Annotated in this window: 39 protein-coding genes and 2 pseudogenes; 17 read left to right on the top strand and 24 right to left on the bottom strand. The window is 41.5% G+C overall.

Going from position 1 to position 55,392, the window contains the following annotated elements; all coding sequences use genetic code 11:
- Positions 1 to 5 precede the first annotated feature (5 nt).
- From J8L98_RS24965 to J8L98_RS21520, 4 genes and pseudogenes are all read right to left on the bottom strand, one after another.
- Positions 6 to 314, bottom strand: a pseudogene (locus J8L98_RS24965) (TonB-dependent receptor); the annotation flags it as partial.
- A 53-nt stretch (positions 315 to 367) separates the two neighbouring features.
- Positions 368 to 601: pseudogene (locus J8L98_RS25215) on the bottom strand (hypothetical protein); the annotation flags it as partial.
- Between the two features lie 120 nt (positions 602 to 721).
- Positions 722 to 961: a hypothetical protein gene (locus J8L98_RS21525; protein ID WP_210998148.1), complete on the bottom strand. Its 240-nt coding sequence runs from the start codon at positions 959 to 961 to the stop codon at positions 722 to 724.
- Positions 962 to 1,262: 301 nt separating this feature from the next.
- Positions 1,263 to 1,544 carry a hypothetical protein gene (locus tag J8L98_RS21520; RefSeq protein ID WP_210998147.1) on the bottom strand — a complete coding sequence of 94 codons (282 nt, stop codon included), beginning with the start codon at positions 1,542 to 1,544 and terminating at the stop codon, positions 1,263 to 1,265.
- A 299-nt stretch (positions 1,545 to 1,843) separates the two neighbouring features.
- Here J8L98_RS21520 and J8L98_RS21515 point away from each other — a divergent pair, with 299 nt between their 5' ends.
- The 3 genes from J8L98_RS21515 to J8L98_RS21505 all read left to right on the top strand — a co-directional run bounded on the left by J8L98_RS21515 (position 1,844) and on the right by J8L98_RS21505 (position 6,190).
- Positions 1,844 to 4,672: a reprolysin-like metallopeptidase gene (locus J8L98_RS21515; protein ID WP_210998146.1), complete on the top strand. Its 2,829-nt coding sequence runs from the start codon at positions 1,844 to 1,846 to the stop codon at positions 4,670 to 4,672.
- A 49-nt stretch (positions 4,673 to 4,721) separates the two neighbouring features.
- Positions 4,722 to 5,057: a hypothetical protein gene (locus J8L98_RS21510; protein ID WP_210998145.1), complete on the top strand. Its 336-nt coding sequence runs from the start codon at positions 4,722 to 4,724 to the stop codon at positions 5,055 to 5,057.
- Between the two features lie 158 nt (positions 5,058 to 5,215).
- Positions 5,216 to 6,190, top strand: a complete 975-nt coding sequence (locus J8L98_RS21505) for a sensor domain-containing diguanylate cyclase (protein ID WP_210998144.1) — start codon at positions 5,216 to 5,218, stop codon at positions 6,188 to 6,190.
- Positions 6,191 to 6,237: 47 nt separating this feature from the next.
- Here the strand turns inward: J8L98_RS21505 and J8L98_RS21500 are convergent, their stop codons facing one another.
- Positions 6,238 to 8,838, bottom strand: a complete 2,601-nt coding sequence (locus J8L98_RS21500; protein ID WP_210998143.1) for a TonB-dependent receptor — start codon at positions 8,836 to 8,838, stop codon at positions 6,238 to 6,240.
- A 139-nt stretch (positions 8,839 to 8,977) separates the two neighbouring features.
- On the opposite strand from J8L98_RS21500, the gene J8L98_RS21495 reads away from it, so the two are divergent.
- A complete protein-coding gene (locus J8L98_RS21495; RefSeq protein WP_210998142.1) occupies positions 8,978 to 11,101 on the top strand; it encodes a winged helix-turn-helix domain-containing protein in 2,124 nt (707 codons plus the stop codon).
- Here the strand turns inward: J8L98_RS21495 and J8L98_RS21490 are convergent.
- The 3 genes from J8L98_RS21490 to J8L98_RS21480 form a co-directional block, all read right to left on the bottom strand.
- Positions 11,082 to 12,428, bottom strand: a complete 1,347-nt coding sequence (locus J8L98_RS21490; RefSeq protein WP_210998141.1) for a TonB family protein — start codon at positions 12,426 to 12,428, stop codon at positions 11,082 to 11,084. The two genes, J8L98_RS21495 and J8L98_RS21490, sit on opposite strands and share 20 nt — an antisense overlap.
- Before the next feature lie 216 nt (positions 12,429 to 12,644).
- Positions 12,645 to 15,203: a TonB-dependent receptor gene (locus tag J8L98_RS21485; protein WP_210998140.1), complete on the bottom strand. Its 2,559-nt coding sequence runs from the start codon at positions 15,201 to 15,203 to the stop codon at positions 12,645 to 12,647.
- Between the two features lie 294 nt (positions 15,204 to 15,497).
- Entirely contained in the window at positions 15,498 to 16,724 is a 1,227-nt protein-coding gene (locus tag J8L98_RS21480) for a threonine/serine exporter family protein (protein ID WP_210998139.1), read from the bottom strand.
- A 354-nt stretch (positions 16,725 to 17,078) separates the two neighbouring features.
- Between J8L98_RS21480 and J8L98_RS21475 the strand changes: the two genes are divergently transcribed.
- Positions 17,079 to 19,037 (top strand): methyl-accepting chemotaxis protein, encoded by a 1,959-nt coding sequence (locus J8L98_RS21475; RefSeq protein ID WP_210998138.1) that lies wholly within the window; start codon positions 17,079 to 17,081, stop codon positions 19,035 to 19,037.
- A 61-nt stretch (positions 19,038 to 19,098) separates the two neighbouring features.
- Here J8L98_RS21475 and J8L98_RS21470 read toward each other — a convergent pair whose 3' ends face one another.
- Together J8L98_RS21470 and J8L98_RS21465 are read right to left on the bottom strand one after the other, a co-directional pair.
- Positions 19,099 to 20,325: a glycosyltransferase gene (locus J8L98_RS21470; RefSeq protein ID WP_210998137.1), complete on the bottom strand. Its 1,227-nt coding sequence runs from the start codon at positions 20,323 to 20,325 to the stop codon at positions 19,099 to 19,101.
- Positions 20,322 to 21,332 carry a LacI family DNA-binding transcriptional regulator gene (locus J8L98_RS21465; RefSeq protein WP_210998136.1) on the bottom strand — a complete coding sequence of 337 codons (1,011 nt, stop codon included), beginning with the start codon at positions 21,330 to 21,332 and terminating at the stop codon, positions 20,322 to 20,324. The genes J8L98_RS21470 and J8L98_RS21465 overlap by 4 nt, the downstream gene beginning before the upstream one ends.
- Before the next feature lie 178 nt (positions 21,333 to 21,510).
- Here J8L98_RS21465 and J8L98_RS21460 point away from each other — a divergent pair, with 178 nt between their 5' ends.
- The 4 genes from J8L98_RS21460 to J8L98_RS21445 all read left to right on the top strand — a co-directional run bounded on the left by J8L98_RS21460 (position 21,511) and on the right by J8L98_RS21445 (position 25,560).
- Positions 21,511 to 24,003, top strand: a complete 2,493-nt coding sequence (locus J8L98_RS21460) for a prolyl oligopeptidase family serine peptidase (protein WP_210998135.1) — start codon at positions 21,511 to 21,513, stop codon at positions 24,001 to 24,003.
- A gap of 111 nt (positions 24,004 to 24,114) precedes the next feature.
- Positions 24,115 to 24,525 carry a hypothetical protein gene (locus J8L98_RS21455; protein ID WP_210998134.1) on the top strand — a complete coding sequence of 137 codons (411 nt, stop codon included), beginning with the start codon at positions 24,115 to 24,117 and terminating at the stop codon, positions 24,523 to 24,525.
- A gap of 54 nt (positions 24,526 to 24,579) precedes the next feature.
- Positions 24,580 to 24,792: a hypothetical protein gene (locus tag J8L98_RS21450; RefSeq protein ID WP_210998133.1), complete on the top strand. Its 213-nt coding sequence runs from the start codon at positions 24,580 to 24,582 to the stop codon at positions 24,790 to 24,792.
- Between the two features lie 78 nt (positions 24,793 to 24,870).
- Entirely contained in the window at positions 24,871 to 25,560 is a 690-nt protein-coding gene (locus tag J8L98_RS21445) for a S41 family peptidase (RefSeq protein ID WP_210998132.1), read from the top strand.
- A 142-nt stretch (positions 25,561 to 25,702) separates the two neighbouring features.
- Here J8L98_RS21445 and J8L98_RS21440 read toward each other — a convergent pair whose 3' ends face one another.
- The 3 genes from J8L98_RS21440 to J8L98_RS21430 form a co-directional block, all read right to left on the bottom strand.
- Complete coding sequence (locus tag J8L98_RS21440) at positions 25,703 to 26,557, bottom strand: DMT family transporter (protein WP_210998131.1); 855 nt, start codon at positions 26,555 to 26,557, stop codon at positions 25,703 to 25,705.
- 152 nt (positions 26,558 to 26,709) lie between these two features.
- Positions 26,710 to 27,519 (bottom strand): class I SAM-dependent methyltransferase, encoded by an 810-nt coding sequence (locus tag J8L98_RS21435; RefSeq protein WP_210998130.1) that lies wholly within the window; start codon positions 27,517 to 27,519, stop codon positions 26,710 to 26,712.
- An 82-nt stretch (positions 27,520 to 27,601) separates the two neighbouring features.
- Complete coding sequence (locus J8L98_RS21430) at positions 27,602 to 28,495, bottom strand: LysR family transcriptional regulator (RefSeq protein ID WP_210998129.1); 894 nt, start codon at positions 28,493 to 28,495, stop codon at positions 27,602 to 27,604.
- Between the two features lie 240 nt (positions 28,496 to 28,735).
- On the opposite strand from J8L98_RS21430, the gene J8L98_RS21425 reads away from it, so the two are divergent.
- The gene (locus tag J8L98_RS21425) at positions 28,736 to 29,455 is read left to right on the top strand and encodes an SDR family oxidoreductase (RefSeq protein ID WP_210998128.1); all 720 of its coding nucleotides are present in this window, start codon (positions 28,736 to 28,738) and stop codon (positions 29,453 to 29,455) included.
- 366 nt (positions 29,456 to 29,821) lie between these two features.
- Here the strand turns inward: J8L98_RS21425 and J8L98_RS21420 are convergent, their stop codons facing one another.
- The 3 genes from J8L98_RS21420 to J8L98_RS21410 form a co-directional block, all read right to left on the bottom strand.
- Positions 29,822 to 30,901, bottom strand: a complete 1,080-nt coding sequence (locus J8L98_RS21420; RefSeq protein ID WP_192509955.1) for a methyl-accepting chemotaxis protein — start codon at positions 30,899 to 30,901, stop codon at positions 29,822 to 29,824.
- A 114-nt stretch (positions 30,902 to 31,015) separates the two neighbouring features.
- Positions 31,016 to 31,858 carry a GGDEF domain-containing protein gene (locus J8L98_RS21415; RefSeq protein ID WP_210998127.1) on the bottom strand — a complete coding sequence of 281 codons (843 nt, stop codon included), beginning with the start codon at positions 31,856 to 31,858 and terminating at the stop codon, positions 31,016 to 31,018.
- Positions 31,859 to 31,914: 56 nt separating this feature from the next.
- Entirely contained in the window at positions 31,915 to 32,340 is a 426-nt protein-coding gene (locus J8L98_RS21410) for a DUF3429 domain-containing protein (protein WP_210998126.1), read from the bottom strand.
- A 284-nt stretch (positions 32,341 to 32,624) separates the two neighbouring features.
- On the opposite strand from J8L98_RS21410, the gene ahpC reads away from it, so the two are divergent.
- Both ahpC and ahpF read left to right on the top strand, forming a co-directional pair.
- Positions 32,625 to 33,194: an alkyl hydroperoxide reductase subunit C gene (gene ahpC, locus J8L98_RS21405; protein WP_192509958.1), complete on the top strand. Its 570-nt coding sequence runs from the start codon at positions 32,625 to 32,627 to the stop codon at positions 33,192 to 33,194.
- A gap of 66 nt (positions 33,195 to 33,260) precedes the next feature.
- Entirely contained in the window at positions 33,261 to 34,832 is a 1,572-nt protein-coding gene (gene ahpF / locus J8L98_RS21400; protein WP_210998125.1) for an alkyl hydroperoxide reductase subunit F, read from the top strand.
- Positions 34,833 to 34,919: 87 nt separating this feature from the next.
- Here ahpF and J8L98_RS21395 read toward each other — a convergent pair whose 3' ends face one another.
- The gene (locus tag J8L98_RS21395; protein WP_210998124.1) at positions 34,920 to 35,423 is read right to left on the bottom strand and encodes a DM13 domain-containing protein; all 504 of its coding nucleotides are present in this window, start codon (positions 35,421 to 35,423) and stop codon (positions 34,920 to 34,922) included.
- Positions 35,424 to 35,891: 468 nt separating this feature from the next.
- Here J8L98_RS21395 and J8L98_RS21390 point away from each other — a divergent pair, with 468 nt between their 5' ends.
- The 4 genes from J8L98_RS21390 to J8L98_RS21375 all read left to right on the top strand — a co-directional run bounded on the left by J8L98_RS21390 (position 35,892) and on the right by J8L98_RS21375 (position 46,252).
- Entirely contained in the window at positions 35,892 to 39,053 is a 3,162-nt protein-coding gene (locus J8L98_RS21390) for a glycosyl hydrolase family 18 protein (RefSeq protein ID WP_210998123.1), read from the top strand.
- 69 nt (positions 39,054 to 39,122) lie between these two features.
- Positions 39,123 to 40,715 carry a lytic polysaccharide monooxygenase gene (locus J8L98_RS21385; protein WP_210998122.1) on the top strand — a complete coding sequence of 531 codons (1,593 nt, stop codon included), beginning with the start codon at positions 39,123 to 39,125 and terminating at the stop codon, positions 40,713 to 40,715.
- Between the two features lie 82 nt (positions 40,716 to 40,797).
- A complete protein-coding gene (locus J8L98_RS21380) occupies positions 40,798 to 43,440 on the top strand; it encodes a glycosyl hydrolase family 18 protein (RefSeq protein WP_210998121.1) in 2,643 nt (880 codons plus the stop codon).
- Positions 43,441 to 43,516: 76 nt separating this feature from the next.
- On the top strand, positions 43,517 to 46,252 hold the full coding sequence (locus J8L98_RS21375; protein ID WP_210998120.1) for an Ig-like domain-containing protein: 2,736 nt from the start codon (positions 43,517 to 43,519) through the stop codon (positions 46,250 to 46,252).
- Between the two features lie 158 nt (positions 46,253 to 46,410).
- On the opposite strand, the gene J8L98_RS21370 is transcribed toward J8L98_RS21375, so the two are convergent.
- The 3 genes from J8L98_RS21370 to J8L98_RS21360 form a co-directional block, all read right to left on the bottom strand.
- A complete protein-coding gene (locus tag J8L98_RS21370) occupies positions 46,411 to 48,414 on the bottom strand; it encodes a TonB-dependent receptor (RefSeq protein ID WP_210998119.1) in 2,004 nt (667 codons plus the stop codon).
- A gap of 95 nt (positions 48,415 to 48,509) precedes the next feature.
- A complete protein-coding gene (locus J8L98_RS21365) occupies positions 48,510 to 49,859 on the bottom strand; it encodes a sensor histidine kinase (protein WP_210998118.1) in 1,350 nt (449 codons plus the stop codon).
- On the bottom strand, positions 49,852 to 50,538 hold the full coding sequence (locus J8L98_RS21360; protein WP_192509967.1) for a response regulator transcription factor: 687 nt from the start codon (positions 50,536 to 50,538) through the stop codon (positions 49,852 to 49,854). The genes J8L98_RS21365 and J8L98_RS21360 overlap by 8 nt, the downstream gene beginning before the upstream one ends.
- A gap of 174 nt (positions 50,539 to 50,712) precedes the next feature.
- Between J8L98_RS21360 and J8L98_RS21355 the strand changes: the two genes are divergently transcribed.
- Positions 50,713 to 51,786 (top strand): SGNH/GDSL hydrolase family protein, encoded by a 1,074-nt coding sequence (locus J8L98_RS21355; RefSeq protein WP_192509968.1) that lies wholly within the window; start codon positions 50,713 to 50,715, stop codon positions 51,784 to 51,786.
- A 127-nt stretch (positions 51,787 to 51,913) separates the two neighbouring features.
- Here J8L98_RS21355 and J8L98_RS21350 read toward each other — a convergent pair whose 3' ends face one another.
- The 4 genes from J8L98_RS21350 to nudB all read right to left on the bottom strand — a co-directional run bounded on the left by J8L98_RS21350 (position 51,914) and on the right by nudB (position 54,220).
- Positions 51,914 to 52,369 carry an NfeD family protein gene (locus J8L98_RS21350; protein ID WP_192509969.1) on the bottom strand — a complete coding sequence of 152 codons (456 nt, stop codon included), beginning with the start codon at positions 52,367 to 52,369 and terminating at the stop codon, positions 51,914 to 51,916.
- A 5-nt stretch (positions 52,370 to 52,374) separates the two neighbouring features.
- The gene (locus J8L98_RS21345; RefSeq protein ID WP_210998117.1) at positions 52,375 to 53,328 is read right to left on the bottom strand and encodes a slipin family protein; all 954 of its coding nucleotides are present in this window, start codon (positions 53,326 to 53,328) and stop codon (positions 52,375 to 52,377) included.
- 187 nt (positions 53,329 to 53,515) lie between these two features.
- A complete protein-coding gene (locus tag J8L98_RS21340) occupies positions 53,516 to 53,701 on the bottom strand; it encodes a hypothetical protein (protein ID WP_210998116.1) in 186 nt (61 codons plus the stop codon).
- Between the two features lie 69 nt (positions 53,702 to 53,770).
- The gene (gene nudB, locus J8L98_RS21335) at positions 53,771 to 54,220 is read right to left on the bottom strand and encodes a dihydroneopterin triphosphate diphosphatase (RefSeq protein WP_210998115.1); all 450 of its coding nucleotides are present in this window, start codon (positions 54,218 to 54,220) and stop codon (positions 53,771 to 53,773) included.
- Positions 54,221 to 55,392: the final 1,172 nt, after the last annotated feature.

The following is a 55,392-nucleotide window of genomic DNA, read 5'->3' as shown; positions in this document are numbered from 1 at the left end:
ATTAGTTAGAAGTTGTAGCTGACACTTAATTTAATACTTCTCGGCATGGTGTAACGACCGTTTGGCGCATCATTGTTACGTGGGTCTCTTTCTGTGATCCCTTGTTCATCCGTTTAATTATCGACTGATAATTGAAATCTCACCTGATCAGTGGGTTCAATCATTAGTCCAATATCCAGCTTTTCATATCCATCTAAAATAACGGTATTTTCGTTATTACTAAAGCGATCATCCACTGCGGATAATGTTCCGTATACGGTTGCAAACATATCCGCACTTTCAAACTCGTAACTTGGCGTGACACGTAATTGCCAACTTGGTGTGCCATATCACACCATACTTTAAATGGTTCAACCCCTAAATGTGCGCCGTCTGGGTCTATTTCATATAAACCTGATTGGGCATCAGTAAACTTATTTTTGATATCTAAGCAATTTTTACCTATGCCACTGACTTTGTCTTCTAGAATGCCTACTATAGATTCTAGCAATGCAATACGCGCAAGTAACTGCTGATATTTTTGATCTTGTTTAAATTGTTCAGCATCATAGTAAGCTTTTGTTGCTAAGTGGTTTGCTTGGGTTGGAGTGGCAGTTATCACGTTACCAACCACTTCTAATTGGGCTGAAGGGGTAAGCGTGTCTATGCCCACGTTAACGTGAGTGACAACGCTATTGGTGAGGTCTTGCCATGACGATATTCCTGCGACTCCTTGTATCCCTTAAATTCCTTTATCGCCTTTAGCATCGACATTACCGGTATCTCCTTTGTCTCCTTTGATACCAACGGCACCTAAATCACCTTTGTCACCTGCAGGTGCTGCGGCTACTTGCCACGATGCACCATCGCAAGATTGCAGTTCAGATAAGGCAATTTCATATTTTAAAATGCCAATACTAGCGTTGTCACATGAGGTTGAAGTTACGACATTCGTTGATGTAGATGGTGTGCTACTAAACAAGCTTGAGTTTGATTGGCCGACGTATTCAGTATAGTTTGAGTAGCCATCTCCATCTAGGTCAGGTATTTATCATCATTACTGTATGCGTTAGTCGCATTGGCATTTTCCCAAGTGTTGGGAATACCGTCTGCACCACTATCAGTTTGCATTCCTGAAAGAGAAATATTGTCGATAAATACCGTGGCATTATTTGAATATGAAATTGAGAAAAAAGGTTTGTTTCTTGTAAAGAAAGAGTGGATAGCAAGACATATTCATTATTGACGTGGAAACCAATTTGAAGATGTTGCGCTTGAATGTCCTAAACATGCAACTTAGCATCAAACCTTAACCAGTACTGCTCATGAAATAGCTGTTTTGTTTCGATAGTTTGCGCCAATGAAGAATGTGGCGGTAATTCGGCAATATTACCAAACTTTTCATGTGCAGAGATCGAGACATTGTTGGTGAGTATTGAGCTACTCCAGTGTTGGGATGCTTTTTCAAAGGCACCATTGTTCAGTAACTGTTGTGTATTTGCCAATGGAAAAAGGCAGCAGGTCATAGTTAGGGTAATTAAATTCAGTTTTAACTTTGAAGTCACTATAAAGTCTTTGATTTATTTACGTTAAATAGCAATTTATGAGCGGTTTAATTGCGTATTATAATATGTAAAAGTATGAATAAATTTATTTTAATTGAGCGTTTAGGCTGGTGTTGTGTTGAGTATTGGGGAGGAGGTAATACTGTATTGTTAATCTATCAAATTGTTTTATATATACTTTTTATGTTTTTTAAAAAGCTCAGGCAATTCACTTACAGGCTTCTATACTGATTAAGTTAAATAAAATGTTGGAATCAATAATGAACATAGTTGTGTACAGTCTAATAATAGGCGGCAGTATGTCTACCGCTTTAGCCAATGAGCAAAGTAACTGGTCATGGCAAGCCATAGACGGCAGTTTATCAAAAACTGCCATGCAAAAACGTACTGTCAATCCGAGCGAGCGATATTTCTCAGCAGATATTCAAAAGGCACAGAAAGATTTGATGGCTGTGGCACTCAATGACAGCTCAATACGCATTAGTTTGCCAACGTTAAGCGGCAAATTTGTACAGTTTTCTATCTCACATGACTCAATAATGGCGCAGGCGCTGCAAGAAAAGTTTCCATCCATTCGCAGTTTTGCAGGTTACGAAGTCGGTAATTCAAGTAATAAAGGTCGATTTGATATCGGGCCAAATGGCGTGCATGGCGTTTATTACATTAATGGGGAGCGTCTATATTTAGATCCTGCGGACAGCGGTATTTTAAAGCTTTATAAAAAAACAGCTAGGCAGCAGGCGTGGAGCGATGAGGTGCTCACGCCTGAACTGGACGCATTAACACTTAAAAACACACAGCCGCGTGGACCCTTGATTGGTAACGGTGGCAACGTAGACTTTGTGACGTATCGTTTAGCGGTAACAACCAGTGATGAATACACTGCTTTTTTTGGTGGCAAAGTGGGGGCAATGAATGGCATTGTGACGACTATAAATAGAGTGAATCAGGTGTTTAAAACCGACCTTGCTGTTAAATTAGAGCTTATCGCGAACAATGATGCCCTTATTTTTGAAGCCAATGACCCGTATGATAATGGCAATGCAGACGACACTTTAGGCGTAGTTCAAACTCAAATAGATACCATAATCGGTACGGCGAATTATGATGTAGGCCATCTTATGGCCACAGCGGGGGCTGGTCTAGCTGGTTTAGGGGTTGTGTGTTCGGAAGGTACAAAAGCATGGGGTATGACAGGGATTTCTACGCCTCAAGGTGATGCATACGATGTTGATTATGTAGCCCACGAAATTGGGCATCAGTTTGGCGCTAATCATACCTATAATGGTTCAAGCGGCTCTTGCAATACGCGAGTGGGTTCTGCGGCGTATGAGCCAGGCAGTGGCATAACCATAATGAGCTATGCAGGTATTTGTGGTGACGATAACTTGGCTCAAAATTCCATTGCCATGTTTCATTCACACAGTATTGATGAAATGAATACGCATTTAACGACGGGATCAGGCTCTACATGTGGTATACCTGTGGGAATTGGTAATAATGCGCCTATTTCAGACGCAAAGTTAGATTACACTATTCCAATCAATACGCCATTTATGCTATCGGGTTCTGCCACAGATCAAAACACTGCAAATACATTAAGTTATGCATGGGAGCAAATGGATTTGGGGGCCACAACTTTAGGGGCATCCCAACTCATTGATAATGGTGAAGGACCATTGTTTAGGCCTTATTTACCTAGTAGTGGCGCGACGCGTTATTTTCCAAAGCTTGAAGATGTGATGAACGGTACGACTACGAAAGGCGAAGCGTACCCCACAACAAATCGAACTATGAATTTTCGGTTAGTCGTTCGAGATGGAGAGGGCGGGGTAAATTATGACGCAATGACCGTTACCTCCACAACGTCTGCGGGTCCATTTGCAATAACATCTCCAACCTCTTCAACTATGTTAGGGGGAAGTAATTCAGTCAATGTGCAATGGAATGTTGCCAATACAGATCAGACGCCCGTTTCGTGTGCAAATGTTAACATTATGCAGTCATCAGGCGACACATCATTCGATCAAATGTTACTAGAAAATACACCGAATGATGGTTCTGAAACGGTTAGTTTAGCAGGCAGTGCCGATAATAAAGCCAGAGTAATGGTGAAATGTAGTACAGGGATCTTTTATGCATTATCTCAAGAGTTTCAACTGGGCAGTATTATTTCTATTACTGCACAAGACACATTGAGTATGAACGAAGACGCAAGTCTATTGTTGACGCCTGCGATGTTTACGGTCATTAATCAACAACCCGATTCGACATTAACCGTTACGGTTTCGACAGGCACAAACTATACAGTTAATGGTGAGACAATTACACCTACGGCCAATTTCTTTGGTGAATTAACAGTTCCCGTGAGTGTCAGCGATGGGAATAATTCCAGTGTTAACTTTTTAACCAAGGTTAGCGTAGTCGCTGTGAATGACGCCCCCACAATTACAGGTCAACAAGATATAGCGGTTGATGAAGATGCATCGTTAACGTTAAGTTTAACGCATTTTAATATTGTGGACATCGACAGTACGAGCTTCACATTGACCGCACAACAAGGTGATAATTACACGTTAGACGGTTTAAAAGTAACACCCTCCACTAACTATAACGGTGCATTAACGATTCCTATTACTGTCGCTGATGAGTTAGGTGCTTTGGTTGATTTTAGTGCTCAAGTAACTGTCACGGCCATTAATGATGCGCCAGTGGCAACGGCTGATAGTGGTACGGTTGTTCAAGGTGAAACCGTAGAATTGAATGTGTTAAACAATGATACAGACATAGACAGTAGTGAACTGAAAATAAGCATGGTTGATTATAGCGGGACAGGCACTGTAACTATTAGCGGGGCGGTGCTCATTTACCAAGCAAGTGCTGACTTTACAGGGCAAGAACAATTTAGCTATGAAGTCGACGATAATAATGGTGGAAAAGGAATAGGTACGGTTACTGTTGATGTTACGGAAGCTATTGTTGAGCCAACGCCAGAACCAACACCTACAGTGCCAGTTACACCTGCGGAGCCTGTATCTGATTCAGGTGGTAGTAGTGGTACTTTGTACTTCTCAGGGATCATTTTAATGCTTATTGCCTTCAGGCGGTTTATTGCATGGAGATTTTAAGATGTTGAATTACAAGCATCTCATCTGGATTTGTTTACTAGGTGGATGTGTGGCGACTAACTCTACAGATAAAAGTGCTACACCTGAGCTCGTTAATGAGCTCAGGGCGTTAGCGTGGTTTGGTGAACAGCGTGTTGAAGAGGTGATCCAATTGCACCAACAACAAAAAGTATATGGCTTAATTGCGTTAAATAGACGGGGGTATTTTTATCCAAAAATTGGCATGTCTCGAAAACCGCTTAAGTTGAAAGCAGGCTGTATGACTTGGTTGTTATCTAGTTCATCTGATGTCATAACAAGTGATAGTAACAAGGACCTTAGGGTTTCACAGCAGAAGTTTTCCAGCCGTTTTAACGAAGCCATGGCGCCAAATTGCTTGGAATAAAGGTCTCTTTTAAACCATACAAAAGTGGTGTTGCATAATAGGTCAAACAGGGGACGTTTGGCCTTTTTTATTGAGAAAAAATATCTGATCATTGAGTGGGTCAACGCTGCTTTGTTGCCAAAATTAGCTATAGTTACATGAGAGCTTGAGGTAATAATATGATCGATATTAATAATTGTTTTGTGAAACACCCCCATCCTTTTTTCGATTGTCAAAAATGGCAGCAGTTGGTTAATACACTTGCAGAACTATATGACGCGGCCAGTGGTACAGTTGTTCAGCTCAGAGAAGATGAGTTTAATGTTGTTGCGACCAGTTCTAATGATGATAATTTTTTAGCTCAAAATAGTAACTGGCCTTGGGAAATGCGCAGTTTTTGTCGACATATGATGGAAACAAAGCAATCATTGTATGTTGGTGATGCAGCTAATCATGCCATGTGGTGTCAAGTACAACCTGTGAGTGAAGGGCCTGTGCGCTCATACTTAGGTTTTCCACTGTTTTGGCCTGATGGTGAACTGTTTGGCTCGATTTGTGTTATCGATACTAAAGTGACGGATTACCCACCAATTTTGGTGCAGCTCCTTTCGCAATTTAAAACAATTATAGAGGGGGATTTACGGCAAATTGTTGATTATGAAAAAATAAAGTTACTTGCGTTAGAAGATGAACTCACCGGTATAAATAATTTACGTGGATTTAATGTACTCGCAAAACAAAGGCTAAAAGATGCACACCGGTTTATGCAGCATGTTGCCATCGTCTATCTTGATATTGATAACTTAAAGCAAGTGAATGATGAATATGGCCACCAAAGCGGTGATCACTGTATTGTTGCATTAGCGACGCTATTGAAAAGTGCAAGTAGAGATGCTGATATTAAGGCACGGGTTGGTGGAGATGAGTTTGTAGTTATGTTGTTATCATCAAGCGACGCGTTTATTTCGCAGTGGTGCAAGAGTTTAATAGAAAAATATGCGGGGGTGTTGAAAGATAAGCCCTATACTCAACTTATAGGTGTAAGTGTAGGATACAGTATTTATGACCCCGTTGATAAAGTACCTTTAGAAGACATGGTTGAGCGAAGTGATAATGCTATGTATGCGAATAAACAAGCTAAAAAGCGTGCTTAACCTCATTTTCATGGGCATCACTGGGCCCTATTTGTATTCGTAATAATTTACAGTTGGTAACGAACGCCAATATAGAAACGTCTTCCATTGCTGTAAATTCCTGTTGGTGCAAACATATTTCTTTCGTAGCTATATAAAATTTCGTTGGTTAAATTAATAAAATCGAACGTGATTTTGATTTTTGGGGTTACCGAAAGTGTGACGTTACCGTCGAGTTGACCATAATCATCAGTTATCGTTTCGCCAACACCTGTGGCAAATTCTGTCCGAAAGTTATAAGCAAGGCGCGTACTGATAAAGTGATCTTCATAATAGGCTGTGATATTAAAACTATGTTTTGAAGTGCCTGGTACTCGGTCTTTTTGCGAGGTGAGGTTTTGTACACGAGTGCCATCGACGTAAGTATAATTGGTAATTATGCCAAACCCATAAGCGATATATTGTTGATAACTTAGTTCGACTCCTCTGACACTTCCGCCGTTACCATTGATAGGTCGGTCAATTGACATTAAAATATTTTCATGGCGCTCTAACTCTCTTTTGAACTCGATAAAGGAGTCGACATTTTTATTGAAAACCGCTGCAGAAGTAAGACCTCCTTCTTGAAAGTACCATTCAATACTGGCGTCAAATTGTGTGGCGCGATAGGGGTCTAAATCAGGATTCCCTCCTTGGCCTTGTGCTTGGGTCACATTGTAGTTAGTTGATGGCATTAGGTGGTTAAATTGTGCTCGCGACATGACCCGAGCAAAAGAAAATCGAGATACAACATCATCTGCCAGTTCAATGTTGAGGTTGATACTGGGTAACAAATCTAAATAGGATTTTTTGTCGTTAACCCATTTAAGTTCAGTATTCACTGAATTAACTGGGAGCTGTTTAAGTGCTGCGGCATTTTGCCAAGTCGAAACGGCTCTAACACCTAAATTTAATCGATAAAAATCACTGTCTAAAGCTAATTTAAAATACCCAGCCAATGTTCGTTCTTCGATGTTAAATCGACTGGCTCGCTCCACGGTTTGTACAAAACCGAGTGACTCAAAGTCATTGTTTAATTGCGCAATATTAACAAAGCTATATTGTTTCAGTGTTTGTTCGTTGCCGATATCGTGTAGGAAATCATTCGCAACAGCAGCAGGGTAATTTGCTAACGTGGTGTTTAATTGTCCTGCGAGTCCATTTAAACCGCCATTGATTGACCGTAGGCGACGGAAATCTCGTTGATGTTCTCGATACTTAAGGCCAACTTGAATACTCGATATAACTGGGTGCTCAAGTTGATAAGTAGAGTCAATTTGTGCGAAGTGTGCTTTGTCATCACCATGCTGCGCATCTTTTCTTGCTTCGGTTAGGAACCAGCGCTGTGCATCGAGAGGGGAAATGTCATATTGGGCTATGATGTTTTGTTCTTGTCGTGTATCGACACTAAATTGGGTATTTGCAGAAAATTGTGATGTGCTGTCTTCGCTGGTTCCGCCTTGCGCGTGACTGAAACCTATTTGGTATTGAGTTTGCCACACTGGGCCTGAATATAATAAATCGAAATGAATGCTCTGTGTTCTTATTTTAGAATTACGCCAAATGGCCTCCATGCTGGTATTGAACATTTCATTCTCTAGTTGACTATATTGTCCGTAAGTCAGCGTTTTTTTGTTGAGGACAGCCCCTTTTATCTTGCCACCTAAATCTAAAACTTTTGCGGGTTGCCATAAAAAGTTTTGATTTGTGTTGTCGGCTTGTAATTCTGAGTGAAGTAGGTGTGTGTTCAACTGCCAATGGTGGTTGAACTTATATGCGAAATTGGCTGAGACAGTTGATAAAATGCGCTCTTGATTAAATATTGCTGAGCCCCCTCCGCCTGGCGTCCAAATATTTGACAGGTTTTCATTTGCGGCTTTTTTAACTGGCACTAAATCATGGTTATTATCAAATTGGTAATTTCGCTCATGCCAGCCCCATGACTCTAAACCATCACGACGAAGCTGCCTTTTATTTTGAGTGGCCGTAAATAGTGCTGCGAAATCTTCATTGGGGTTTTTATAGTTAAAAATTACGGACAGTTGAGGATCAAGTTCTTTTGATAAATCATTATACTGTAGCTGAGTATTTAGCACCAAAAAGCGGTTATCAGTGAGTAAAGGGTCTAACGTTTTGATATTGATAGCTCCGCCTAGAGAGCCCTCGTCTTGATCTGCTTGTGGGGTTTTATATACTTCGAGAGAAGCAATAATATCGGCAGGTAACAAAGTGAAGTTAAAGCCACGATTTGGCTGAGATGAAATCCACCAGTCAGCAGATGCTAAGTATTGACCATTAAGGTAGGTTCTATTTTGTTCTGGCGTTGTTCCCCTAACGCCGACTCTTTCACCTTCACCTTGTATTCTAGATAAAGATATTCCGGTAATACGTTGTAAGGCTTCTGCGACATTTTTATCTGGAAACTTACCTATTTCTTGGGCGCTAATAGAGTCTGTTATTTGATCACTAAATCGCTTATTATTAAGAGACTTGACAACGCTGTCATGAAATCCCCTAATTTGTATTTTTTCAAGCGTGTTGTCACTCGTTTGCTGCGGTGTATTTGCTAATAGAAGTGTAGGAAAGAGCAATATTTTTAATAAGAATAATGAATAACGACGATGAACCATTTAGCTTCCCCATACAGCTTTGGGTAAATAAACCCGTTTTTGCGTATTGTACTATTGATAATCAGTGTATTATTAATGCCAAATATCATACTCTTTTATTACGGTTTTAACCATACCTTTACATTGTACTTAGGACACTATGCAGCAGAATAGGCCCAAAAAACTGTTAATTAATGATGTTGAATTAGACGTTGTTGGGTTACGCGTCAAAGTGGCTGAGCAATGGCGTACGATTGAAGTAAAGCAATTGGCACTGCTACAGCTATTGTTAGACAATGAAGGTAAAACAGTGTCGCGTGATACCATTATCACAACGTTATGGCCTGATATTATCGTCAGTGACAATTCAGTCAGTCAGTTGGTTGTTCAACTGCGTAAAACGCTCGGTGATGATAAAAGTAGGCCGCAATTTATAAAAACAGTTCCTAGGGTTGGTTATCAGTTAATTGCTGCCGTAAATGATGTGCCAGACATCGCCTCGAAACTCATCAGAGCACAAGAAAATAGACCTATCTACTGGCTTTTAGGGGGGCTGTTATTTGGGGCTGTAGGTTATAAGGTTACCGGGGCTCTGCTTACAACCTCCGCTCAAACTATTGACTATAAATATCAATCTAGGCTAACAGCCTCACCAGGGGCTGAAGTTTATTTACGCTATTCTCCCGATGGGCGTTATTTGGCATTTAGTCACGTGGGTAATAATCAAGAACAGTTTGATCTATCCGTCATTGATATGAAAACTCAGTCTTTACATAACTTAAAGAGTACAGGGTATAGCGAAGAAGCGCCGGTTTGGTCCGCAGATGGAAAGTGGCTTGCTTATTATCGGTATGATCCATTTTCATGTACTGTCCGCGTATTTTCTGTTGATAGTACAATAGAAATGTGGCGTTTGAGTCCTGAAACGACTTTATTTGAATGCGATCCAGCGCAAGGGCCTAACCCTTTATTTTGGCCAAAAGAAACTGCAATTTATGCGCAGCAGTGGCGCGACGATGATGTAAAAATTACGCATTATCATATTGAATCTGAAAATAGCTTCATTATCACAAAAGAGACTGAATACTCAGATAGCCAAGGTATGCTACATGATGTAAATCCAAACAACCAAATGCTGCTATTCTCGCATGCTAAGCAGGGGAAAAACCAACTGCTATCAAAGAGTGAATTTCATGGTGATCTAAATAAAAGGTTGTTGAGTGCAGATGCCAAAGGCCCTGTTGTATGGGGAAGAGAGGGTGGCACCTATTGGACAGGTGATGACTCATTAAGTCTTTCAGATATTGCTGGGAAATCGCAAAAAATACATACGCCAAATGGCGTTATTACAGATATTGCGGTTGACTTTAATCATGGCCATGTAGCGCACTCAGAAGGGATTTCTCAGGTCAATTTGTATCATTTAGATAAATCGAATGAAAGTAACAGTTCTGATTTAATCGCGATTTCTTCCGCGGCGAAACTAGACATACTAGCGGAGGTTTCACATGATGGACACTGGTTTGCGTTTGCTTCTTATGATCAGCAAATAAAAAGCCAACGTGCGCAAGTTGAGATCTGGGTTAAGCATAGACAAAGGCCTACCGCGAGCTTACTTGCGTTGTTACCAAGCCAAGTATTTCCAAAACAGTTGCTTTTCTCACCAAAAGGGAACAACTTACTGATTGTTTCTAATCGTGGTGATACCTACTTAATTAATTTGTTTTCTAAGAAACTTGTCACCATCATTCAAGATTACAATAAAACACGGAATATGGTTTGGAGTGCTGACGGGCAATCAATCAATTATCAAGCGAGACATTCAGAGGGCACTTGGCAGTTATGGCAATACTCATTGAATGAAACGACAAATCGATTGCTGTCCAAGGATGTTCAATCTATGGATGTAGATGAGTTAGCATTGGCGTCTAAAAACCAGAGTTTTACAGGTTTTTTGGATGATGCTACATCCTATTTGTTGAAATATACTGCACAAGATATCGACCCAAATCAGCTTCGTGCTTCGCTTCGTTTATATCAGCCAGCCTTATTTGAGAAAGGCATTTATTACGTATTACGTCAGGGTCATCAGCTGTATTTGTATTGCTATTACACCGACAGGCAAGAAAACGTGAGAGTCAGAGCGTTAGGTACGTATCTTTATGATATTAACGTTCCACTTTCGCTAAGTACTGACTGGCGAGGAGAGCATATACTTATTAATAAAGTGGATGGAATAGAAACGGACATTGTGCTGCATCACTTTACTCCAAAGACGCAATGAACGAATCAATCTCATGAGTGGACCATGCTCTAGAAAGAGCCGATTTTTTGGCCTTTAACGCGAGTGCTTTAGCTGCAGATTGAACTGGGGCTAGTTGCGCTTGATAAAGTAGTAGAGTGGGGTGGTCATTATCTAAAGCGCGTGCTCTGTTTATCCATTTATGTATCGTTTCACTTGCGGTGTCATTGCGTATCAGCTCCTTGATGAGTGTCAACTGAGCTCTGAGGTGTTGCTGTTGTGCTGCACGCTTAAGCCATTTAATGCCTTTATTTGGTGCATAATAACTTTCCGTTTTTTGTAAATAACTAAGTCCGAGCCTGAATTGCGCTGCCGCTAGATTATGGTCTGCGGCTTTATGTAGCCAATTTAGGCCAACCAGTTTATTCGGATGCGATGTTTCTGTGCTCATTAAGCTGGTGGCGAGTTTATATTGAGCTAAAGGATAATTATTCTTGGCTGCGGCTAATAATAAGGCTGCATCTGCATTATCATCTCGCCAGTGATATTTTAATAGCCTGCTTGCATTATACTTATCAGAGTTTAACCATTGAGAAATGTAATATTGTATTTTGCCGTTTCCTTGTTCCGCAGCATCAATGTGTTGTGTTATTTCTCGTTGATACTCTTTTCTTTGTGACCCCAAACTTTTGTCATATTGTTTACCTTTGAAAGTGGTGAAATGGTATGTCAAAGAACGATTGAATATCGGGGTTGTAACATCGTATTTCCAATGTGTTAAAGCATTCAGAATACTGGCTGTAAAGGTGTTCTTTGGGTGACTGTCAACAATAGATATATCTGTGACATTACCATTGTCGTCAATATCAAATTCGGCCCATACCCAACCTTCAAGTCCCAGTCGCCGAGCTTCATCTGGATATTTTGGGGGAACATAAGTTGTTCTAGACAGAGAGGGGGTGGAATTGGGCGTCAAAGCAGGAAAGAGCAGTTTAGAAATAACATCGTAAGAATAGAGCTTTTGTAATGTTTGGTACATATCGGTCATAGCATGAGGGTCATTATAACTTTGTAATACCAGCTGTGCCGTTTGTTGCGCATCGTGTGAACCAAACTCACCAGCAAGCATGAACCATGCATAAGCACGAGGTTTACTTTGTGTGACCCCTTGACCATGTAAAGACATGACGGCCAAATTATACATCGCATCAGCATTACCTAACTGTGCCAATTGCTCGAATGAGTTATACGCAGAGCGGTAGTTTTTATTCTGGTAAGCGACAGTAGCACTATATAAATCTGCAAATACGACTTGGCTTTTAATTACTAAGCAGATGCTCAGTATGACAATCAGTCGGTTGAAATTCATAGTGCCTTATTGATTTATGATGAAAAGATAACAGGGCGGGTAACCCAATAATTTCCTTACAATCGATTGTACTGTTTTATTTTATAAATACCAGTTTCCGAGCCTATATCAGGTGGATAAAAGAAAAAGCTGATAGCAACTGCTATCAGCTTTTGCCCCGGGCAAGGAGCGTCCATCCATGGATAGTCGAATCTGTGTTAGCTATACAATATTCGACTAGAAGTTAAATCTAATACCAGCAACAAAGCGACGGCCATCGGCGTACATACCCGTGAGAGCATGCTCGACGCCCTCTTCTTGGTAACTAAACGTATGCTCGTCTGTTAAGTTAACAGCTTCAAAAACAGCGGTAATATTTTCGGTAACGTTGTAACTCAGTGTTGCGTCAATTTGGCCATAGGCATCTTGGTATCCTGGCCATGCTCTACCAGTATCATACCCTGTTCGGTAGTTGTATGAAATTCGACCGCTATATGTCTCTGTTTCATAATAAGTGCTAAAGTTGAACGTACTTTCAGATATGCCAGGAATAAGAATATCATTACCGTCAACATCTTTGGACTCGCCATCTACGTAGGTGTAATTGGCTGAGATACCGAACCCTTCAGATAGTTCAGTTTGAAAGCCTAATTCTAAGCCTTGTAAGGTGCCAGACGGACCGTTAATCGGACGACTAATCTCAATAGGCACACCGTCAAATATTTCTGTTTGCGTATTATTCCCAAGTGTTGATTGCAAATCCTTATAGAATATCGCTGCTGAGAATATGCCAGCTTCAGAGAAGTACCATTCATATCCAATGTCAAATTGCGTGGCACGATATGGATCAATTTTTGAATTGCCACCAGTTCCAACACGCGTTTCAGTATTGTAAGTTGTGGCATTGGTCATTGCTGCATAGTCAGGGCGAGTCATAACTCTCGCTGCGCCAAAGCGCAGTAACATATCTTCATCAAGGTCAATGGCAAGGTTAATACTGGGTAAAATATCAAAATAGCTAGTGTCTTCTTCTTTCCAAACTTTAGCATCAGCCGGACCGACATAAGCACCGGTAGTCTGTTGTGTTTCTACCAACCTGACACCAAGGTTACCGCGCATACCTTCAACATCTATATCTGCTTTAATATAACCGGCCAAAATTTCTTCTTTGATAGCGAAGTTACTATCGTGAAGCAATCCGTATTGCCAATCTAGCGCATCGCCAGCCGCACGTGTTGTAGTGAGGTCTGTCATTGCATAATTTCGTAACGTGTCGTTTGTACCAATGCCAGATAAAAAGTCACTGGGGGAGGCAAATGAATAGTCAGCTAAACTCCAATGTAAGTCTGTTCGTGTTTGTGAACGTAAGCGAACATTTTCTCTTTTATGGTCTCGATACTTAGCACCTATCTTAATTTTGCTAAATACAGCTAAGTCAACCGGTCGTTCAAAATCAGTTTGAAGGTAGTATTCTTTATCCAATGCATCGTTGCTGTCATAACGTAAGAAGCCGAGGTCCCATTTACTGCCATCAGCAGGGTCATTGGCATAGCTGGTTCCAATGCTTTCTTTTTGTGATGCATTAAAACTATGAACGGCATTGCCTTCCCATCCCACACTCCGGTCTGTTTGTGTTCCGCCAGAGCCTTCCGTGACACCTATGTGGTATGAAGAACTCCACAGTTCACCTTCATGATTTAATTTTAAGTCATATGATTTGGTTTTGAGCTTTGAATTACGAATTTTCGTTTCATCAAGAATATTATTGCCGTCAGGAGAAAGGCCCATTGTGCCTGCTTGTGCAAACTTCCCCACTTTGTCGTGTTCAACAACGTCTAAAGAGGTGTATTGAGAGTTACCATAGCCTGGAAGCCAGAGAAAGTTCTGGTTTGCATTGTTAGCCTCCATTGTTGAATCTAGCGCGTTAAAAGTAATATCAGTGTTGTCGGATGGACGATACTGAAGTGTTAAGTTGAACCCTGTTCTAATGCGTTCTTGAGTGAACATGGCTGAGCCACCACCACCAGGCGTATACACATTGTTTATTTCAGTACCATCTTCTAAGGTAATGTCACGATGTGACCAGCTCCATGCTTCGATACCATCGCGTCGTAAGTTTCGTTCTTGCCTAAATACGGAAATTAATGCACCAAACTTTTCTTCACTGTCTTTCCAGCTATACAACCCCGCTACTTGAGGGTCGGTTTCGCCAGAAATTTCACTGTGCTGCATAAGAACTGAGCCCGCAATTTTATTGGCATCAAGATCGAGCGGTTTTCGAGTACGTACAATCACTGTACCACCAATAGACCCCTCATCGATATCGGCTTCTGGTGATTTGTATACCTCAAGGCCTGAAACAATTTCTGACGGCAACATGGTGTAGTTAAAGCCTCGGCTGGCTGACGAGTCGACCCACCAATCTGCAGAACCAACGGCTTGGCCATTTAATAGGGTTCTATTTTGATTCTCTGATGTACCTCGGATACTGATGCGCTCGCCTTCACCAAAGTTTCTACTCATTGATACACCGGTAATACGCTGTAGCGATTCGGCAACATTTTGGTCTGGAAACTTACCTATGTCTTCAGAAGTGACGGCATCGACGATAGAATTTGCGTAGCGCTTAGTATTGATTGATTTAACCACACTGCCACGAATGCCTCGTACTTGAATTACTTCTACTTCATCTGTTTTTGCACCCGTTGCATGTGCAAATGAAGAAACTCCGGCTGTTGATGTCATTAACAGACTGCTAATGATTAAAGTGAGTTTGTTTTTCTTATTGGTGAGCATGTTTAGTCCCCTTGGTTGCATTTTATATATGTAATTGGTATTGCGACTAAGGCTATTAAACACGCTGCAAAAAATTAAATCTTGAATTGAAATGATTAATTATGAAAGATGACTTTTTTGTTTTTAATATAATTAAAGTTATTAATATTAGTGATTTGTGTGGGTGTTATTTTTATTTTTTGCTTTTTGAGTAATATTACCCAGGAAAAAACAGTGCGCACGGTGGTTGCTTTCACAAGTAAAAATAGCGATAAGGAGGGTTTAGGCCGCTTAACGCTATTTCACATAAGTGAGTTAGAGACTCTTTTTAGGAGGAAGCGCGACATTGGCAAATATAAGTCCTGCCACTAACGACATGAATATGAGGAATGTCTGTTGTCCTATATGGTCTGCGTGTAAAAAGCTTTGCCCTTCAATAAGAGAGTTTAAACCGATATACGTCTTTGACCCAGGAACGAGTACAATGAGACCTTGCATTGCAACAATAGAAGCGGGTGCATTCACCATACGATTGAAGAAGTTACTAAACACACCGACGGCAAAGGCGCCCACAAAGGCACCGATTGAATAATCAAAATAAAGCGCTGCGCTGACACTGGCACCATAGGCTATAAAACCAGAAGCGATAGACCAACTAGCATGTTTTAATTTGGTTCGGAAGATCACGATGAGACTGGTACACAGAAGTAAGATGGCTAACCAAGCAGTCCATTTTGGTAACGGCTCAGGCTGAACAAAGTCGGTAATGCCAAAAAGAGCAAAGCCAAGACTCATTCCGAGGAATGCGCCAAAGTAGAGCTTGAACAATAGCATGAGGGCATCCATAACACGTGCTGTACCAGATACCAGGTGTCTTGCTGACAGTTCAGCAAATGCGAGCGCGAGTGCTAAGCCTGGAATAAATACAATGATGGCCGAGAGCACCACGAGCCGAATGTTAATGCTTGGGTCGATATAGCTACTGATGGCACATGCGCCTAATGCTGCAACAATTGCAACGAGCGGTTCTAACATATGCGTGACGCGTTTGGAGCGAGCAGACCACATTACAAAAATAAAGACTAGAATTGAGAATAACCCAGACCATAAAACGTCGTTCCAACTAGTGCCCATTAACATGGCAAAAGCAGCACCAGAAATAGAAAAAGCGGTACCAGTGAGGAGTTTACTGTATGGATTGAGCTGTTCATTAATATTGTCTAAACACGTATCAGCTTCATCAATTGATAGCTCACCAGCCAACATACGAGATACAATTTCGTCGGTATCAGCAAGACTACCTAAATCGTGGTCGCCCGGTTCTACTCGTGCGACGTGAGTGTATTCATCCTCATGGCCTTCAGACCAAATGACAAAGGTGACTGAAGTTGGAGACATAACAAAAGCCGATTTGAGATCTAAGTGGGTTGCGACTTCCATTAAATGTGCTTCAAGGCGATAAGCTGGCGTGCCATATTTATGAAGCATCTTGCCAAGTTTCACAATAAGCTTTCGTTTTTGGGTAAAGGTAGCTGTGTTCAACGGTGTTAAACCTAAAATGATAAAAAGACTACGCAATTCGTTGCGTCGCGATACCTTATATAGTTTAGTTAATTATAAAAATTAACTCTAATAATGGTAGATTTCTGCGCATTCTAATCGCTTTTATCGCAAAGTCTAGGTCATTTATCGAATTTAATTTGCATTTTTATAAGGTTGATAAATTACCCGGGTAAATATGCGCTTTCAACCTTAAAATATGCAGTTAATTTCATAAATTTTATTGTATTAACCGTATGAAAATAATTGAATATTTTACATTTATTTGATTTGGGTCCAATTTTATTCTCAATCTTCACTTATACTAGTTCTAATAGAATAGTCGTAGGGGCGAATATGTTAGGTATGATTGAAGGTATGGCGCTAGGTAAGCAGTTAAGATTGTCATTCTCATTGCTAATTGTTTTGTTAGTGGTGGTCAGTGTGTCTGGCTATTACGGTTTAAGTTCGGCGCAAAGTGGCTTCACCAGTTATCGGGGCTTAGCGCTGGAAACGAATTTATCGGGCCGGATGCAAGCGAATTTACTTTATGCAAGAATTAGCGTGATAAAATATCTATCAGATAGTAGCCCTGCAATTGTTAAACAATATGACGAACGAATGGACAAGTTACAAGGTTTCTTTGTAGAAGCGCAAACGAAAGTGACCGATCGTCAGCGTCGTCAAATATTGGTAAAAAGCAGTGATTTGCTCACAGAATATGACCGTGCATTCAAAGAAGTGCAAGGGCTCATCTCGCAACGTCATAATGTTGTCAATAATGAATTAAACCCGCAAGGGAAAGACATTCGAGAGCAGTTTACACGATTACTAGATAAACTAAATAATGAACAACGTTCTCAAGAGTTATATGCCATAGCCAAAGCCGAAGAATTTTTACTTTTGGGGCGCTTGTATGTTGTTAAATACTTAGTGACGAATAGTGATTCTGATAGAAATCGTGCAGAAAATGAGCTCAAAGAAAAATTGATGCGGGCACTTGATAACACTGTGAGTCAACACCCTGAAATCTCACCTGAGCTGGCTCAAATTAAATCGTCTGTAAGAAGTTACCTCGCGTCTTTTGACAAAGTTACCAGAATTATCTCAACAAGAAACGGTCTTATTTCTGCAAAACTGAATCCAATTGGTGCCGAAATTGCTGAGCAGTTAGAGGAGCTAAAACTGGGTGTCAAAGCGAAGCAAGATGAAATAGGTCCAGAAGTAAAAGGTACAACGGAGTTTCTGTTGAGCTTAGTGAGTATTATTTCTGTTATAGCTGTGATTAGTGGCATATTCTTGGCCATTGTATTACCCAGAGTGATCCGTAAACCGATTGGTGGAGAACCACTTGAAATTGCGGCCGTAGCTCAGCGTATTGCTAATGGTGACTTTACGCAAAAGTTTGATGGAAAGTCTGAAAGTACCGGTATTTATGCGTCTATGGCGGCTATGTCAGATAATTTAAGTATGGCCATTTCAGGTGTGGTAAGCACGGGACACCGATTGACTGAACAAGCTCAGTTATCAGCGATGATCGCTGGTGAAACGCAAGATGTGGTGTCTCAGCAAAAAGATCGCAGCGCGCAAATTGCCACAGCTTTAAATGAAATGGCATATAGCATCCAGGAAGTCGTTAAGCTTTCAAGTAGCTCGGCATCCTCGGCGAATGAAGCAAAAGTTTCAGCTGAAGGCGGTTTATCATTGATTGAGCAAATGGTATCGGCGATTGAGCGATTATCTTCAACCATAGAAAACGCGATGCAGGATATAAAAACACTGGCCCAAAGCAGTCAAAATATTGGTGCTGTGGTAGAGGTTATTGGTAATATTTCAGAGCAAACGAATTTACTTGCATTGAACGCCGCAATTGAAGCAGCAAGAGCTGGAGAGCAAGGCCGAGGCTTTGCAGTGGTGGCAGATGAAGTAAGAAGTCTTGCTAAACGGACTCAAGATTCAACGACCGAAATTCAGACCATGATAGAGTCTTTGCAATCAGGTACTAATAAAGCGGTGGCGAGCATGAATGAAAGTTCAAGTGAAGCGTTGAATACTGTGGAGCTGTCGTCTGAAACAAAAGAATCACTGGATAAAATATTAGGTAAAATTAGTGTGATTAATGATATGAATAATCAAGTTGCAGTTGCCATTAATGAACAGTCGACAGTGTGTGAGGATATCAATCAAAACATTACATTTTTAACTGATTCAGCTGAATTGAGTGAGCAAACGAGCAATAAGTCAGCGGCAGCCAGTGAGGAGCTCAAAGGGTTAGCAGGTCAGTTACAAGACATTGCTGGCAACTTTAAAGTGTAAGGTAGCACATTACTGAAGCATAACTCCACGTGTTAGGCTTCAGTAATATATCTATGTATGATCAATGCTTGTTTTTGGCTTCGATCCATTGGGCCATATACTTGGTGCTTTGCATGGTGTGATGTTTGAGCATTTGACCGGTAAAGTTTTGGTTTCGGTGCTCGTTTAAGTGCGCAATAGTGTGTTGAATTTTGTCAAGTAATTGGGCTTCTAATTGCTGGCTATCATAGTGATGTTCGAGTAATTTGTTGCCGGCATTTTGAGCGTCACTGTAGCGTGTTGGTGATTGATACAAAGCAATGGCTTGTTGGGCAAACTCTTCTGCTGAATCAGCTATGGCACCATGCCATGCTAGAGTACCATGCATACCTTCGGCACCAATACTAGTCGTAACACAGGGGGTTTGCGTGATCATTGCTTCAAGCAGCTTGCCTTTAATACCTGCACCGAAACGAAGAGGAGACAAACACACCCTACTTTTTTGCATAACTTCCAGTGCGTTTTCAGCCCATCCTTTAATCAAAAAGCCCGTTTTAGTGTTGTTAAGGGCTGTGGCCTTTGGGGGAGGATAAGAGCCATAAATATGTAATTCAGCATTTGGCAGCGATTTTCTGATCAGAGGCCAGATCTCTTGTAAATACAGTACGGCATCCCAATTCGGCGCGTGACGAAAGTTGCCAATGGTCATAAAATGTTGACGCCGTTCAAAACTTGGGACATTTTTATTTATTTTATCTAAGTCGACCATAAAAGGTAAATGATGCAGTAATGTGTTATCCACTTTAAAAACAGACGCCAATAAGGTCATTTCATAGCTAGAAATAATCAAACTCATGTCGCAGCGTAATATCGCGGCAATTTCTCGCTTAGCGAGTGAACTCATCAGATCATTGTGTGTAAATGAGCGCTGAGCTTTATGGGCATCATGGCGTGCATTTCGTAAGCATTGTAAATCTTCAGTATCGAGGATTTTAAGCGCGTTAGGTGCATACTTATCAACTCGCCAGCCAAATTGCTCTTCCATCATAAACCGATCAAACATAACGATATCAGGCGCGAACGATTGAATATACGTATCAAAGCTAGCACAATTAAGGGTAATACTCTTGGTGGTTATGTCTTCATATGATAAGTCAACCATATGCTCTGTCACTTGAGCTGGGCTGGCAAATTCAACCTGCCATTGTTGTTTTTTGAAAAACCGCAAAATAGACATCATATGACTACCTGCAGCTGATGAGTTAGGCTCAGGCCATACATAGCCAATCACCAATACTTTTTTACTCATAGTGACGATTCACGTATTTGAACTGAAACATCAACAAGTGTCCTGACTGCTGGCTGCGCTTTATTAAGTATCTCACCCAGTGTCTGACAGGTTCTTTTTCCTATATCATTGGCATCAATACGCACAGATGATAATGCAGGCTGCATCAGACATGAATCTGCTAAATCATCAAACCCGACGACTTTCACGTCTTTTCCTGGGGTTAAATTGTGCTGACGCATAGCTTCGATAGCGCCATAGGCAATTACATCGCTGAAGCACACGATGGCTTTGGTATTTGGTGCTTGTGCAAACAAGGTATTAAACGCTTCTCTGCCACCTTGTCGGTTGGTAGGGGCTTCAATGATGCGCTTTTGGTCTGTGATACCTTTTAACTTTAAGGCGGAATTAAAGCCTGCAATTCGTTCATGGTAATCAGAAATATCAGCAATACCACCAAGAAACGCGATATCTGTAATACCTTGCTCTAATAAATGTGAGGTGGCTAAATGCGTACCTTTTTGGTTGTCGGGTAAAATGGTGGGCGCACTAGAGTAGGGGATTTCACGCATGATATTGATCACAGGAAATCCACTGTTGATTAAGTTATCTACCCATTCACGATCAGTACCAGGTGCAGGGCACATGACAAATGCTGCCACATTATATTCTTTTAAGGTGTTTACCACTTGTTGCTGGCGCGCGAAGCTTTCGCCTGTATTCACTAGCATAGGTACCATGCCAAGTGCATAAATGTGCTTTTCAAGCCCGACCGCTAATTGTGCTGAATAAGGGTTTGTTAAATCATTGATCACAACAGCAACGAGATTTGAGCGTTTACTACGCAGCGCTGCGGCATCGCGGTTATAGACATATCCAAGTGTTTCAATGGCTTTTAGTACGCGCTCTTTACTCTTATCACTGACCTTATCACTTTGTGTTAATACTAAAGAAACAGTAGATTTGGAGACTTGTGCTTCTCTAGCTACATCGAAAATGGTTACTTTTTCTGGCTTATTATTTTTCATAAGAGACGGTATTTGCCTAAAGTAGGTGCTTGCTGTTGACGAAAATGCATTTTAGCGTAAATAAGAGCGTCAAAAAAGTAGTAGCGAACGTTAAAAATCCCTTATTTGGCTGCATTTTTCTATTATTCACGTATATTATGGCCAAGTTAGTCATTTTAAGTGCAGGGATTTTTACAAAATGAGAAATTGGTTGTTTTATTGCGTTATAGGGTGGTGGAGTATCACCGCTATTGCAGCAGAGCAAAGCGCAGGTTATCAAAGCCCTTCAGCAGAACTAATGAACATTGTCGATGCGCCGCTTATTCCACAAAGTAAGTTAAGCGCTGATGGCCGCTGGTTAGCACTACTAAAACGCGAGCGAGTTGTCCCTTTAAATGAATTAAAATTACCTGAAAAAGCACTAGCAGGAGTTAAATTTAATCCCCTTACGTTTATGCGAAAATCATCGCGAGTGTATTCAGAAATAGAACTGAAACATGTAGAAACGGGTTCCATTGTCAGTCTTAAAGGACTTCCCAATGGAAAGTTAAGAGATGTAAACTGGTCATCAAATAGTCAATATATTAGCTTTATTGTAGAACAAAAACACAGTGCTACTTTGTGGCTACATGACATTAAAACTCGTCAAACAAAACAAATGACAACAACATCTCTCAATGGTGTTGTTACTAAAAATGCATATAAATGGTTGCCTGATAGCAGCGGCTTTGTGGTGAACTTTGCGGTCAATCATGGAAAGCCGCTAATGTCTGAGAAAAGCCAAAAATTAGCGCCGATTGTACAACAAAGTAGCGGTGTGAAAGCGCCAATTCGTACTTATCAAAATTTGTTGAAAAACGCACAGGATGAAGCCGAATTCAAATTTTTTGCGCAAGGTCAACTTGCAAAACTGCGCTTGAATGGTCAAGCAAAAGTCATCGGTAAGCCAACTTACTTAAAGTCATTTTCGGTTTCTCCTGATTCGACCAATTTAATCGTGGGAATGATTGATACGCCTTTTTCTTACCAGCTACCGTACCAGCGCTTTGCATCAGTCTGGCAAGTGTGGGGAATGACGGGGTTTCCTCTTTATCAATTGGCGCTGCAGCCTTCGGCCGACAATATACCGCAAGGCTTTGATAGTGTACGCGTTGGCGCAAGAGATTTTCAGTGGCGCAAAGATAAAGGTGCAACGGTATTATGGGCTGAGGCTCAAGATGGTGGAGATATGAAAAATGCTGCTGAATATCATGACCATCTTTATACCATAAGTGCACCTTTTAAAAGAGAGCCAGAACGGTTTGCTAAGGTTAAAGACAGATTTTCCGGTATTCAGTGGGTGGATGATAATATTGCGATGCTTACAGAGTGGCAGTTTGCTAATCGTATGGTTCGTACATCTGTTATTTCCCCTCGCAATGCAGATGATAGACGAGTGGTTTTTTCAGAGCGTAGTTACAATGATGCGTATAAGCACCCAGGGCGATTTGTGACAGAGAAAAATGACTTAGGGGTTGATGTCTTAAAGCTGGTTGGAGGTCGCTATTTATTTTTGCGGGGTGATGGGGCAAGCAAAGAAGGTAATAAGCCATTTTTAGATAGATTTGATGTAAAAACCAATAGCACCACTCGGTTATGGCAGTCAGAAGCGCCGTATTATGAACGGGTACGCGCTTTATTAGATGACGAAGGAATGCGTTTTATTACGTTACGAGAGTCTAAATTGGAGCAACCAAACTTCTTTATTCGTGATCTTACATTTGATTCATTAACGCAGTTGACGCGTTTTCCTCATCCTTATCCCAAATTTAAAGGGGTAACTAAGGAGCAGCTTAAATACCAAAGAAGTGATGGTGTCGAGTTAACAGGGAATTTATATTTGCCACTTAATTATGATCCATCAGAAGGGCCTATTCCTGTACTCATGTGGGCATATCCACTGGAATACAAAAATAAAAAAGTTGCTTCACAAGTAAGAGAGTCTCCATATGCATTTCCATATATTGGGTATTGGGGACCAATGCCTTATTTAGCGAAAGGAATAGCGGTGTTTGATGACCCCAAAATGCCAATTATTGGTGAAGGTACACAGCAACCCAATGACAGTTTTAGAACTCAACTCATTGCAAGTGCAAAAGCCGCTGTAGATATACTGGTTGATCAAGGTATCGCAGATCCTGACCGTATTGCGATTGCAGGACATTCATATGGCGCATTTATGGTGGCAAACTTATTAGCACACTCTGATTTATTTGTGGCAGGTATTGCTCGCAGTGGGGCATATAACAGAAGTTTGACGCCATTTGGTTTTCAAGGAGAAGAACGTGACTTCTGGCAAGCACAAAGTCAATACAACGACATGTCTCCTTTTTTCCACGTAGATAAAATTAACGAACCAATGTTAATGATCCATGGAGAAAAAGATCCAAATTCGGGCACGTTTCCTATGCAATCAGAGCGTATGTATGCTGCGATGAAAGGGCTGGGAAAAGAAGCGCGATTGGTTATGTTACCTTATGAAGGACATAGTTACCGAGCTCGAGAGAGTATTTTACATGTCTTATGGGAGCAAGAAAAGTGGATAGAAAAATACTTATTACCGCTGCCTAAGGTGGACGAGATCAACAATATTGATTCAACTTTACTCAATGATATGGTAGATGCGGGTGAGACGGGCACTGACGTACTTTAAGTTACTCGCAGTTACGTGTGTGGTATAGGGTTATGTGATTATAACGGTTGGCTTGAATTTATGGTAAGTGGCTGCATTATACTTAGTGGATGATCATGTTGGGTGTTAACGGTGCTTTTAGCTTTATTTAAACATATGACCATATCAATCAATTGTGCTGTTTTGGTGCTACTGATTGGACTGTTGTGTCTTAATATTGATAACAGTGCTGCCAGCAGGTTTTTAGCAGAGCCAATGATAGAGCAAACTCTATCAAATGTAGCATATGATCATCCCAGTATTGTTACTTCGAGCACAAATGCAGCCCTATTCATTCACGCTGTTCAACTATATGTTGAATTTTTCGTTATCCTATTATTGGGTGCGATGGGGTGTTTATGTAAACGTTATCACGTTTATGCACATTTAAAACATCCGCCATGGTATTTAAAGCTCGGGCTGCGGGCTGTGCATCGAGTGGGTATATGGCGAGATTCAAATGTATTAGAGAAGCAAACTAAGCATGGTTTACGGTCATTTTAATTTTTTGATTTAACACGTTTATAACGACATTCAATTAATTAATAAAGGCATACCATGAATTATTTTTATCTTTTTTTACGCTTACTTGTTGTCATCCTGAGCATCTTTTTAGCGCATTATGCAGATGCCTGTGATGATCGGCTGACTATAGCACAACGTCAAAATGCCATTGAGGGTATTGGTCACGCCATGCGTGATACCTATGTTTTACCAAAAGTGGGCGAATCTGTTGCTCAGAAAATGGTTCAAAAACAGATCCAAGGTTAGTTTTCTCACATTAATACTAAACTTGATTTTATTAAAGAAGTCACTGAGCTGTTGCAAAGTTTAAGTGGAGACCGCCACTTGAGCGTTCAACTTGTTCCCAAAAGTGGTCGCGTATCACATGTGCTCAAAGAGGAGGATGAAAAACGAGTTAATAACTTTGCTTTTGAGCAAGTGCGGATATTAACAGGGAATGTAGGATACATTAAAATGCATAAGTTTCATCCTGACCATATGGCAAAACAAGTTGCTTCTGAGGCCTTCGCATTTTTATCTAGAAGTAATGCGGTAATTGTTGATTTACGAGACAGTGGTGGGGGTTCCCCTTCTTTAGTGCAGCATATCATAAGCCACTTTGTATCACAGGGCACCATTCTGTGGGATTTGCATGGAAAAGGTGGTGAGTTAGAAGCTCGAATTACCAGCTACTATATTGAAGGAACGAATTCTTTTAAAAATACTCCGCTGTACATTTTAACCAGTGATCGCGTTGCCAGCGCGCCTGAAATATTAAGTTATACGTTGAAACATTTAAAAAGAGCCGTTGTGATAGGTGAGAAAACAGCGGGTCTGGCGCATTATACAGGGGCTCAAAAAATAAATGATTGGCTATTCATTCGCATTCCAATGGGTCGCCCGGTAAGCCCGATAACAAAAACAAATTGGGAACAAAAAGGGGTCAGCCCGCACTATAGAGTAGATGCAGACTCTGCACTAGATTGGACTATTAACTATCATTTATCGTCACTTAACAACAATGGCGATGAGTAGGGTAATTAACTGTCTATTTTATGACCGTGAATATGGCGATAAACGTGCAGTACTTTGCACTTTTTAGACGTTGCTGTGAGTGGTTTATAATCACTAAAAGTATCATGGTCTATACTCCATGATACTTTTTATCAAACTAAGACTATGATGATTTTGAGCCTGACATAGAACTGCCCAACGAGGCTGTAATTACCATGAATACCGCTGTCCATTGCAGGAGTGTGAGCATTTCTGCCAATATTAATAGTCCAGCCAGTGCGGCAATTGCGGGCTCTAAACTCATCATTATGCTAAAGCTCTGTGCCGACATATTTCGTAGTGCAACCATTTCTAGACTGTATGGAAGGGCGCTAGATAATAAACCAATCATGATACCAAGAGGGAGCAATTGCCAATCAAGTAATGCACTACCTTGCAAGGTCACACCATAAGGGACGAGTACAATTGCAGCTACGGTCATACCGAGAGCAACCGTTGCGCCTCCTGAGCCTTGGTTACCTATTTTTTTACCAAACAATATATATCCTGCCCAGAATGCACCCGCCACGAGTGCTAAAATAACGCCAACTGGATCAAGACCATCAGCACTGTTGATATCAGGCAGCAAAAGTACGATACCTAACATAGCAAATGCGACCCATAAATAATCGCGTTTACGTTTTGATGAAAAAAGCGCGACAGCAAGCGGCCCAGTAAACTCTAATGCGACGCCAATACCAATGGGGATCCGTTCAATTGCATAATAAAATGTAATGTTCATCCCACCTAGGCATAGGCCATAAATAATAATGGGTTTCCAATTGCGAGGCAGGCGTCGCCACGGGCGAAAAATAAGGCAAAGAATGAGCGCTGAAAACCCTAAACGATAAGCTGTCGTGCCTTCTGGACCAACAAATGGGAATAGCTGTTTGGCGATTGATGCACCTGATTGAATAGTGATCATTGCACAAAGTAAACACGCAACTGCAAATAGCGCATCTTTGTTAATTGTTGGCATAAACGTACTCTAAGGACAAAGGGTAAAACAGGGCGCTAGTCTACTGTGAGAGCAGCGACGCCTCAAGCATATTGTATACCTTATTGTAAAGTTTAACTTTTGTTGTTCTATATATTTACAAGGTGAAACCTTGAGTTTTCTTTTTGTTTATTTTAAAGGATTCGATTTTCATAAATTTCACTCAATCCTAGGTGTTTATACCAATCATTTTGATGATGCAACATAGTACGGTGCTTCTTAGAATTTAAGTGCGCCAGCTGATCTTTTGTGGTCATAAAAGGTCCAGCACGACAAAGCGCGCAATGATTATCGGCTAAATAATAGGGTTTTGTGAGCTTGTTTTTTAAGTACGGATTACATTTTCTAGACCAAACATACGTTGTGCCGCTGGTGTCTTTTACATGCTTATCTCTATCAACATTACGAATTCTATAACCATCGAACAGGGTAATATCAAATGGAGATTGCCCTAGGTATTTAATATCAAGGCCGATATTTAAGGAAGATTCTAAGTCCCACTCACAATAGGGTTTCACATCTTTAGAAGTGATGTAGCATAGCATTTCTCCATGAGGGTCTAACGCATAGTGGTCTGCAAACAGTAGAAAATATCGCAGTAGTCTGCGGTTTAACGTATTAACGGATAACGCTTGGGCGTCAAATTCTCCTTTACTAGTAAAACCAGGGATCAGTGGAAACTGAAAAATCACGACATCAAAGCTTTGTTGTATTATACGTTGCCAACTCTCAGGCTGAGTGACATCAAATTCGGTATACACTTCGATATGGTTTTCTTGAAGGACGTCGAGTGCATGAGATTGATATTTCTCTCTCAACTGCAATTGACTGTCGTATATGCTTGCCGTTAAATGCTGTGGGTGTAAATTGTTCAGTAAAGCCAGTGAAAAGCTTAAGTCGCCATCACCTACGGTTAATATCCGCCATTGCTTATTTAATATCATGAAATGCCATACTCAGTTTATTCCTAGCAAGTATATCATTTCCTTTATAGGCACGGTTCAATTTATCGGTGAACGGAGTGTATTAGGAATTTTTGAACCGATTGATGATAAACTCCTTAAAGACTCTCAGTCTTGCTGGTTGATGTTGGTCTTTAACATACATTAAATAGAATGGCGTAGAGTCTATATGCCAATCGTCGAATAATGGAACCAATAGTCCGCTATCGAGTTCGGCTTTACAGTATATTTTGGGCACTCTGATAACACCATTGCCAGCGACGGCAGAAGAGACCATAATTCTGCCATTTTTGCAGGTTAAACTACCATTAACGAACACATCTAATTTGCGGTTCGTTTTGCCATGGGTAAAGACCCAATTCTTAATACTTCCGATGATACACTTATGCTGTGTTAACTCTTTAGGTGAAGTAGGCTTGCCATGCAAAGATAAATATTGTGGGCTTACATACGTATCGATTTTAATATCTGTCAGTTTTTGTGCGATAAGCGCAGAGTCTTCAAGTTTCCCCATCCGAAACACAAAATCAAACTCACCGGATATGAGATCCACACGTTTACTTGAAAAATCAATTTCAATATTAATATGTTGATATGTGTTCATGAAATCGTTTATCAAAGGGGCGACAACATCTTCACCGATATGGCCACCGATGCAATTGATCTTAATGCTCCCAGAGAGGGAGTGTGAGCTATCTACCACAGTGTCGATTGCACCAGAAATACCACTAAGTGCATTACTACATTGCGCAAAGAATATTTCACCTTGCGCTGTAAGGTACTGAGTTCGAGTTGTTCTTATTAATAGGGTAACTCCCAGTGCAGACTCTAATTGAGCTAGCTGTTTTGAAATGTACGACCGTGAGCAGGATAATTTCTCAGCGGCTTTTGTAAAACTACCTACTTCGGCCAATACCACAAAAACGTTTATATCCGTCAAGTTTACTTGTTTGTTCATATAGACCTTATTGTCAATGGTTAATAAACCAAACCCGAGGTTAGTGTATGTAACCATAAGTGGTACGGTGGTAAATCATTACTGATGTTTCTTAATGATTAATGTCGTTAACGTTCATATTGTGGAGTTTATTGTCAACTAATAGGACTCAATGATGTGAATTCTAAGCTATATATCGTCAAATACAATGTCTTTATTATACTTCCCTGTAACACAAACAGTTTAATGAAAAGGTATAAGATGAAAGGTTTAGTCGTAATTACGGGTGCGAGTTCTGGTATTGGTGAGGCTTTAGCGAAGAAAATGAGTGAACTGGGTCATCCGCTTTTACTGATTGCAAGACGTGTAGAAAAGCTGCAGGCGCTCAAGCTAGCCAATACACTATGTGCGAGGGTAGACGTAACGGACCGCACATCATTTCAAGAAGCCGTGAATTTAGCGGTACAAACATATGGGCCTGTAGATTTACTGGTCAATAACGCTGGTGTAATGTTACTTGGTCAGATCAACAATCAAAGTACAGCTGAATGGAAAACGATGTATGACGTTAACGTACTCGGATTACTCAATGGTATGCAAACAGTACTATCAACAATGAAATCTCAAAATACGGGAACCATCGTTAACATTAGCTCGATAGCTGGGCGAAAAACGTTTGCCAATCACGCTGCATATTGTGGAACTAAATTTGCTGTTCACGCCATATCAGAAAACGTTAGAGAAGAAGTAGCTGAGAGTAATGTTAGAGTGATAACGGTCGCGCCGGGGGCGGTCGAGACTGAATTACTGTCGCACACGACATCGACTGATATTATTATGGGTTATGAATCATGGAAAGAAGATATGGGTGGTGCGCTGGAGCCTAATGATGTTGCCAATGCCATTTTATTTGCTTACTCGCAACCTCAGCATGTGTGCATTCGAGAAATAGTTTTGGCGGCAACGAAACAGCAGCCATAGTATGTAAGTTAAGTCGATTTGTTGAATGATATGAAGTGAATCGTTGTGTTTTCTAAATAACCTCAGGTTTGGATAAGAGCTTTGGAATAGAAAATGTTTTGAAAACAAACTTACGTACAATCCAATGATGATATTTTGTTCAATATCAAGGCGCTTTTATGCAGAAATAGCGGGCTATTACAAATGAAAGCAACGCTGAGAGTGAGAAAAATAGCTTTATTGGGCAAATTCGCTTATCCAGAGCTGAGGTTACTTAACCTCAGGTTTGGATAAGGGTTTTGGAATAGAAAATGTTTTGAGAAACTGACTTAGTTGATGAGACGACTAAGTCAGTTCACATTTGAACTGTAACGACGAATAGGGGAATTATGTCAATTGGTCAAGCAAGGCCATCACTTCGTTACTCGCATTTTCCATTCTGTTGAGCTGCGCGATAGCAGCTTGTTTATCTCCAGACGAAAATAACATCATGGCTTCGACACCCGCTCGGTGCACTTCTTTATGTGGAGTATCAATACGTTTGAACGCGTTTGAGTTGCCGAATTTTTTGGCACCTTCACCTTTTAACCAACGGCCTAGGCGACAGCTGGCATGGTCAGCAAAACTATCGATCGGTTGTTTATCAGCACCAATTAAGTGATTATATACATCGCCTTTCCATACAACGTGATCAAGTTTGACTGTTTGAATAAAGGTTTGTGTGGTCGCATTCATGATCGTATTTTTCATTGAACCACAACTACTAACAATGTCTTTATATTCATCGTTTAAGTGTGAAATGCTGCCAGAAAGGTTCTGGTTTGAATCTTGAATAATGCTTACAGCATTCACGGTTAACTGTGTGGTATCAATAATTTTCTTAACTAAGTCAGATACCTCATTAGCAGATTCATTGGTATTATTGGCCAATGCACGAACTTCATCTGCGACGACGCTGAACCCGCGTCCTGCTTCACCAGCACGAGCTGCTTCTATCGCTGCATTTAAGGCCAGTAAGTTAGTTTGGTCAGATATTTTAGAAATGGTTGTCACGAACGTATTAATGTTATCAGCCATTTGTGACAAACCTGAAATATTATCTGTCATATCACCCATATTGCCAGCCAAGCTCTCCATACCTTGGAGAATATTCTTTAACGAATTCTCAGAGGTTTCAAACGACTTGTTTACTTGCGTGATAGACTGGCTTTCTTGATCAATATCAGTGAAGCTTTGCAAAACTGTTTCGCGGATCCCCTGGACTTGTGACAGTCCATGCATAGCACATTGGAGTAATTGGTTATCGGTATTATCGTTAAGTTGCGCTTGCGTTTGAACGAGCTTTTCAGTTAGGTCATCATTGTCGGCTTTAAGTTGCGTATTTTCACGAGTCAGCTCTTCGATTGAGCGCTCTAGATCTGCAATTTTTTGTTTTTGGTGTTTGTTACTAAATAGTTGATCTAACACGGCCGATATCCCTGATTAAACAATTTTCAATGCTGAGGGTATCAGTGAATTAGCTAAAGTGCTACAACAAGTCACTTAGTTATTGAGGTAAATCTATTTTGAGTTAACTAAAACTTAATTTTGGCGCGGTCGGGTTCGAACGATTTTACTGGCTTTATCAGAGTACATACTAGAATCTGCACGCTGGACTATAGTATCGGGTTGTTCTTGTGGGTTTGTTTCCGCTGTGCCTATACTCAATCCAACGCCATACTCAAAAATGTGCTCGAGTAATAAATCTCTTAAGACTGAAACATCTAAATGGGTATTATCAGCAAAGGCAACGAATTCATCTCCTCCAATTCTAAAGCAAAATGCGTCTCCAAACTCTTTGACGAGTGAAGTAGAAAACGCCTTGAGTATATTGTCGCCAACGTGATGGCCATATTTGTCATTTGCTTGCTTAAAGTCATCTAAGTCAAAATAGAACAACAGAGGTTTTTTGTTACTCACGTCATTAAATGTTTCAAAACAGGCTTTTCGATTGCCAATCTGGGTAAGGGGATCATGATTGGCTTCGTAACGTAATTGTGCTTCCAGCTTTTGCCGTTGTTCGATTTCTTGGTTGAGTAAGCCAATGACACTGCGTTTGGTTAAGATCATTGCAAACATGCCGTAGCAGGTGATTAAAAAACCAATATTCTTTAAGGAGGTATCGAGTACGAGTAATGGGAAGGTTGCATCACTGATAAAATCATCCGTTATATCAAGCAGCAATCCCGCGCAGTATAAAGCCCAGCCAAATAGCAGTAATGTATTTTTGAAGTGAGGCAGACTAAGTGCAATTAAAGATGTGGTCAAGCCGAACCAGAAAATTTCCTCAAAGGTATCCCAATAAAAATCAGGCTGATTGAATTTCCACACAGTGAATAGTGCGACAATTAACCAGATCAGTACGAGGAGCCCTCTAACCACCATATGCATGCCTTTCAAATATCTTATTTATATGTATAGCAGATAATTTAAAAAATAGGCTATAACCGCGTTAACTCAACGCTTTGCGCTAACATAAATAAATGACACACAAATACCACAGAGGTTAGCACATACCGCATCTTGTGGTAATCCTTATGGTAATTTTGCCAAGCGGGCATACCACGTTCAAACACCAACAGCGTAGGATACGAAACAGCGAGGTAGCCCAGTACTGTCGGAGCATTAAAGAGTGCGAGCAAAGGAAACGGGATCACAACCAGTACAGCCATCACTGCGTGCGTGTAAGATTGTTCTCCCGCACGCCACAATGTCCCTGCCATAAACGCTAATATACCTAAGCTGTAATAGATAAATGTGTCGATGGCTATGATCGATGTACCTAGCAACAACGGCCAAAACACGCAAGCCAAAAAGGGTAATAGGCCAAAGTAGCCAAGTTGGATATGGTTTATGAATGGGTGCATTGTTGACTCTTTATTATTTAAGGTATTCATGTTGTACGTGATCAGTATACCTTAGGCACAATGCTTACGGTACGTTTTGTCTACTTCATTGGTATTTTCGCACGAAAGGGTGACTGTTGTTTTATTTCATCCAAAATATCGATTGAGTTAATCTAAACAATCAATTTTATTTGTTACTCACAAAGCTCTATCTTAGTTACCAAGCAAAGCGAACAAGGTTAGTAACGCTAATTATTGTTCGCTAACCCACTTGAATAACAGTAACTAAAAGAGAGAATTTAACTATGAGTACTTCTTTGATAAATACAACAATTAAGCCTTTCAATGCAACTGCTTACCACAATGGTGACTTTGTAGAGGTGAGCGAGCAAGACTTACTTGGAAAATGGTCAATTGTGTTTTTCTACCCTGCAGACTTCACATTTGTTTGCCCAACTGAATTAGGTGATGTTGCTGATTATTACGCTCAACTACAAGAAATGGGTGTAGAGGTTTTCTCAGTATCAACTGACACGCACTTTACACATAAAGCATGGCACGATACGTCTGACACGATTCAAAAAATTAAATTCCCAATGGTAGGTGACCCAACTGGACGTATTACGCGTAACTTCGGTGTGATGATTGAAGAAGAAGGGTTAGCACTTCGCGGTACATTCGTGATTAACCCTGAAGGTGAAATTAAAGTGATTGAAACGCATGACTTAGGCATTGGTCGCAGCGCAAAAGAGTTACTACGAAAAGTACAAGCGGCGCAATACATTGCAAGCCATGATGGTGAAGTATGCCCAGCATCTTGGCAGCCAGGTGAAGAAACACTTGCACCATCACTTGACTTAGTTGGAAAAATCTAACGAGTAAGCTGTTTATTGGGGTGGTCTCTTCACCCCTTTATTTTTATTGCTGTGAGGATCTCAAGCATGCTAGACCAAAATATTAAAAACCAATTAAAAAGCCATTTTAGCGCTATAAAAACACCAATTGAACTGGTTATAGCACTTGATGATAGTAAAAAATCACAAGAAATCAAAGTACTAAGCGATGATTTATCATCATTGAGTGACAAGATCTCTGTGATTGAAACTCACCAAAATGGTATACGTAAGCCGAGTATGGTTGTACGGTCACCGACGAAAAATACCCATATTGAATTCGCTGGGGTGCCTATGGGACATGAATTTACCTCATTGGTATTAGCACTATTGCAAACCGGAGGCCACCCAGCTAAAGCGTCAGATGATGAAATCGCACAGATACAAAGTTTAGATAGGCCACTCAATTTTGAAATATATATTTCTTTGAGCTGTCAAACTTGTCCGCAAGTTGTGCAAGCGCTGAATCTAATGGCGGCAATAAACCCAACAATATCAGCAACGATGATTGATGGGGCGTTATTTCAAGATGAAGTCAATGAGCGTAATGTATTAGCTGTCCCAGCAGTGTATTTGAATGGAGAGTTATTTTCACAAGGCGCTATTGGCTTAACGGATATTCTCAATAAAGTGGACAGTGGCGCACAACAAAAACAAGCAAAGAGGCTCAGTGAGAAAGCGGTGTTTGATGTCTTGGTTGTTGGTGGTGGTCCGGCAGGTGCATCGGCCGCAATATACTCAGCCCGAAAAGGACTGAATACCGGCGTTGTTGCTGACCGCTTTGGTGGCCAAGTATCAGACACGTTAGGCATAGAGAATTTCATCTCTGTTAAAGCAACAGAAGGTCCTAAGTTGGTAGCTCAATTAGAAGAGCATGTGACGCAATACGATGTTGATGTTATGAAAGGTCAGCGAGCAAAGCACATTACCCGAGATGATGTATTAACCATTGAACTTGAAAATGGTGGACAGTTAAAGGCTAAATCGATTGTTTTGGCGACAGGGGCTCGATGGCGCAGTATGAATGTGCCAGGTGAAGCTGAATATAAGGGCCGAGGTGTCGCATATTGCCCTCATTGTGATGGTCCATTGTTTAAAGGTAAACCTGTTGCAGTGATTGGCGGGGGAAATTCAGGTATTGAAGCGGCGATAGACTTGGCTAATATTGTCGAGCACGTAACGGTTTTAGAATTTGCGGATACCTTGCGAGCAGATGAAGTGTTGATAAGAAAAGCCAACAGCTTAGCGAATGTCACCATTATCAAAAGCGCTCAAACAACACAAGTTATTGGCGATGGTAAACGGGTAACTGGCTTGAATTATACAGACAGAAACTCGGGCAGCGAACATCAACTTCCATTGGCCGGAATTTTCGTTCAAATTGGCTTAGTACCCAACAGTGAGTGGTTGAAAGAGTCTGGTGTTCAGCTCAGTCAGTTTGGCGAAATAGAGATTGACTCTAAAGGCGCAACTTCACTGCCGGGCGTTTTTGCAGCCGGAGACGTCACTACCACACCATTTAAACAGATTATTATTGCCATGGGCGCAGGGGCAACCGCGAGCCTCGGCGCATTTGACTATCTTATCCGTTATGATGGCAATACAGAGCAAGCGGCTTAATGACTTAATTTTTACAGATCATTGCATGTCAGCTTGTTAGGTTGCTGACAACACCCAGCAATGCAAAGCCATTTGGTTTTTAATAAACTAAATGGCTTTTTTTACAACGGGTAGTGCGTGTGCTGACTGATATTGCGCGGCAGAAATAAATTGTCCAAAACTTTCACACCAAATAATGACAGTGTTAAATTCGTCAATATTAATGGCATTGGGAATGGGGACGATGAAAGAGTCGAATGTTTTAATGTCCCCAAGGTGTGCCATACTATCTTTGAATGTATGGAAGTCAGCTTCAGTTTCAATGAAGCGTTTCGCTAGATAGAGTTGGTAATCTGGACCTGGCGCAATATTGCCTTTAAAGGCGATATTATCATTGGAAACACTGACGTCACCTTTAGCAAAATGCAACAGGTCAGAATCTTTTAAAGTAGTGACAAACTGCCCTTTATATTTTGTATGTTGCGTCGCAGTCGCCAGTTCTAGCATACTGGGGCTGTTTGGTGCACTGATAATGGGTAAGGCATAAATACCACTTATGAACCCCAACACAAAAGTCAAAATAACGCATATTGACAGTTTAAATATCCGCATCTACTGATCGCCTTTCATCATAAATTTTATAGATTATAGCGTAAAGCACCTATCAAAGTGGTGCGTTCTATTTATGGCATCACTTCGGAAAAATAGATAAGCCACCATAAATGATGGGAGTTTTTATTTTTTCTAGTGTTTTTGTCATAGTTTCAACTGGTTTGATTAGTTTGTTTTGTAACGATTGAAATACACGATTTTGTCAATTGGTAGTGTGAAATTTGTGCTAATAGCAGGTTTTATTATTGTTATTATGTTGTTTTAATCAATAAAAACAATGGGTTTCGGTATATTTTATAGTTTGAGATTATTTTATTTCTAATCCTTTTTTGTGTGTTTTTTAAATTAAACCAATCCCTTGTGGTTGGTTTTATCAAGTGTAGAATTCTGCGCCGTGTCTGGCTATCGGTACATATGTAATCTTTTAGTAGCGCAAATAACAAAAAACATACAAATTAGGAAGGGTTTATGTCGTATTTCTACGAAAATAGGCGTGTTTTTCAATTTAGTGCAATAACGGCTGCCATGTTAAGCAGCTCAGCGTTTGCAGTAATTGATTGTGCACCGCTGGATAAATGGCAAGAAAACACCGTTTACACCAGTGGTGATCACGTTCAGCAGGACAAAGTTGCTTATAAAGCAAATTGGTGGAATAAAGCCTCACCAAAGCTTCGTTCAGGTCAGTGGCAAGAGTGGAGCAAATTGGGGGTATGCGCGTCTTCAGAGACGGCAAATAAAATTCCGAGCGTGCATTGGTTAAAGCCTGCTACTGATATTACTTTGGTTGAAAATGACAGCGTTATCATTGAGTTTTCAGCTACAGATCTGGATGGTTCTGTTAAGCAAGTAGCGGTATATCATGATGACGAACTCGTACGAGTGTTAGACAGTGCGCCGTATTTGTTTACTTGGCAGGCAAAGGTCGGCGAGCATCAATTTCATGCGGTGGCATTGGATAATGATGGTGATACGGGGCGTTCAATTAGTCGCAAAGTGACAGTAAACACTTTACCAAAAGACACAAATAAAGCACCGACTGTGCGTCTTGCAGCGCAATTGCCTTCAGAGCTGGAAGTTGGCGCTAGCATTGGCTTTACACTTCAAGCTAACGACTTAGATGAGGATACACTCAAGCAAGTGTTGCGTCTTAATGGCGAGATACTGGTTGAAACGACGGAATTAACACACCAGTTTGATTGGCAAGCGAAAGCAGCCGGCCGTCAGGTATTTACGTTAAGTGCAATTGATGAGCATGGCGCTGAGTCAGAAGTAGTACAACGGGTATTTACAGTAAAAGAAAAAGGCGACCAGCCAAATAGCCATGAAAACTGTCGTCCTGCCGGTTTGTATCAAACGCCTGATGTAACCCCTGCTTACTGCGATATATACGACAGTGAAGGACGCGAAAAAATGGGGGTTGATCATCCTCGTCGTGTTATTGGTTATTTTACGAGCTGGAGAACGGGTAAGAATGATCAACCGAGTTACCTCGTTAAAGATATTCCTTGGGATAAAATCACTCACATCAACTATGCATTTGCCCATGTTAACGCCAAAAATGAAATCAGCATTGGTAACCCAAATGCCGAAAACAATGCGGCAACCAATATGACGTGGCCGGGTGTCGCGGGTGCTGAGATGGATCCTGCGCTCCCTTATACGGGTCACTTTAACCTCCTAAATAAATATAAGCAGCAATATCCTCACGTAAAAACCATGATCTCTGTCGGTGGCTGGGCTGAGACTGGCGGCTTCTTTGACGAAACGGGTAAGCGTATTGCCAGTGGTGGCTTTTACACCATGACAACCAATGAAGATGGTAGTGTTAATCACGCAGGCATTAACGCATTTGTTGCCAGTAGCGTTGAGTTTTTACGGACCTATGGCTTTGATGGCTTAGACGTAGATTACGAATACCCATCGTCAATGAAAGACTCAGGCCACCCTGAAGATTTTGAGATCAGCAACCAACGTCGTGCAGGGCTGAATAAATCTTATCAAGTACTGATGAAAGCATTACGTGAGGCCCTTGATAAAGCAGGTGAAACTGATGACAAGCATTATATGTTGACCATTGCTTCACCGTCATCAGGCTATTTATTACGCGGGATGGAAACCTTTCAAACTGCGCAATACTTAGACTTCGTGAATATTATGTCATACGACTTACACGGCGCATGGAACGACCATGTGGGGCACAATGCACCGCTATTCGACACGGGTAAAGATTCAGAGTTGAAGGTGTGGAATGTGTATGGCACCAAAGAGTTTGGTGGTATTGGGTATTTGAATACCGATTGGGCGGTGAATTATTTCAGAGGCGCATTACCGTCTGGACGAATTAATATAGGTTTGCCGTATTACACCCGAGGTTTTCAAGGTGTTAACGGTGGGGAGAATGGCTTATGGGGCCGTGCACCGCTGCCAAATCAAAGCGATTGCCCTAAAGGCACTGGCATTGGCGACAAAAACAAATGTGGTAACGGCGCGATTGGCATCGATAACTTATGGCACGACCTTGAAAATGGTCAAGAAGTGGCCGCTGGTAGCAACCCGTTATGGCATGCTAAAAATTTGGAAAATGGCATAGTACCCAGTTACTTGGCTACCTATGGCCTGACGCCAGAGTCTGATCCTGATGATGTTATGACGGGTAAATATGAACGTCATTACGATGATGTGGCAGTTGCCCCTTGGCTGTGGAATGCGCAGAAAAAAGTGTTCTTATCAATAGAAGATACTGAGTCTATGAAGACAAAGTTAGAGTACGTTATTGATAAAGACTTAGGCGGTGTGATGTTTTGGGAGCTTGCCGGTGACTATGCATTTGATGCCAATAAAGGCGAATACTTTATGGGCTCGACGATGACATCGTTGGCGTATGACACTTTCAATCAAAGTGGCAAAGCATATGGAGCGCACTTAGGGGATTCGCAGTTTACACCACCTGAAACGACGGTCGATGTGAGGTTTGTTGCAAAAGACTTCCCTGTGGGTGACCAAAACTATCCGATCAGACCTACTTTTGCTTTTACGAACTACTCAGACATCGACTTAACGGGGGCAAAAATATCGTTCAACGTACCAACGTCAACGTCTGCTATTTTCAAGTCAAATTGGAATGCACAGAAAAAGCTTGGGATGCAAGTTGAATTAGACAGCTCAAATACCTCAGGTAATAACATTGGCGGATTTGAAAAAGAATTCCATCGCTTTTCAATCACCTTAAAAAACCAATGGGGTGGCCAGCTTGAGTCTTTCAAAAAAGGCGAAACAGTCAATGTGCAAGTGATGTACTACATACCCATTACTGGGCCAGTAAATTTCGTTATTGAAAAAGGCGGCAAAAAATATGCATTTGCTACCGAGTACCCAGCACTACCTATTGCCAGCAACGACACACCGGATCCCGGCGATGGCACCCCCCCATCAGACAAGCAATGTAATGGCATTGATGTATCAACGCTTAATACCTATCCAAACTGGCCGCGTACTAATTGGGCTGGGCTGCCAAGTCACGCGTTAGGTGGCGACCACATCATTCACAACCAAGCTGTATTTAAGGCGAAGTGGTGGACCAATAGCGCACCGTCTGATGGCGGTGCGTGGCAAAAGCTGTGTGATATTTAACCACCCTAGTTTAGAGAGCGAAAAACACACAGTCTAATTCAAGGGCCGCTGGCGGCCCTAGGGAAACTTATGAAACAACAATTAACACTAACAGCGGTGGCGCTGGGGATCACTGTGGCTGCTATACCGCAGGTGCACGGCCACGGATATATGGATAGCCCGAAAGCACGGCAAACCATTTGCCAAGAGCAAGGGGGTTTTTGGTGGCCAAAAGATGGTAGCAATATTCCAAATGCGGCATGCAGAGCTGCCTTTGTGAAAAGCGATCATGTGCAGTTTATTCAAAGGCATGAATTTGCAGCGAACGTGGCAGATTTTAATAATCAAACTGCGGTTGAAGCGGCAGTGCCAAATGGCAAGTTATGCGCCGCTGGCGATGCCAATAAAGCCGGTATGAATATCGCTTCTGCTGACTGGCAGCGCACGGTGGTTAAGCCAAATAGCAACGGAGATATAAAAGTCCGATATCGCGCCACTACACCACATAATCCCAGTTTTTGGCAATTTTATTTAACCAAACCAGGGACTGCGATCAGCACAGAGTCATTACGTTGGGATCAGCTTGAGTTGGTGCAAGAGCATGGCAATGTGGCATTTTTTATGGCCCCAGATGGTAAAAGATATTATGAAATGACGGTTGCTATACCTGAGCAGTTTAAAGGTGATGCAATCTTATATAGCCGCTGGCAAAGAGACGATGTAGTCGGAGAAGGGTTCTACAACTGTAGTGATATTACAATCGAACGCACAGATAGCACGCCTGATCCGGTCATTTGGCACTCAGCTGGTTTTTACGTAAAGCAGGGGCAAGACGCATTAGTAGGTGACACAGTATGGCTGCGTCTGTTTGATGCTAACGGACAAGAGCTAATTCAACAGCAATTTAAAGTAACAGAGCAGTCATTAGATTGGGCGATGCAATTGGCTCAGCAAGTTGTGCAAGATAACCCAGATTTGATTCAAATTGGTATTAAGTCAGCATCAGGTGATGTGACGTTCGATCATCAAAACCTGGCATCAAATCAGGTCTTTGTTCGTGACACAGCGCATAGCTATAACTTAAGTGTGGTAAAAAAGCCCGTTAATACCGCGCCGACAGTACATACGCCACAGCCATTAACGTTAGAAGAAAATACCAGTAAGCACTTGCATGTTCATGCCTTTGACGATGAGCAAAGCACGCTGACTTTTGACTGGCAGTTGCCCAATGCGCTGAGCTATACAGGCGCTGGTTCAACAATCACAGTCAGCGCACCTGACGTGGCTGCAGACACTGAGTACACCGGGCAGGTTACGGTATCTGATGGCCTGTTAAGTAAAACGGTGCCACTTCATATCACTGTTACCAACAAGGTAACCCCGCCAACGCCACCCACACCGCCAGAGGGTGACACGTGGCAAGCAAATAAAGTTTATACCGCTGGTGATACTGCGGTTTATAACGGCAAAACCTATCGAGCTAAGTGGTGGGTAAAAGGCCAGCGACCAGATCAAAGCCAAGCGTGGCAATTAGTGACAACTGACGATAGCAGCAATGCGTGGAATACAAGTACGGCTTATCAAGGGGGCAGCATTGTGACCTTTCAAAGCCAGAAGTACAAAGCGCGCTGGTGGACTCGAGGCCAGCAGCCAGGCAGCAATGCGGTGTGGCAGAAACTATAACCACCTTATAAAACATTAAATTTCATTGCGTTAAAAAAGCATTAAATAATAAATACCAAAACAACATACTATAGGAAAAACTATGTTTAAATATTTACTCTCAGCGGTTGCTGTTGGGGCTGCGCTGGCAAGTTCAAGTACCGTAGCAGCACCATCAACACCCAGTATCACGTGGAAGCCACAAAATTACTCCTTTGTGGACGTGAATATTTATGGTCGTGGATCATACAAACAACTTATTCAAGCAAAAGAAGAAGTAAACATTCAAATTGAGTGGAACGCTTGGTCTGGTAAAGGTGGTGATAGCTATCAGGTTTATTTCGATAATGAACTGGTCAATGAAGGTCAGTTATCTCCAGGTTCTAAAAGTGGCGTGATCAGCTTCCCGTATAAAAAATCGGGTCGTCATCAACTGCAAATTGCACTGTGTGATGAAACAGGGTGTGTAAAAAGTGCCACTAAGCCGATTGTGATTGCCGATACTGACGGAGGTCATTTAGCACCATTACCATTAAATGTTAACCCAAATAATAAACAGTTTGATACTGATCCTAATACGGTGGTTGGTGCATATTTTGTAGAGTGGGGCATTTATGGTCGTAAGTTCGATGTGACGCAAATCCCAGCTGATAACTTAACCCATTTACTCTATGGTTTTATTCCAATTTGTGGCCCAAATGAGTCACTGGCTGAAATTGAAAACGGTAACAGCCTACGTGCATTAAATCTGGCATGTGGGGGGTCCGAAGATTACGAAGTAGTGATTCACGACCCATGGGCAGCAGTACAAAAAGCACTGCCAGGTGTAAGCAGTAGTGATCCAATTCGTGGTACCTACGCACAGCTGATGGCGTTAAAGCAGCGTAATCCAGACTTAAAAATCTTACCTTCTGTCGGGGGCTGGACGTTATCAGATCCGTTCTTTGACTTTGACAATAAAGCCAACCGTGACACGTTCGTTAAGTCGATGCGCGAATTCTTAACCACTTGGAAGTTTTATGATGGGATTGATGTTGATTGGGAATTCCCTGGCGGAGATGGCGCTAATCCGAACTTAGGCAGTGACAAAGATGGTGAAGTTTATGTGACACTGATGAAAGAGCTGCGCATTATGCTTGATGATCTTGAAGCGAAAACTGGCCGTGAATATGAATTAACCTCTGCGATTGGTTCTGGATGGGACAAAATTGAAGACGTTGATTATCAACAAGCTGCGCAATATATGGATTACATTTTTGCGATGACGTATGACTTTCATGGTGGTTGGAACAACGTAACTGGGCATCAAACAGGTATTTATTGCGGGTCGCATCTATCAGCAAATGAATGTAATGGCACAGGTGTAGATGAAAACGGTGAGCCGCGCAAAGGGCCTGCTTATACATTAGACAATGCGGTTAAGTTGTTGCTTGAACAAGGCGTGCCAAGCGAAAAGCTAGTAATAGGTGCTGCTATGTATGGCCGTGGTTGGGAAGGGGTGAAACCTGAAAATGCGACTATTGCAGGCAACCCAATGACAGCACCAGCTAACGGTAAATTACGTGGTTCAACGTCTCAGGGCGTGTGGGAAGCGGGCGTGATTGATTATAAGGGGCTCAAGTCTCATATGATTGGTGCAAATGAGCAGGGCGTGAACGGTTTTGAGGTTGGCTATGACGAGCAAGCACAAGCCGCATATGTGTGGAATCAGCAAAAAGGCACATTGGTAACGTATGATAGCCCACGCTCAGTACAAGCAAAAGGCCGATATGTACGTGAGCACAATCTAGGTGGCTTATTTGCGTGGGAAATTGATGCAGACAACGGTGACATATTAAATGCGATGCATGAAGGTCTTGCCGGAAAATCAACGCCAGTTCCTCCTAAAAACCATGCGCCAACGCTTGAGTTAATTAACGAAGTAACGGTTGCATCAGGTGAGACGGTTCAACTTGTTGCGACAGCAACAGATCCAGAAGCAAAGCCTCTGACTTACCTTTGGCAGGGAGACAGTGCGTTAACTTTGACTGCTAATAATGAAACACTCGTTATTACAGCGCCAGAGACCACAAAAGATGTCGTCTATACCGTGAATTTAACGGTATCTGATGGAGTTAATGATGTAACTGCATCGGTCAAAGTAATGGTGAGTGCACCTGTCGTAGAAAATAAAGCGCCGAGTGTGGCAGAAGTTACAGACATTGTTGTGGATGAAAACAGTGAAGTTGCACTGAGCGTGGTGGCTTCTGACCCAGAAGGAAAGTCATTGAGCTATAGCTGGCAAGTACTAGGTCATAGCATTGTCGGCTCAGGCAGTGAAGTGGTATTGACCACCTCAGAAGTAGAACAAGATCAACGTGTAACAGGCGCTGTTTCAGTCTCTGATGGGGTGAATACGGTTGAGCGTAAGTTTAGCGTGACGGTGAAAAATACAGAAACTACGCCAGATCCTACACCGGAGCCAGATAAAACAACATGGAATGCAAACACCGTGTATGTGGGTGGCAACATCGTTTGGTATAACGGCGTGCAATATAAAGCGCGTTGGTGGACCAAAGGCGCTGTGCCAAGTAACGGCGGTGTATGGCAAGAGATCATTCCTGATGACGGCACGGTTCGTGACTGGCGCAGTGATTTAGTCTACACCGGTGGCGATCAAGTAAAGCACAATGGCATTAAATACCAAGCACGCTGGTGGACACGAGGCCAAACACCGGGCAGCAATGCTGTGTGGCGCAAGCTATAACCTAAAGTCTATTTAACTAACACACGATTGGGGCAAGGAGGCCCTTTTTACAAAAACAAAAATTATAGAGATCATTATGTTCAAACTAACCCCAATCGCGCTACTGGTTGCTGCCAGTAGTTTCCCGCTTTATGCCAGTCAAGCTACGCAGATACATACAAATGTAGAATTAAAGCAAAAGCTTATGGATGTTTTTTCACCTCAGCAAAGCCAGTTCTCTACTCAGGGTAATAATGAAACGTCGTTACAATTTAAAGCGCATCAGCGCTCAGCAGATGGCAAACACATCCGCCGCAGTCAACATTATCGCGGCGTGCGTGTGTACGGTGGTGAAGTTGTCACTCATCATGACGCTGAAAACTATGTAGGCGCACTAAATCATCGCCAAGGTACAATTAAGTCAGTGAGTGGCAGCGTGGTTGAAAATGTCTATGTTGACGTGACTGCTCCGAGCTTTGACGAGTCGCAGGCCATTGAGTATGGTCGTCAAAATGTGGCGAATATACAGTTTACCAATGATGAACACGCAGAGCTGGTTGTTTACCCGTATAAAGATGGTTTTCGTCTTGCCTATATTGTTACGTTTTATGCAGAAACACTGGAACACCCAACACGTCCTGAATTTGTAATTGATGCGGGCACGGGTGAAGTATTAAGTCAAACAGAGACGTTGGCACACGCAAAAATCGGCATGGGGCCGGGTGGTAATGAAAAAACAGGCAAATATTATTTTGGTGAGTCAAAAGCCAAATTTAATGCGACCGACTTAGGGAATGGTCACTGTGCAATGAAAGATCGCGATATCCGCGTTATCGATATGGAGCACGGTACAACGAATACCCATACTTTTGAATTCCCTTGTTTTGAAAATACCCACAAAGCCATCAATGGCGCATATTCACCACTCAATGATGCGGTATTTTATGGTCAAGCAACCATAGATATGTTTCATGAATGGTTTGATAGTCGTGCTTTGAATAGTGACTTGGTGATGCGTATTCATTATCGACAAGACTACTTAAATGCGTTTTGGAATGGTAAAGAAGTCACGTTTGGCGATGGTGATCATCGTGTATATCCATTTACTTCCTTAGGTGTTATTGCCCATGAGGTTGCACACGGTGTGACACATCAAAACTCAAAACTTGTATATAGTGCACAATCTGGTGGCGTTAACGAGTCTTTTTCAGATATGACATCTGAAGCGTTGGAATGTTATCTGAGCGAGCAAGCTGATGGCAGCTGTGTAGTTGACTGGAAAATTGGCGCTCGTATTTTTAAAAACCTTGATGCGATGCGTTATTTAGATATGCCAAGTAAAGATGGCCGTTCTATTGATCATGCCAGTGAATACAAAAGTGGCTTAGATGTTCATTATAGCTCTGGGGTGTTCAACCGTGCTTTTTACTTACTCTCTACGACTGAGAACTGGGGTGTGAAAAAAGCCTATGAAGTGATGCTTCATGCCAATAAAAATTATTGGGTTTATAATGGTAATTATGAGTCGTTAGCGTGTGGCGTCACCGATGCCGCAAAAGACTTTGGTTATGATATCCAAGCGGTAGGGGATGCGTTTAGTAAAGTAGGAGTGTTTGCCTGCACCGACAATAAAGCGCCAACCATTGATATCACTAGCCCAGTTAACAACAGCCGCCATATTGTGGGTACGAATATCGAGCTAAAAGCACTCGCAGAGGACGAGTATGGTGAAGTGTCAAAAGTGGTATTCAGCGTAAATGGTCAGGTTTATAAAACTCTGACTTCAGCACCTTATACAACACAATTTCAAAGTAACACGAAAGGTGAGTATGTCGTCACAGCGACAGTCACCGATAATGAAGGGCTGACTGTTAATGCACCTGCTGTGGTATTCAACTTAATTAACCCAAGTGATTGTAATACGGCACAGTGGCGAGCAGGCCAAGTGTATACACAAGGCAATAAAGTGGCCTTTGAAGGGTTTGAATATACCGCTAAATGGTGGAACCGTGACCAAAGTCCTGCAACCAATGCTAATGCATGGGGTGTATGGAAAAAAGGATTAGAGTGTGGTTCAGACACAGAGCAGCCAAATAAAGCGCCGACTATACGATTTGTAAGCCCAGATACGAATAGTACTGTGACGATAGGCGACAATGTTGCCGTAAACCTAGCTGCAAATGATATCGATGGCCAAGTGAAACACGTTAAAGTTAGTGTTAATGGCACCTTATTGACCTCGTTAAGTACCGCACCTTTTAGCTTTAACTGGCAACCTGAGGCAGCAGGCACCTATCGTTTAAGCGCCGAAGCGGTTGATGATAAGCAAGCCAAATCAGAACTTGTATCTGTTAACGTGACGGTCAAAGGCGCGGAACCTGTGCCAACTGCACCCAGTGTTAGTTTACTGTCACCGCATAATGGCAGTGTGTTTGAGCAGGGCAGTACGGTAACTTTGCAAGTAAATGCCTCAGATGTTGATGGAGACTTACAGCACGTTGTCTATTTTGTGAATGGTACACAAATAAAGCGTGCACAGGCACCTTATGAGGCTACGGTAACAGTACCAAGTGTTGGTAATTATAGTGTATATGCGGTCGCGACTGATTCATTAGGTCTTGCGACACAATCTGAAACACACCGTTTTAGCGTTACCGCAAAACCAACTGGCTGTGATACTCCTGCTTGGCAAGCGAGCTCAGTATACACTGCGGGTAATAAAGTAAGTCATGATGGTTTTACTTACCAAGCAAAGTGGTGGACGCGTAACCAAAACCCGGCGAACTACTCTTCACAATGGAATGTTTGGAAAAAACTGGATAAATGTAACTAAGTTATACAGATATATAGTGTGATATTTACTGGAACAAGCAAACATAAGTTGTTTTAGGCAAAGAAAAAGCGCAGTGTCATAAACACTGCGCTTTTATTAACAACAAGTAGTTTCATTAATTATGACACTTGTGTTACTTGTTGGTTCAACTATATAGGTTAAAACTTCCAAACCAGTGTTACACGTGCGTCACGGCCTGGCTCTGCGACACCTGAGTCAACAGGGCCAAGTGCTGCATAGGTCGCGTGGTCATAGTAAAACTTATCAAAGATATTTTTGACTGCGGCTTCAACTACCAGCTCTTCGCTTCCCATGACATACCAGGTTGCTTGCAAGTCATGAGCAGCATAGCCAGCTTTTTCTGGCAAGGCTTGGTTGCTCCACACATTCACACCAGAATTGGTTAATCGCTTTACAAAGCGGCTATTCCAGCTCACTTCTAAATCGTCTGAGACGGTGTAATTAATACCGGCTGTTAAAGTATCACCAGAGCTAGTACCAATTGACCAGTCTTGGTCGCTAATGGCTGCGCCACTCAGAGCTGGGTTGACATGGTTTTCCCATTTAGGTTTACTGTGGTTATAGCTTAAATTTACGCTCATACTGTCAAAACGGTAACGAGATTGTAGATTGAAACCGTTATTTTCAATGTCACCCACATTAGTTAGCAGGGTATGCTCAATGGTACCGTGATTTTTTAAGGTTGAAACGGCATCTGTGATCGTTGAATCAAACACATTACCCGTGACGGTTAAGCGGTCGCCTAAATATTTGAAACCCACTTCAAAGTTGTTAGCTTGTTCTTCTTTTAAATTGATATCGTTGTCGTAATAGCCCAGTACAAAGAGCTCTTTTACTTTTTGGCCGCGCAGTGCTTGTGCGAAACCAGCATTTAGTGAAAACGCCTCAGTAATGGCATAGCTCATATTGATGTTAGGGCTAAAACCATTCGAATTCATGGTTACGCTATTGTCATCAACGAGCTCGTAGTTATCGTAACGTAACCCTGTACTGATCTGAAATTGCTCAGTAACGTCGATGTAATTTTGCACATAGAGTCCGAACACTTTACCTTTTTCAAGGCCTTCCGTTTCAGATTTAGTGCCGATGTTTTGTAGTTTTGCTTCATCTGAACGGTAATCAACCCCTGCAACAATCTTGGTATTGCTCAGCTGTGCGGTATTACGTAAATCAAAACCAGTAGAATCATATACTGCATGATAGGTATTATTAACACCTTGATGAAGCGGGTGGTCGTGTGTAATAAAATTTTCAGTGTTAAATACGTTCAGGTGCACATTAAGTAACTCTGAACCAGGATTATACGTATAATTTACGGTACTGGTTGTACGCTCACTTTCTTGTGGTAGTGCAAAGTTCTTTCTACTTGGGTGCCAATGTGCACGAAGTAAACGTGTGCCGTTGTCTTGGCGCATATCATAACTGGCTGAAATGGTTTGGGTATCACTCAATTCACCGCTGATTTTTGCAAACCCAACTTCTTGCTCTGATGCGGTGTAAGCAATGGTGTTGCCCTTGCCATCTTCCATGTCTTCAGTATCGCGTTTTAGCACGGTTACTAAGCCAGACCAATTATCATTAATATGACCGTAGGCGGTGAGACTGGCTTTAAAACCTTCGCTATTACCATAGTAGCCAAGCTTAACATTACCACCAAATTGCTCATCGCCAGAGAGTAAGTCACTGGCATCTTTGGTTAAAAATCGAATTGCACCACCAAGAGCGCCAGAGCCTGACGTTGCATCACCGGCTCCAGCCACAATATCGACCTGCTTAAGGAGTTCAGGTTCAATGGTTAATCGGCCTTGATGGTGAAATAAATAACCCGCTTGCAAAGCACCGTCAATAGACACATTTAGCATGGTGTCTTCTAAGCCACGTACATAAATCTTTTGTGCAATAGGATTTGAACCACCCACTGAAACTTCGGCTTGGCTTCTAAATATGTCGCCTAAGTCATTGGCTTGAAGTTGTGCCATTTGAGCTTGGCCAATGATCTGATCAGCATCAGATACTTTGCCATGAACTTCGATGATTTCCATTTTATCTGACTGTTCATCGGCCTGTACTGGTGTGCTAATAAGTGCGGCAGTGGATAAAGCTGCCATTGCGATATAAAGAGGAGAGCGAGAGAACTGCATGTGAATTGCCTATTTTGTAAATGCGAATAATTATCAATGTCGTGTATTATTCATTGTTTATAAGGGAACCGAAAGGACTTTTACAACTGTTACATTTACGGTGACAGTTTATTGAGCGATATCGAAATGGTTAAGCCACCTGCATCTTGATTGTGAGCCGAAATATGACCACCTAGGTGGTGTATGTGACGTTTACACAGTGCTAACCCAAGCCCAAAACCATTGCTCTTTTGTGCTGAAGTTACGCGATAAAATGGCTTAAATATATCGTCTAATGCATCGTTTGGAACGCCGCACCCATCATCTGTAATGTGTATTTCATGCGGGTTGGGCATGGTTACCGTGATGTGGCTTTTTGCGTAGCGGCTGGCGTTTCTTAACAGGTTTTCAATAACTTGGCCCAAAATGCGACTATTACTGTGTATTTTTAAGCTGCTCGCACAGTGTGTGAAAAATTTTATGTGGGGTGCTTCAAATTGCACATCTTCAATAATGCTATCAATGAGGTCGATTAAATCAAAAGTATCCAGATCAATATCTTGACGCATTGTGGCTGATTCATTTTCTAACCAAGTGAGTGTCAATGTATCTTCGGCGAGTGTACGCATGGCAGTGCAGTCTTTGCGAATTCGGGCTAACATATTCTGTGTTTCTATAGCATGCTCCGCACAATTCAAAGCGGTTTCGACTCTCGCAATGGGGGTACGGATTTCATGGGAGAAATCAGCAATAAACTGCCTTTGAGATTCGATGGTATGTTCAATACAGTCAGCCATTTGATCAAATGTTGCGGCTATTTTCTTAAATTCACTGTCGGTAGTTGAAATTTTATCACTGATACGTGTACCGAGTTTACCCGCTGCAAAGTCTTGCGTGGCATGTTCTAGTTGTTTTAAAGGCACCATAATTGCGCGATATATGAGGATGCAAAATCCGGCTAAAAAGATCATGGGCAAAATAAACTGCAAGGTTAAGTATGCGAGCTTCCAATAGTCTCCCGGTCGCATATGGGCTGGGAGTTGAATAAGAAAGTGTGTTTTTTTATCGGCAAAAGGCACGTCCATAATGGGATTGTAGTTAAAGTATAAGTGTATTTTCCAAGAGACATCGCGGCCAAGAGAAATATGGTCGCTAAATAAGGGAGTAAGCGTGCTGTTTGCCACGGGCGTGACTTGTTTTTGCACCACGGCAGCCCATGTATTTTCATTTTGCTCAATTGTGTCTATGTACTGTTTCAGTGTTTCTAAGTCACCAGCCAAATATAGCTTTTCGGCATGCTGACCGTAATGTCGTAGCGTGTTTTGATGGCGCATTTCAAGTTGACTCATTTTAATTTCAGTGTAACTGGCCAGTACGTCGATGAGCCAAAAAAGAGAAACCGCGCCGGCAATAATGAGCAGACACAGTTTTGTAAAAAAAGAATGTGTTTTTAACGGATTACGCATTAAAAGAGTAACCCCGGCCATGTAATGTGGTGATTGATTCAGCACTCATACCGACGGCAATGAGCTTTTTTCTAAGCCGACTAAGGTGCATATCGAGACTGCGGTCGTAGCGACTGAACTGACGTTCTAACACTTGTTGGTATAAGTAAGGCTTACTGAGCGCTTCACCGGCATGTTCAGCGAGGTGCCAAAGCAGCTTAAATTGTATGGCGGTCATTTCAATGTGTACGTCGTTAAATTGGGCATGAAGCTGACGTTTGTTCAGTGATAGCCCATTTGTTTTAAGAACATAATTATTGGGGTTTTTTTCTGTGTGTTGCGAGCGACGTAAAATTGCTTCAACACGCAGTATTAACTCTTCAATATTGAAGGGTTTAGGTAAGTAATCATCAGCGCCCATACTTAGGCCTTTAATTCTATCTTGTTCAGCACCGCATGCTGATAAAATCAGTACTGGGGTTTGTTTACATTTACGTAATTGTGACAGTACCTCATAACCCTCTATGATGGGGAGCCTAATATCGAGAATGATGAGTTCATAATCATGTGCTAATGCTTGCGTTAAACCCTGCTCTCCATCATGGACACAGGTTACGTTAAATCCTCGTTTTTCGAGTAATGCACACACTTGCTGATTTAATAAAGGATCATCTTCAATAACCAAAATAGGGGCTGACACGATACAATTGCCTATCTAAATAATAATGATTGTATTTTACGTGCATTGTTCGGGTGCAATCAACAGTCGGTTTCAGATAATTGAAATTCAATAAAAATCAAGTTGGTAAGGCTTGCGAATTGTTCGTGTGAAAACTAAGTTAACTAGTTCCGAATGCAATAAAGGAACAACAACATGTATAAGGTAATTTCTAGTTTATTAGCGCTGGGTATTGCGGCGACCGTACAAGCTCAGTCATTACAAGCAACCCATTATGCCGTTCAATATGAAGGGCGTATTGTTAAAAGTTATGACAGTGGACAAGTCCAATTTAATTGGCCTGGTAGTTATTTTAAAACCAAGTTAATAGGTCGCAGTATCGACATTGAATTGACGGGTTATGGCGATCAATTTGATATATTGGTTAATGGTCGTTTTCATAAAAAAATAGTGACAGACTATTCAGGTCAACCACAGTCTTTTGAGTTATTTAGTCAAGAAACTGCCAGTGAAGTGTTGGTTGAGGTGGTAAAAAGAACTGAAAATTATGATGAGTTTGCCACAATTCATAGTTTTAATGTTGACGGCCGTTTAGAGGGCGTGTGGCAAAACCAAAAGCATATTCTCTATATTGGAGATTCAATCAGTGCGGGGTTTGGCAGTGAATCAAATAAACGCCAATGTACTTGGAGTGAAGTGGTTGAAACCAGCAATGCTCGTCTGGCGTTTCCTTATGTGACATCGAAGGCGTTGAATACCAGTTTTACTCAAGTCTCTTTTTCTGGTTTGGGCCTTATTCGTAATTGGGCCGGCAACCAAACTCACCATGATTTAGCGTATTATTATGACAGAGCGGGTGGCGTATACGGCACGAATAAACTCTATCAAGATACGTATCCTGACTTGATTGTTGTAGAAGTGGGTACTAATGACTTTAGCACAGACCCTCAACCTCATGAACCATGGGATGATATAACGCAGGTGCAACAAGCATGGGTAGATGAAATGGTGAGCTTTGTAGGTACGTTGCGTAGTCGTTATCCAGATCGAACAATTGTATTTATGCCACGTCCTGCCTATCCATATGATGTGATTATTTCATCTACAGAACAAGCCATTAAACGGTTGCAGCAGCAAGGGGAGTCGAATCTATATTCTCATAGCTTTAATTCTCAACTGAGTGGCTGTATTTGGCATCCAACAAAAGCCGAACATCAACAAATAGCGTCAGAATTAGTAAAGTTTATTCATGACAAAGAGTTACTGTAGGTTTTTTTGTTCACAAGATTAGCTGTGGCATAGCATCGAGTGCTATATAACAGATGCGGCAAGCATGTACGTCCCTTTTTCGTACACGCGCCGCATTTTTACTTATCGGGGAATGAGCACATTTAAATTAAGGTTTTGGTTCTACCCACAATACACCCACTTCTTTTTTAGTTACTCGCACCGCAGTCCCTTTTGAAATGGGGTTTTCAGATTTTAACTGCCACTGAATACCTGAATAAGCGTGCTGTACGTTAGCTTCATGGTTTAATTCATGCTCTAACGTGAATTCAATATCAGCAAAATCACTGTTAACTTGCTTACTGTCAACATTCTCTTGCATACGCTTTAGCGGTTTCCACAATAACAGTGCAAAACCAAAAGTCAGTATGGCGTTAACCCACAACGCATTAAGCCAGTTGGGTTCGAGTAAACCTGCATACATCATACCGCCAGAAAACACCAAAGAGAGCCCCAGAAACAGCAATACAAAAGTGGCAAAACCCAGTACAGCTACTTCGATGATCAAAGCCAGAATTCCTAGAATGACTAATGCTTGTGCAGTATTCTCAATAAAGTAGCTCATACAACTTACCCCTTTTGTTTGCTATTAAGGCTATTGATGATTGACATGCCTTGAGCAACAAGTGAACTGGCATCAGTGCCGTTTTCTGGTAGCAATACCACAGAAGACTCTTTAGCAATGGCTTCTTTTGCAGCAATGGCTTTGGTCGCCAAGTCGAGCTGTATGGCTTTTTGACCTTGTTCTGTATCTGCGGCTTCACCTACTTTACGTAACGCAGCGGCTTGTGCATCGGCAACGGCAATAATAGCTTGAGCTTCACCTTCAGCGGTGAGGATTTGCTCCGTTTTATCAGCTTCAGCTGCTAAAACTTGTGCTTGCTTTTTACCTTCAGCGACGTTGATGGCAGATTGTCTATCACCTTCAGATTCTAATATTTGTGCACGTTTGACACGTTCAGCTTTCATTTGCGCTTCCATTGCTTCCATAACTGATTGAGGTGGCACAATGTCTTTTATTTCATAACGTAGTACCTGAATTCCCCAAGGCTCTGATGCTGAGTTAATGGCTGACACAATATTGGTATTGAGTAAATCTCGTTCTTCAAATGTTTTGTCTAGCTCCATTTTACCTAACTCACTACGCATCGTTGTTTGCGCAAGTTGCGTGACGGCAAAAATGTAGTCATCTACCCCGTAAGTTGCTTTATATGGGTCTAATACGCGAAAGTAGAGCACACCATCCACAATAAGAGAAATATTGTCTTTGGTTATTGCTGATTGAGAAGGCACGTCGACGGCTTGTTCTTTTAAACTTCTATCTGCAGAAATGCGGTCAATAAATGGCACGATAAAGTTAAGCCCAGCTTCTTTTGTTGATTGATATTTACCAAATCGTTCAACGACCCATGCTTTATTTTGAGGAACGAATTTTATACCGCTTTTTAAAACGATGATGACAAAAATAAGTAGTGCAACTTCTATATTAAAAAGAAGGTTAAATATTTGCGAGACTGGATCCATAATGTTCCCTTATATGTTATCGAGTGTATGTTCAGTTGAAAATTATAGAATGACTGAACGTGAGTAATACCGAGAGTTTACGTTACCATTGGCAGTTTGAAACGCCAACTTTAGTTGTGTGTTGGGTCGTGGTTACAGAGCATGTAAATAGAATAGGGCATTATCAGTATAAATGCCCTATGAGTTTTTAGTTATGTGTATTAGCTGTACAGTTAGACGGGCGAGAGTTAACGGCATTTAAGCCAATTGCAGTACATAAAGTTGGACCCGAATGTTTACCTGCGCCGCCAATGAGCATGGTTGCTTCTTGTGGTAATTGTGTCTTATCGTTTGTGAGTGTTTTTATATTTTTTTTATTTAAAGATAATTTCATCGTTCAGTCCTTTATATCGGTATAGAGCTTATATTGATAACGTAATTTATTTATGAAAACAAGGATTATTTAGTTTTTAGGGTTAAACGTAATCGCTAAAATTTCTTGTTTGTTACTGTCGGACCAAGCCAGTTCAGCGGCGTTTGATTGTGGCAACCATTGATAAGCGGTATGTTCGTTTGGGTCGAGTACAATAGGGGTTGCTATGGGCACACAGATGCTAAATACGTACTCTGTATTTATTGTGGCATTGCTAATATAGCGATGTCTCCAGCACTGTCTTATTTCGTAATTATTTGTTTTATTATGGTTATAAATATCTATTCCGAGTTTTAGCGCATCAATGCCTGTTTCTTCTTTGAGCTCTCTATACGCAGTTTGTGTTGGTGTTTCATGTTCATCAATTCCTCCAGTTACAGATTGCCAAAAAGTAGGGTCGTCGGTACGACGGATCAATAAAAATTCGTTGTTTGTATTGTAGATCACGACTAAGACAGAATAAGGCTTGCGAAGCGTCATTATTGAGGACCATGTAGAGATTTAGCTCAGTTTACCTTAAAAATATCTAAGAAGGGTAAACTTTACATGATTGTTGGAGAGCCAGTTAACGGCTTTCTTTAGGTGAACAGGGTAAAAAAAAGCAGGCCATAGGCCTGCCAAACATAACTACACCCTTTAAAGTGTGCTAAGGAAGATAAAAACCAGCCAACGTCCTTGTTGACTAAAACTCTACTCATTGAAGTTCACTAAGTGCCTAGAGAAATATGCCCTTAATGTGGGACACATGCTAAATTAATGATGATGAGTTGTAAACAAAAATAATCAATTATTTTAATTGTGTGTTTATTTGTTAACCTATTGTGCTGTTTTTTGTACTGTTAATTATCATGAAATTGTTTTTTGCTTGTTTTAAGTACAGCTAACCATATGTTTTTATGCCTTTTAAAGATTTTCTTTCAAACACCTTGGAAAATTCTTTGATGTGTAAATGTAAATTACTTGTATTAATGCATAAACTTGGAAACATATCGAAAGTATTTCGTTGGTTTTGGATACTGTTTTTACGATAAACATCGTGTTCTTCATGATTGTTCCATAATTTATTACTACAGTTGCGGCTGTAACGTAGCAACACTCATTATGAGAGTAAGCGCATTACTTTTCCTATAGTATGTAGGCTCATGGATGGGCCTTTTTATTGTTTTGTGACTTTAGCGCACTTAATGGAAGTTAAGTGGAAGCAGCGTGTCAATGTGTTTATTCCCTCCAACTCGATTCAAGATCAACACTCATTCGTCTAACCCAAGTTCAACGCTTCTTCGTCTCACTGAAGTTCTGCACTCATTCGTCGCCCTGACGTAGGTCAGGGTCCATGTGTATATTGGAACTGATGTGCGTGGATCCTGAATCAAGTTCAGGAAGACGACGTGGGTGAACTAGGCTTTGGCATGCCCTTTATTGTTGAAACATTCAAGTTTAGCATCTACTCGTCTCGCACAAGCTCAACACTCATTCGTTTCACACAAGTTCTGCACTCATTCGTTTCACACAAGTTCTGCACTCATTCGTCTCACACAAGTTCAGCATCTACTCGTCTCGCACAAGCTCAACACTCATTCATCTTCCACAAGCTCAACACTTCTTCGTCGCCCTGACGTAGGTCAGGGTCCATGTGTATATTGGAACTGATG

The organism is Pseudoalteromonas sp. MMG013 (genome assembly GCF_018100885.1).
Lineage (GTDB): Bacteria > Pseudomonadota > Gammaproteobacteria > Enterobacterales > Alteromonadaceae > Pseudoalteromonas > Pseudoalteromonas aurantia.
The sequence above is the reverse complement of the archived record's forward strand: the minus strand, read 5'-3'. Positions and strand labels throughout refer to the sequence as shown.

What these genes read in the sequence shown, in the direction of transcription:
- J8L98_RS21470 (WP_210998137.1), bottom strand. Translation starts at nt 20,325, where the DNA reads ATGAGTAAAAAAGTATTGGTGATTGGCTATGTATGGCCTGAGCCTAAC.
- J8L98_RS21415 (WP_210998127.1), bottom strand. Translation starts at nt 31,858, where the DNA reads ATGGTGGTTAGAGGGCTCCTCGTACTGATCTGGTTAATTGTCGCACTA.
- J8L98_RS21500 (WP_210998143.1), bottom strand. Translation starts at nt 8,838, where the DNA reads ATGGTTCATCGTCGTTATTCATTATTCTTATTAAAAATATTGCTCTTT.
- J8L98_RS21475 (WP_210998138.1), top strand. Translation starts at nt 17,079, where the DNA reads ATGTTAGGTATGATTGAAGGTATGGCGCTAGGTAAGCAGTTAAGATTG.
- J8L98_RS21430 (WP_210998129.1), bottom strand. Translation starts at nt 28,495, where the DNA reads ATGAACAAACAAGTAAACTTGACGGATATAAACGTTTTTGTGGTATTG.
- J8L98_RS21340 (WP_210998116.1), bottom strand. Translation starts at nt 53,701, where the DNA reads ATGAAATTATCTTTAAATAAAAAAAATATAAAAACACTCACAAACGAT.
- J8L98_RS21485 (WP_210998140.1), bottom strand. Translation starts at nt 15,203, where the DNA reads ATGCTCACCAATAAGAAAAACAAACTCACTTTAATCATTAGCAGTCTG.
- J8L98_RS21380 (WP_210998121.1), top strand. Translation starts at nt 40,798, where the DNA reads ATGTTTAAATATTTACTCTCAGCGGTTGCTGTTGGGGCTGCGCTGGCA.
- J8L98_RS21465 (WP_210998136.1), bottom strand. Translation starts at nt 21,332, where the DNA reads ATGAAAAATAATAAGCCAGAAAAAGTAACCATTTTCGATGTAGCTAGA.
- J8L98_RS21515 (WP_210998146.1), top strand. Translation starts at nt 1,844, where the DNA reads ATGTCTACCGCTTTAGCCAATGAGCAAAGTAACTGGTCATGGCAAGCC.
- ahpC (WP_192509958.1), top strand. Translation starts at nt 32,625, where the DNA reads ATGAGTACTTCTTTGATAAATACAACAATTAAGCCTTTCAATGCAACT.
- J8L98_RS21345 (WP_210998117.1), bottom strand. Translation starts at nt 53,328, where the DNA reads ATGGATCCAGTCTCGCAAATATTTAACCTTCTTTTTAATATAGAAGTT.
- J8L98_RS21390 (WP_210998123.1), top strand. Translation starts at nt 35,892, where the DNA reads ATGTCGTATTTCTACGAAAATAGGCGTGTTTTTCAATTTAGTGCAATA.
- J8L98_RS21460 (WP_210998135.1), top strand. Translation starts at nt 21,511, where the DNA reads ATGAGAAATTGGTTGTTTTATTGCGTTATAGGGTGGTGGAGTATCACC.
- J8L98_RS21355 (WP_192509968.1), top strand. Translation starts at nt 50,713, where the DNA reads ATGTATAAGGTAATTTCTAGTTTATTAGCGCTGGGTATTGCGGCGACC.
- J8L98_RS21410 (WP_210998126.1), bottom strand. Translation starts at nt 32,340, where the DNA reads ATGCACCCATTCATAAACCATATCCAACTTGGCTACTTTGGCCTATTA.
- J8L98_RS21435 (WP_210998130.1), bottom strand. Translation starts at nt 27,519, where the DNA reads ATGATATTAAATAAGCAATGGCGGATATTAACCGTAGGTGATGGCGAC.
- J8L98_RS21495 (WP_210998142.1), top strand. Translation starts at nt 8,978, where the DNA reads ATGCAGCAGAATAGGCCCAAAAAACTGTTAATTAATGATGTTGAATTA.
- J8L98_RS21350 (WP_192509969.1), bottom strand. Translation starts at nt 52,369, where the DNA reads ATGAGCTACTTTATTGAGAATACTGCACAAGCATTAGTCATTCTAGGA.
- J8L98_RS21370 (WP_210998119.1), bottom strand. Translation starts at nt 48,414, where the DNA reads ATGCAGTTCTCTCGCTCTCCTCTTTATATCGCAATGGCAGCTTTATCC.
- nudB (WP_210998115.1), bottom strand. Translation starts at nt 54,220, where the DNA reads ATGACGCTTCGCAAGCCTTATTCTGTCTTAGTCGTGATCTACAATACA.
- J8L98_RS21365 (WP_210998118.1), bottom strand. Translation starts at nt 49,859, where the DNA reads ATGCGTAATCCGTTAAAAACACATTCTTTTTTTACAAAACTGTGTCTG.
- J8L98_RS21375 (WP_210998120.1), top strand. Translation starts at nt 43,517, where the DNA reads ATGTTCAAACTAACCCCAATCGCGCTACTGGTTGCTGCCAGTAGTTTC.
- J8L98_RS21395 (WP_210998124.1), bottom strand. Translation starts at nt 35,423, where the DNA reads ATGCGGATATTTAAACTGTCAATATGCGTTATTTTGACTTTTGTGTTG.
- J8L98_RS21450 (WP_210998133.1), top strand. Translation starts at nt 24,580, where the DNA reads ATGAATTATTTTTATCTTTTTTTACGCTTACTTGTTGTCATCCTGAGC.
- J8L98_RS21425 (WP_210998128.1), top strand. Translation starts at nt 28,736, where the DNA reads ATGAAAGGTTTAGTCGTAATTACGGGTGCGAGTTCTGGTATTGGTGAG.
- J8L98_RS21490 (WP_210998141.1), bottom strand. Translation starts at nt 12,428, where the DNA reads ATGAATTTCAACCGACTGATTGTCATACTGAGCATCTGCTTAGTAATT.
- J8L98_RS21385 (WP_210998122.1), top strand. Translation starts at nt 39,123, where the DNA reads ATGAAACAACAATTAACACTAACAGCGGTGGCGCTGGGGATCACTGTG.
- ahpF (WP_210998125.1), top strand. Translation starts at nt 33,261, where the DNA reads ATGCTAGACCAAAATATTAAAAACCAATTAAAAAGCCATTTTAGCGCT.
- J8L98_RS21505 (WP_210998144.1), top strand. Translation starts at nt 5,216, where the DNA reads ATGATCGATATTAATAATTGTTTTGTGAAACACCCCCATCCTTTTTTC.
- J8L98_RS21440 (WP_210998131.1), bottom strand. Translation starts at nt 26,557, where the DNA reads ATGCCAACAATTAACAAAGATGCGCTATTTGCAGTTGCGTGTTTACTT.